This window comes from Paracoccus amoyensis, from assembly GCF_014490725.1.
GTDB classification, from domain to species: domain Bacteria; phylum Pseudomonadota; class Alphaproteobacteria; order Rhodobacterales; family Rhodobacteraceae; genus Paracoccus; species Paracoccus amoyensis.
Genome location: NZ_JACOQL010000007.1, coordinates 1 through 57,494, shown reverse-complemented (window position 1 = coordinate 57,494; position 57,494 = coordinate 1). Strand labels below are relative to the sequence as shown.

Below are 57,494 nucleotides of genomic sequence, written 5' to 3'. Positions count from 1 at the left end.
CAGCTCGCTTGGACCTGACAGCGGCTCCAGCCCCATCCAATCCCCGACCACATCCCCGGCCCAGGACCCCAATACGTTACCGGCTTTTCCCGCCAGCCAGCCTGCCGCAATCGGAATCAGCGCCGCACCAGCCGCGAGGGCGATGGCACTGGTCGAGGCAACGGTGCCCGCGGCCGTTGCGCAGGCAATGACCCCCATGCCACCACGAACCGAAGCGACGACCGCTTCGGTGGCCAGCACCGAATTCTGAAAGCCCTCGCTTTCCACAAAATCCAGCCCCGAATCCCAGCCTTGGAAAAAACCGCCGCGCGCATCGGTCTGATTGGCGATTGCCGCCTGCATTTCGGGGGTCGAACCGGCGGGTTCGTTCGGGGTGGCTTGCAAACTGCCGGGGGCCCCGGACTGGGCCGAGGTTTCGCTGGCGACTTGCATTGATGTCATAAGCAAGGACATTGCGGCCCCCAAGCTGTTTACTGGTTACATTCGTCGGAACTTGAGTGTCTGCACAATCCGTCGAACCTCATTTGCCTGCCCGGCGCTCATCCGGCCGGGCATGGATGCGGTCACCACCATCGCCCGTCCCGCCGGGGTCGGCATCATGTAGATGATCTGATGCATCGGCCCCTGCTTGGACATCCAGCTGCATTCGATCTCGGCCGCCTCGATCCCGTCAAGCAGAACGGATTGCCGCCCCACCGTCTTGAAGTCGATCATGGCTTTGCTGACCTGACCGATCTGTTCTTCCAGATATTCCTGGAACGACATCCCAAAGGGCAAGCCATCGCGGGTCACCGTCAGGGTCAGACCGGGCGCCATGGCCGAATTCGAAGAAATCACGTTGATCGACTGATCGTTCCAGCCCTGCGGCACCTCAATCGAACATTCGTTCATCAGAAACATCAAATAACCTTCGATATACTGCGGTGACAATCCTGCCGCGCCAGCATCATTTCCGAATTGCAACGGCAGAACCAGCAGCAAGCTTGTCGCCCGCCCTGCCACGCGCACCGTTTTCCATCAACACACTCATTAACCACGCCAACATTACGGTTGTGTTAACCTTCGACGCAACCTCGAAGGTGGGCCAAGTGCTTGAAATGGGCAGATTCCCGCGTGGAGTCGAATCAGATTATGAGCATACTTTTATGGTCATATGATCGGCCTGAAGTCCACACCTCCAAGCTTGCCGGGGGATTATGAATCTGCACCCTGCCCCGATGGCAACGGCACAGCAGGCCGGGCGCAAGGTCATTCCCGTCCGAAAAGGCTTGATCGTCTGGAAGCGAACCGGAGGGGCGAGAACTAGATGACCGAACCTCTGAAAGCCAACATCCTGACATTGGTCTCCATTGGTGGGCGCCTGAACTTCAGCGACAAGGACAGCGCGATCAGGGGCACGAACCGGCTTTCGAGGTTTTCCGCCTTGGCCGGCTTCACACAGCCGCCCTACTCCTTATCCGCACCATATCCACCATCTGCGGATCACCGCCGCATCGCCCTTCTCCTGCGCTTATCCCCGATAATGTTCCCTTATCGGGGGTCTTGACTTCCCCGCGGGGAAGCCTGCATTCTCTGCAGATGGACCTGCCTATCGCCCCCCTGTCCCTGACGCCTGACGAGGCCGAGGCGCTGACCGCCCTCTATCGGCGCGGCACCCCCGACAACACCTTGCGAGCCTGGGAACGTGATCTGGCCTATATCGCTGCCTGGAAGCACGCGACCTATGGTCAGCCGCTGGCCTGGCCCGAAAGTGAGGCCGTGGCGCTGCGCTTTCTCACCGACCATTCGGTTGATCTGACGGACAAGCCGGGCGCGGCGCAAACGGCGGCGCAGGCATTGATCACTGCCGGGCTGCGCCGCAGCCTTGCCTGTCCTGCGCCGGCGACGCTGGACCGACGCGTGGCCAGCTGGAGGGCCTTCCACCGGATGAAGAACCTGCCCTCGCCCTTTGATGCGCCGCTGGTGTCGCAGGCACGCGGACGGGCACGGCGCGCGGCGGCACGTCCGACGCAGCGCAAGTCCGAAAACCCGATCACCCGTCCGGTTCTGGAAGCCATGCTGGCGACCTGCGATCACAGCCATCGCGGGCTGCGGGATCGCGCCATTCTGATGCTGGGCTGGGCATCCGGCGGCCGCAGACGGTCCGAGATTTCGGCCCTGAACCTGGACGATATCGACAGCCGCGAGTTCGAGGCCAAGGGCGTGCTGCGGGTCAGGCTGCTGACCACCAAGACCACCGGCCCCGTTGCCGCACCCCGCCTGCCGTTGAAAGGGCGCCCTGCCCGCGCCGTCACGGACTGGATCAGGTTGGCGGCTATTCTGGGCGGCCCCTTGTTCCGGCAGATCAGTCAGGCGGATCGGGTGCTGACGCGTCGGCTTGGCCCCGACGGCATCCGCGACATCATCCGGCACCGGCTGGAACTGGCGGGCTATCCACCCGACTTTGCCAGCACGCACGGCCTGCGGTCGGGCTTTCTGACGCAGGCGGCGCTGGACGGTGCGCCCCTGCCCGCCGCCATGCAGCTGAGCCTGCATCGCAGCGCCAACCAGGCACAGCGTTACTATGCGGATGTGGAGATCACCGACAATCCAGCGACGGATCTGCTGGGATAAGAAAGGGCGGCCCGAAACGGGCCACCCCCAGACCTTCCCTGCGGGGAAGATCAGTCCAACTGGTCCAACAGCGCCGCAACCGCCGCTTCCAGTTTGCGACGATCCACGGTGGAAAAATCGCGCGGCAGACGGATTTCCAGACGGCCATTGGCTGCGGTGCATTTGGCGCTGCCATGCGGGCGCACGATCTGAAAGGTCGTCTTGGCCTTGCCCGAAGGAACCCTAGGCGCGTCCTTTTCTGGCCGCACCGCGCCGGATTCCGCATCAGCGCCCTGCCCTGCAAACCGGCGCAGAACCTCCAACTCATCCTTGATGGATCGCGTATCCCAATCGGCAAGCTCTGCCTTGATCGCGGCAGCGGTGCCCGGAATATCGTCCAGCCGCTGCGCCAGCGACAGGCCCAGGGCCCGCGGAATTTCCTGCGGATAGATCAGCGCATCGCCCAGTTTCTCGACCAACGGGATGAAATTGCGGATATAGCTGCGCTTCTGATAGCCCGCCGATTTGAACAGGATCGCCACAGCTTTTTCCGGGTCATGTTCGGAGGTCTGCGGATCCATTGCGTAATGCAAGGCCAACTGCGCCATCTCGGCGAAGCTGATGTCCTTGCGGACCATGTTTTCATCCACCATGCGGCGATACAGCTGTTCCAGCGCATCACCACGGGCCGCGATCCCTGCCGGAATGCGGCCCCAGGCCTCGGCATCGCCGGTTTCATCCAGCAGCTTGCGATAGGCCGACAGCCGGCGATAGCCCTGGATCAACTCATACCGCCCCTCGCCCGCAGGCTCGACCCGGATCGGGTTGGACAGGCCGATGTCGCGGATGGAGGCAACCAGCTCCGCCAGTTCGAAATCGGCCGCCGGTGCACGGTCGCGGATCAGCTTATGGGTGCCGATCGCGTCCAACGGGATCATGTCGGTGATCAGGCCCGCCCGTTTCAGGCGCACATGTTCCTGTGCCAGCGCGTCGTTTTCGGCGCGGATTTCAGCCTCGATCCGGGCGCGGTCGCGGGTGCTTTCGGCGGTTTCGACGATCGCCGCGGCCATCGGGCCGCGACGGGCCTCCTTTTCCGGGGCCTTCCCCGCGGGGAAGCTGTCCGCCCCGTCATCCTGCGGAATTTCGATGTCGAACATGCGGCGCTTGCGGCTCATGCCTGATCCTCCAGCTTGTCCCATGCGACCTGCACATGGGCTTTGAATTCGTCATAGGCCTGATCAAATGTCGCCCGCGCGCGTCGCCATGTGCCGCGTGTCATGTCACGGTAATCGATCTCGTAGATCGAGGACAGGAACCGGCCCGATTGTTCGACCGCACGGGTCAGTTCGATCGGATGTTGCGCCATGCGGTCGCCAAAGACCTGCTGAAACGCGCCCATCATCGCCTGATGCAACTCATTCGATGGTTCATAGCGGGTCATCAGGAAACGGACATCGCGGAACGCCTTGGGCAGCGCGATCTTCCCCGTGGGGAAGTTTTCAAAGCCGTGGGACAGATCCTCCAACGCCTCGGACAACTGGCCGATGAAGCTGGTGGTGGAATCGTATTCCCAATAGCCGGGACCGGAGGGGATATACAGCATGTCGGCCGCAAAAACCGCGTTCATCGACTGATAGCCAATCGCCGGCGGGCAATCGAACAGGATCAGGTCATAGGCATCATCGGCCAGGCTGTCCAGGAATCGCGACACCGCCCCGAAGAAGGTCCATTCCGGGTTCAGGTGGCGATACTGGGCGCTGGCAAATTCGACAAAGGCCGCGTTGGCGCAGCTGGGCACGATGTCGATGGTGGGCCAGGCGGTCGGCTTGATGAAGTCGTTGGGCCGCAATGTGCCAAGGCCCATATCCCGGATCGAGGGCGGCAGCTTTCGCTGTGGCAGGGCGGTGCCCGACTCGGCGCCCGCGCTGGCCGCGTTCATCCGGTCGGTCTCACGCTCCAGATCGCGGGCCATGATGCCCCAGACGGTGTGATCCTCGCCGACATCGCTGAGCCCCATCGAATGCGACAGCGTGGCCTGGGGATCGAAGTCCACGACCAGCACCCGATAACCGTCAAGCGCCGCCGCATGCGCAAAATGCAGCGCAACGGTTGATTTGCCCGCGCCGCCCTTGAAGTTGGCGATCGCCGCCCGAAAGGCACGCTTGCCATCGGGGCGAGGGGGCATCAGGGATTTCTTGTTCACCTTGATGCGGCGGCGAAGCTCGTTGATTTCCTCGAGGCTGAACCAGCGCTGGCGGCCATCCTCTTCGACTTCCCCGAGGGGAAGGTTCGGATCGGCGGCCAGTTTGCCGCGGAAGGTGGACTGGTTGATGTTGAAGATCAGCTCGGCCACCTCCCAGCTGGAAAAGCGGCGGAGGGTCTTTTCATTGGCCGGGCTGAAGGTCTGCCGCCGGATCCAGCCCTGCATCTTCAGCGATTGCGCCTGCAGCTTCGCGAGGTCTTCGTGCGTATACATGTTGTGCCTGTATTGTCGGACGCTGATTATTGTCGTTTTCCGTTTTACGCCGGATTTGCGTCTTTGGCAAAAGGCAAGTTTACTGAACGCCGAATATAGCCTGTTCCTGCGCCTGTTGCGCGAATCGGTCTTGCTGCGTGCGTTGCCCGACCAGCGTACGCACGCAACAGATAGGGGGACATGCAACAGGCCCACACCAGAAATTGGGGGACATGGCGGCGCAATTAGGGGACATTCAGGCTGTCACCCTATACCATTGATACCCATTCTTTTCCTCTGGATTGGGCGGGGAAAGACGCAACAGCGCAAATCTCTTGACAGAATCGGGAAACCGGACGCAAATGCGGTAAGGATGGCGAAAAGCGTTTAACCCGACACAAGATCGCAGCTTTCGCCGGAGGCAGTCGCCGGTTCATCCGGCAGGCAGGAGCAGCGATGCAGGTGATCCGTCCCGTTGGCCGAGAGGCTGCGGCCAAGAAATACGACATCTTGTCGGCCATGATGGCGCATGCGATGGCCAGGGACCAGAACATGCAGCGTCTGGTTCTGCGTCTGATGTCGTTGATCACCACGCGATACAACTGGCAACGCAATGAACTGACCATGGGTCAGCGCGAAATTGCGCGGCTGTGGTGCGTCGATGAACGCACGGTCAAGCGCGACATGGCGCGGTTGAAGGCGATGGAGTGGGTGGTCGTCAAACGTCAGGGCGCGCGGGGCAGGGTGTCGGTCCTGGGTCTTGATCTGGACCGGGTGATGCTGGACACGCGGCCCGCCTGGCCCAATATCGGCGAGGATTACGTGGCCCGCGTCGGAGGGGGTGAGCCTGTGCGGGACCATGCCGACCAGACCGTGGTTCCGTTTCGCAGACCTGATCCGGTTGCGGGACAGGGTCTGTGGGGCAGGGCGCAAGCCATGCTGGCGGCCGAGGATCGTCCGCTTTACGATGCGTGGATCGCCTGCCTGACCGATGGTGGCGTGCATGAGGGCTGTCAGATCCTGATCGCGCCGTCGCGGTTTCATGCCACCTATCTGCGGACGCATATCCTTGCGCGGCTGCGCACGGCGGTCTTGCGCACGGATCCGACGGTGACGGCGGTGCGGATCGACACGATCTGACCGCCGAATCTATTGTTGACTGAAAGACTTTGGTATATCAGGAGGCAATTCTGAGGAAAGGCCTGTCTGGTGTCCCATCTTCGTAGCTATCGCAATGCCGGTCTCATTCCACGCGCCTCGGGTGCGGCGGTGGCGGCGCTGAAGACCCGGGCCGCCGCGTGGGATCTGGACCTGATCGAGACGCCTGACGCGCTGAGCATGGTCATTTGGGGCTGTGAATTGCGCTTGATCCCCGAATCCGATGCGGTGCGGCTGGAACTGTCCGCCCCTGAAATGCGGTTGATGGGCAATCTGCAGGACAGCGCGACCGAGATATTTGCCGAAGCCGGGCTTGAGGTGCAGTGGGAGCGGGTGAATACCGGCGCATTGGCGCCCGGTCTGGCGGTGATGCGCGTGGTGTCGGTCCGACAGGTGACGCCGGGCTTTACGCGCGTTCGCCTGCAAGGGCCGGAAGCCGCGCGTTTCGGGCGCGACAGCCTGCATTTCCGTCTGTTGCTGCCACAGCCGGGGCGCCGGCCGGTCTGGCCGCGCATCGGTGAGACCGGGCGCACGATCTGGCCCGAGGGTCCAGACGCGCTGCATCGGCCCGTCTATACGGTGATCGCGCAGCAGGATGATTGGCTGGATTTCGACATCTATCAGCACAAGGGCAGCCCGACCTGTGACTGGGCGCTGTCGGCGCCAGAGGGGCAGGAGGTGGCGATTGTCGGCCCCGGCGGCGGCTGGTGCCCCGAGGCGGACCGGCTGGTCCTGTTTGGCGACGAAACCGCGCTGCCCGCGATTGCCCGGATGCTGGATCTGGCGCGGGGCGAGGTGTCGGCCATCATTCGCGCCGATCTGCACGATCTTGGTGCGCTGGCGGCTGATCCGCGTGTGCGGCGGGCTGACGACCTGCTGGCGGCGCTGGCCGATGCGGACATCGGCGGCGCCTATGTGTGGTTCGCATCCCATGCCGAAGAGGCGCGACAGGCGCGCGGGCATCTTCTGTCACGCGGTCTGACCAAGAAAGAGTTCATGGCGGCGGCCTATTGGGGATAGGCCGCTGTCGATCCGCTGACACAAAAACGCCCGCATGAAGATGCGGGCGTTTTGCAGTTCATGTGAGATCGTCTCAGGCGGCGCGCTGCTTGCGGCGGCGCAACAGGGCCAGGGCACCCAAACCAGCCGGCAGCAGCAGAGCGCCTGCGGGCAGCGGCACCGGGGCAGGCTGCGTTTCGCCCGCGAAGTAAACCGAGGCATGCGACAGACCACCGATGGATTTGCCCGGACCTTCGGTCAGCCACAGGCCGCTAAGGAGTTCGGCCGAATTCAGCAGGAAGGCCGCAAAGGTGTTCGCCTGCTTCAGCGTCACCATGACATATTCGTAGCCCAGCGGATTTTCGACAGACCAGGTGCGGTCCGAGGTGCTGAAGCTTGCAAAGCCGCCATCGACATAGGCATCGTCATTGTCGGTCTTGTCCGCCAGGGTCCAGCCGGAGATACCGCCCAGGCTCCAATCCGCGTCGATGGTGTTGGTGTCATTTCCCGACTGGCAGGACGACGCGATCACCGCGTCAGGATTGCCTTGGGTCAGGGTGTATTTGACTTTTCCGGACGTGCAGGTTGCTGCCTGCGAAGCACCGGCTGCGACAATAAAAGCTGCCGCGAGAAGAAACTTGTTCACGATCATTACCTATGCATGGGGGTGGCAGAAGTCGCAGAGATGAAGCTGCATCTTGGCCGGTAGCATGGATAATACAAACGGACTAGTTTAATTTCAGGCTGTCTTTCAGATAATTGGTTTATCTCAACCAGAGGCAGAGTTCGGTTTTTTCGGCTATCGCCAGATGATCTATAAGAGCATACTTATTGAAATGAATGGCCCATAAGAGCGTGCTTATCCAAATGACGGGCCTATTTGTCTGATTCGTCTGCTATATGCCGGCAAATCATGAAAAGGCCCCGCCAAGCAGGGCCTTTTCCTCCGCGAGTGTGGTTTGTTCAGCGCGATTTGCGGCGACGCGCGGCAAAGCCTGCCATGCCGATCGCACCCGCCAGAAGGGGCAGCGTCGCAGGCAGCGGGATCGGAGCGGGCTGGCTGTCATCCAGATCCAGGCTCATGTTCAATGTCCCGCCAATCGCCCAGACTGCGGCAACCAGATCAGTGCCGACATCAAGAAAGCCCAGCGAAATCGAGGTGCCGTTTTCGATGTTGAAGCGCCCGTTTGCGCCGACCGAGGCAAAGAACTCGCTGATGCCATCGTTGATTTCGGCGAATGCGACTGCCGCCGAACCCAGGTAATCGCCGCCCCAACGACCGCTGCCGGTGAAGTTGAGGGTATAGTTGCCAGCCTCTTCGACTTCATGGGTAAAGCCACCGATGTGGAGCCACGAAACATCCGTGTCCTTGACCGTCGCGGCACCCGCCACACCGGCAAGGCCGATCACTGCCGCAGCGGCCAGTGCTGCCACGCGAAGTGTCTGTGTCATAAAATACCTCATTTGATTGAGTGTCGTGATTTTAGAATTGTTGCCGGGCCGTTATGCCAGAGCCGGCTCCGCGTTTAAATGTATGAAAAGTTAACCGGCGGGTGAAATTCACTAATTCGACATCGGCGAAAATGTGGATTTTGCACTGGAAAAGCTGGGTGGATTACCGCTGATTTGTAATTTCTGCTTTAGGCAAAGAAAGTTTTTTAATGGCTGATTTAGAATAAACAGGATGGTGTATAACTGGGTTTAATATGTGTGCATTAATATGGCAGCCCCCGGATTCTTCACGCAGATTTCGGGGCGGCCATATTTGCTTGCAACGATCCGAGGGTGCGATCAGGCGGCCAGCCCGGCATAGATACCGCCGCGCGCGATCAAGTCCTGATGGGTGCCGACTTCTGCGATTCGGCCTTCCTGCATGACGACGATCCGATCGGCATTGCGGATGGTGCCCAGACGATGCGCGATGATCAATGTGGTGCGACCAACGGCCAGACGGTCAAGGGCGGATTGAATCTCGCGTTCGGTCTGGCTGTCCAGCGCGCTGGTGGCTTCGTCAAGGATCAGGATCGGCGGATTTTTCAGAAAGGCGCGGGCAATGGCGACGCGCTGTTTCTGACCGCCTGACAGCATCACACCGCGTTCGCCGACGATGGTGTCCAGCCCGTCGGGCAGGTTGTCGATCATGCTGTCCAGTTGCGCCTGCCGCGCGGCATCACGGATCTCGCTATCGGTTGCGCCCAGGCGACCATAGGCGATATTTTCGCGCAGCGTGCCGCCGAACAGGAAGACGTCCTGACTGACCAGGCCGATCTGGCGGCGCAGGCTGTTCAGCTGCATCCGCGGCAGGTCCAACCCGTCAATGCTGATCCGCCCGCTGGTTGGTTCGTAAAACCGCGGCAGCAGCGCCAGCAGCGTGGTTTTGCCCGCACCGGACGGCCCGACAAAGGCGATGGTTTCGCCCGCTTTCACCGTCAGGTCGATGTCGCGGATGATCGGGCGGTCGCGGTCATATTCAAAGCTGACATGGTCAAAGCGGATATCGCCGCGCAGGGCAGGGGCCTCGACCGCATCGGGGGCATCGGCGATTTCCGGATCGGTGGCCAGCAATTCCTGATAGCGGCGAAAGCCCGCAATGCCGCGCGGATAGGTTTCGATCACGGCGGCGATTTTTTCCAGCGGGCGATAGAACACGCCGACCAGCAGCAGAAAACCGACAAAGCCGCCCGTGGTCAGCTGGCCGTTCAGCACAAAGCCCGCCCCCACGACCATGACGATCACCTGCACCAGCCGCAGGCCCATATATTGCAGGGCATTCGATGCCGCCATCACGCGATAGGCGTCCAGCTTGGCCTGCCGGTAGCGGTTGTTGTCGCCTGCGAAGAGGTGGTTTTCATGCGCCTCGTTGCCAAAGGCCTGCACGACGCGGACACCGCCAAGGGCCTCTTCCAGCCGGACGTTGAAATCGCCGACGCGGGAATAGATGTCGCGCCATGTCCGGGTCATCCGCCCGCCGTAAAAGATCACCAGCGCCAGCATGGCCGGCACGATCAGCGCCACGATCAAGGCCAGTTGCGGGTTCAGCCAGAACATCAGGATGAAGGCGCCGACAAAGGTCATCAGCGCGATAAAGGCGTCTTCGGGGCCGTGATGGGCAACCTCGCCGATCTCTTCCAGATCGCGGGTCACGCGGGCGACCAGTTTTCCGGTGCGGGCGCGGTCATACCACCGCCAGGACAGGCGCGTCAGGTGGTCAAAGGCGCGGGCGCGCATCACCGTTTCGATATTGATGCCCAGCTTGTGCCCCCAATAGATCACCACCGTCAGCAAGCCCGCATTGATCGCATAGAGGGCCAGCAGCCCTGCGGCAGCGGCGATGGTCAGGGTCCAGTTCCCCTGCGGCAGCAGGTGGTCGATAAAGGCCGTGATTGCCAGCGGAAAGGCCAGTTCCAGCAGGCCGGACAGCACCGCACAGCCGAAATCGAGCCAGAACAGCCCCATGAAGGGCCGGTAATAGGAAAAGAATTGCCGCAGCATGGTGTCCTTTCAGGCCGGGATGGCGACGGGGCTGCCATCCGGGCGGGTCAACACCTGCATGGGCAATCCGTAGATGTCTTGCAAGACCTGTGGCTGCATCAGATCGGCGGGCGTGCCTTGCATCGCGATCTTTCCGCCCTTGATCGCGACGATATGATCGCAGAAGCGGGCGGACATGTTCACCTCGTGCAGCACGGTGATCGCGCTGCGGCCCTGTTCGTGGCACATGCGCTGAACCAGCGACAGCACCTCGACCTGATGGGCGATGTCCAGCGCACTGATCGGTTCGTCCAGCAGCAGGGTGCCTGCCTGTTGCGCGACCATCATCGCCAGCCAAGCGCGTTGGCGTTCGCCGCCCGACAGCGTATCGACCATGCGATCGCGAAAGGGTTCCAGCGCACATTCGACCATGGCGCGATCCACCGCATCATGGTCGCGCGGACCAAAACGGCCAAGTGCGCCATGCCACGGATAGCGGCCAAGGGCGATCAGTTCGCGGACGGTCATCCCCTCGGCCGGCGGGGTGGTTTGCGGCAGAAACGCCAGACGCCGGGCATAGTCACGGGCGTTCCAGTCGGGCAGGGCGCGGCCCTCGAACGTGACGGTGCCGTGGCTGGGCAGGATCTGGCGGGCCAGGGTTTTCAGCAGCGTCGACTTGCCCGATCCGTTATGCCCGATCAGCGCGATGGATTTGCCTGCGGGCAGCTGCAACGTCAGATCCTGCAACAACCTGCGGCCCGGCACATCGACCGACAGGTTGCGGATGTCAAACAGGGGGGTGGTCATTTCTGCGACCTCATCATCAGCCAGATCAGCCAGGGCGCGCCGATCAGCGACGCGAACAGGCCCAGCGGCAGTTCATAGGGAAAGCCCGCCATCCGGGCGCCGAAATCGGCGGCCAGCATCAGGCAGGCGCCGATCAGCGCCGAGCCGGTGACGTGATCGGCCGGGCGGGCAAGGCCAAGGCGGCGGGCGACATGCGGGGCCATCAGCCCCACGAAGCTCAGCGGTCCGACCAGCACGGTCGCGGCCCCCGTGGCCATCCCGGCCAGCAGGATCAGCAGCATCCGGGCGCGGCGCAGCGGCAGGCCAAGCCCACCGGCCACGCCATAGCCCAGCGGCAGGATGTCCAGCCAGCGCCGCGCAGCCAGCGCCGCGATCCACAGCAGGCCTGCCACCATGGCCAGTCCAAGCGCCCCCATCATCGTCACGACCGAGGACGAGCCGCTCAGCCAGCTCAACACCGCCCAGGCCCGCGCATCGCCCACGGCCATGATGGCGGACAGGACGGCCGCAGCCAGCGCCGATACGGCGATGCCCGCCAGCAGCACCCGTTCGGGTGGCATGTCGCGTTGGCTGACGAACATCCCGATCAGCGCCAGCGCGACCGCGCCCCCGGCCATCGTGCCCATGGTCAGCGCCGCAGCCGTCGGCATCGCGACCAGATAGATCACCGCCGCATAGCCAAGCGAGGCGCCCCCCGACACGCCCAGCACCTCGGGCGAGGCCAACGGGTTCGCGGTCAGCCGTTGCAGGATCGCCCCCGCCAGAGCCAGCGCCGCCCCCGCCGCCGCCGCCGCGATCAGCCGGGGCAGGCGCATCGGCAGGAAGGCCTGAAAGCTGGCCCAGTCCAGCACCGCCCAGCCCCCCGGCACGCGCCCGATCCAGACCATCACCACCGCCATCGCGATCAGCAGCGCCACCAGTCCGATCAGCAGCGGTGCCGCGCGGTCGCGCCGCCGCGCCGTGCCATCGCCTTTTTCGGTTCCGGGCGGGGTCGATCCCCGCAGGCGCGGCAGCAACCACAGCAGCAATGGCCCCCCGATCAGCCCGGTCAGTGCGCCGGTGGGAAACATCTCTCCGCCCTGACCGGCGATGGCCATCACCAGACTGTCGCAGATCGACAGCAGCAGGGCACCGATGACGGGCGACAGGGCCAGCACATGATACAGGTTTCGCGCCCCCATGCTGCGGGCAAGGGCAGGGGCGGCCAGCCCGATAAACGCGATCAGCCCCAATTCGGCCGAGACCGCCGCCGCCAGAACCACCGCCACGCCGACCGCCAGCAGCCGGATCAACGCGACATTCAGGCCAAGGCCCGCCGCACCCTCGACCCCCAGGGACAGCACGCGCAAGGGACGGGCCAGCATGGCGGCCGCGATGCCCCCCGCGATCAGCACCAGCGCCAGCGTGCGCACCCCCGACCAGTCTTGCTGCACCAGCGATCCGCCGTTCCAGATCACCAGCGACAGCAGGTATTCCCCCTGGGCCAGCGTGATGGCCGTGGCAACGGCACTGGCCGTCATGCCGACCAGCATCCCGGCGATCACCATCGTCACCGGCGCGAAGGCCCGCGCAGCCCCGATGGCCAGCACCAGCCCCGCCGCCGACGCGGCCCCGATCATGGCAATCGGCCAACGACCATGATCCAGCAGGCCGGGCGCAAGGATTGTGGCCATGACCAGCGTCAGCTGCGCCCCGGCGGAAATGCCCAGCGTCGTCGGATCGGCCACCGGATTGCGCAGCACGACCTGCAGGATCGCCCCCGACAGGCCCAGAAGCGCCCCCGCCAGCAGGGCAATCGTCCCGCGCGGCATCATGCCAAAGGCCATCAGGATCTGTTCCAGCGACATGGCCTGCGCGTCAAAGGGCCATGCGGGCCAGTCTGCCATCGGCAGCATCTGTCGCGCATCCAGCAGCCACAGCCCGATTGCCAGCACCGCCGCCACGGGCAGGATCATTCGGATCGACCGGGTCATGACAGTTGCCCCGGCCCCTGTTCCAGCGCGTCGATCAGCCCTGCGCCAAAGCGGAGGGCTGATGGCACCCCGCCAAAGGGGTTGCCGTCGGGCACGAAATAAACCCGGTCTTCCGTCACCGCTGGCAGATGTTGCCACAGGATGCTGCGCGACAGGCTGCGGCGGGCATAGGCCGGAATCTCGCCCACGATGACCAGCCGCGCCTCGGGCATCTGGACCAGCTTTTCAATGGGAACCGGGGCCAGAAAGCTGAACTGGGTCACCTCAGCCCATGCGTTTTGCAGGCCCAGCCGGTCCAGCACATTGCCAAACAGGCTGTCATAGCCAAAGGCCCGCATATGCCGCGCATCGCCGATATTGACCATGCAGAAGGGGCGGTCGGCAAAGGTTGTGGCGCGGGCGGCCAGCGCGTCGAAACCGGCCTCGGCCCCTTGCAGCGCCCGCTGACCTGCCGCCGGGTCGCCGATCCTGTCGGCCAGGATGGTCAGCGCCGCCAGCACGTTCGGCAAGGGGGCTTCCTGCGGGATATAGAAGGGCAGCGACAGAACCGGCGCGATTTCGGCCAGCCGATCTTCGTATCGGGTGTAATAGTTCGATGACAGGATCAGGTCGGGGCGGATCAGTTGCAGCAGTTCGAAATTCGGCGCACCGCGCAGGCCCAGATCGGTGACGCCCGCCGGAATTTCCGGCTGCGCCACGTCCTGCCGATAGCGGATCAGTTCGGCGGCGGCGACGGGCATATGACCGATGGCGATGGCAGTTTCCAGCATCGCCCAGTCAATCGCCGCCAAGCGGGGTTGCGGCCCCCCAGCCTGCAAGCGCCCGGCCGCCCGCACAGGCAAACCCGCCGCCAGCATCATGCCGGCGGCGGTCAGGACGGCTCGACGAGAGGGCCGGAGACATGCGGCCCCGCCGCCTACCACTTGTAGGTCACTTTGGCCGTGACGGTGCGGCCTTCGCCGTAAGAGCAATACGAGAAACCGCAGGCCGAGACATAAACCTCATCCGTCAGGTTGGTGATGTTCAGCGAGGTTTCGATATTGCCGCGGGTATAGCTGCCGCCAAGGTCAACCAAGGTCACGCTGTCCAGCTTGGCCGTATTCGCGTCGTTGATGTAGCGCGACCCGATATAGCGAATGCCACCGCCAGCCCGCAGACCGTTGCCAAAATCGCGGTCCAGCCAGATGCTGGCCAGGTGATGCGGCGCATCGGCCAGTTCCTTGCCTTCAAACGCCGCAGCTTGGGGCGAGTTCTGCTTGGTGTCGTTATAGGCATAGCCGCCACGCAGATTCCAGCCATCGGCGATTTCGGCGGTTGCCTCCAGCTCGATGCCGCGAGACTTGACTTCGGGCAGCTGACGAATGCCAAATACGGTATTGCCGTCAATGACTTCCGAGACACTGCGATTGATGTTTTCCTGACGCAGATCATAGACCGCCAGGGTAATCAGGCCATCGAATGTCGTCGGCTGATATTTGATCCCGGCTTCCCATTGCTCTCCCTTGATCGGCTTCAGGATGTCGCCGTCGATCGTGACACCTGCCTGAGGATCAAACGAGGTCGAGTAGCTGATGTAAGGCACCATCCCGTTTGCCATGACATAAGACAGGCCGGCGCGGCCGGTCAGCTTGTTTTCCTTGTATTCAGACACCGAGCCGTAACGCTCTCCGGTCTGTTCGACCCAATCATAGCGCAGGCCGAACGAACCGCGCCAATTGCCGTAGATGATCTCATCCTGCACATAGACTCCGGCCTGTTTCAGCAGGCTTGGGCCAGCGTTGGGCGTGCCACTGAAGACCGGCATTTCGGCATAGTAATCGGGATTGCGCCAGTTCAGGTTCGAGGCAGATCCGAACTGGCTGCTTTCATAAGCATCGTATTTACGCACATCGACACCGACCAAAAGCTGATGTGTCGCCTGACCTGTCGTCAACTCGCCTGACAGGCGGGTATCGACGCTGAACGTCTCGCTTTCTTCGCTTTGGCGGCTGGAACCCCGGCTGAAGCTGGTGTCATCGACAACCGCGATGGCATAGGTGCTGCGATAGTCCCAGTCCAGCTTTTCGTAGCGGAAGCCCTGGCTCAGCGTCCAGCCATTATCCAGCTCATGGCTGACTTCCGCGCCGACGCTATACATCCTGCGGTCGCTGTCATCCCAGTTTTTCTGCCCGGTATAAAGGTCGCGCAGATAGTCGCCATCGCCCGTTTCGGTTAGCGCAAAGGGAACGCCGGTCGGGGACATGGGCGAATCCTTGGTGTAATTCGCCATGAAGTCGATGGTGGTCGCGGCATCCGGGGTCCAGCGGACAGCGCCTGCCAGATAACCACCGTCATTGGTCAGGTCTTCAATCTGGGTGCTTTCGTTTCGCCCGATCCCGGTGACGCGCCATGCCAGATCTTCGTTCACGACCCGGTTCACATCGAAGAACAGCTGGCTGCTGTCAAAACTGCCATAGCCGATGCCAACTTCGCCGAAATCGGTCGAACGGGCGCGTTTCTGCACCATGTTGATGACCCCAAGCGGCGAGCCTGCGCCATAGAGGGCCGAGGTCGGGCCGCGCAGCACCTCGATTTGCTGCATCCCGTAAAGCTCTTGCCCGATCGCGCCGAAGTAACGGCCTTGGCGAAGGCCGTTCACATATTGGGCATTGTCGGCCTTGAATCCGCGGACATAGGGCGTGTCAAAGCGGGGGTCGATCCCAAATGGCTCGGCCAGAACGCCGGCCGTTTAACCAAGTGCCTGCCCCAGATTCTGCGCGCCCTGATCCTCGATCTGCTGGTTGGTCACGACCGAGACGGACTGCTGCGATTCCGCGATGGGCGTCGCCGATTTCGACGCTTGAGAGCCGTTGGCCAGATAGCCGGACACGTCATCGACGGTCAGGACGATTTCGCCCAGAACAAAGACTTCGTCGCTGGTGGTGGTCGCTGCAGGGGCCGCGTCTTGCGCGGTGGCGGGCATGGCCAAGGCCAGAACGCTGGCGCTGGCAAGCATGAAAAAGCGGATAGAGGGGCGCATGGTGACCTTCTCCGGTTGCAAGGTGTTATCCTTGGCTTGTCACCGAACCGTTACCGCTGTCAAATCATACCCGACTAAAAAACTGCGAATTATTGATTGCGATGGGCGTCCTGTTGCAAATTTGCTGAATTGACGGCGGATTGCGCCGATCTGCCATGTTTAATGGAAAAGGGCGGACCGAAGCCCGCCCTTTCCTTGACCATTTACTATTAACGCTATCAACTCTTCTTACGGAAACGGAGCGATGCGATGCCGCCCAATCCTCCCAGAAGTAACAAGACCGTGGCCGGAATTGGCACGGGTGCAGGTTCGCCACCGTAATAGACGGAGGCATGTGAAAGTTCACGGGATGTCGTCCATTCGCCGGCCATGACATCTGCGGCCGTCAGCAGGAAGGCGCCAAAGGTTCTGCCCGCTTTCAGCACCAGCATCACCGACGAATAGTTGTCCATGTTCGAGATGGCCCAGTCGCCGCCAGAGGTGTCGTCAATCGGCATCGTCGCCCAGCTGAGAACGCCATCGCCATCCGGGCCATCGCTTTTCGTGGCAAGCGACCAGTCGGCAATGCCAAACAGGCCCGCGACGGTGCTTTCGGAATCGTTTTCACCAATGTTGCTATCCGTCGTGACGCAAAACTGATCCAGCACGGATGATCCGTCAGGGATATTCTGTGTGACGGTGAATTCGGTTTCCTGAATATTGCCGCTGCCACCGGCGGCCCAGTTTCCAGTGCATGTTGCAGCCGTCGCGCCCGTTCCGATCGCGGCAAAAGATGCTGCAGCAACAAGTCCTTTCCAGTGCTGCATTTAAACCTCCCAAACCTGAAACTCGTCCTGAATCACTATATATCACGGGATAATATCAGCGGGTTGGCCGATTTTTTAAGGGCACAACCATGAGGATAACGAGAATGCGGCGCGTTACGGAGGGTTGAAAAAACCCAGAAAAAACACACCGTGACGTTGCGACCAAGTGTTGTTTGGGGCTTGATTTATCGGAATTATGATTTTCATTTTTAACAAGTCTGCTTTTAATGAGCGCACAATTCACAAATTCGTGAATTAGATAATGATAATAAATCCAGCCCTATTTTTGGTGAATATGTGTGTTGTTAATTGCTGTTTTTCAGCGCCCAGGTCGTGTTGACAGAAAGGCTTCCACGGGTCCTGGCCCTGGGATGCGCGCAACCATGCTGGCGGTGCATCCGACATGCTGTCCTGGCGGTCAGCAGCGGCCGCGGTTCTTGGTGAGGAGGGCGGTCTGATTCAGCGACCTGTCAGACATGGGATGCAGGTCTGGATTTTTGCCTCTTGGACCTGTGCGGCGTTGGTGTGCTGACGATACCCCCAACACAGCCTGTATCACGCCGTCGTCCGCTCTCTGGCAAATCTGAAAGTGCCGATGATGCGGCGCATTTCGGCCTTTTGGCCCTCGCTCATGTAATTGTCGACAGAGCTGCTGATCACCATGGCCTTTGGCCCCAGATGCAGCGTTGTGCTGAGCAGGTGGACAGGCGTGCCTTTGCGCGACCAGGTGGCCTCGATCTCATGGGAACTCATGCCGTCGACGAACAAATCGCGGCGACCGATCAGCGTGAAATCCGTCAAGCCTGCGGCGGCCTTTTCGGCTTGATCGTTCATATATTCCGCGAAGGAGACGCCCCAGGGAATATCGTCACGGGTGATCGTCAGCGAAATTCCAAAGGCCGTCATATCCGAGGCCAGAATATTCACCGAGCGATCAAGCCAGGTGGCGGGCAAATCAAACGTGCCCTCGTTCACGCGATACATCGAGGTTACCCGCCCACACCTTTGTTCAGATGAATGAACGGCGAAAACTGATCAATCAGATCTTTTGACAGGGTGATATAGGTGCCGTCACCAAACATCAGCTGAATGCCCTCGGTCGTCAGCACGATCTTGGAATCGCCGACAGTCAGACTGATCGCTTCTGCGGCGCTGATGCCGATGACACCGCCGCCTTTTGTGTTGTCGCTGCTTAACAACATCTCGCTGGTGGCGGTCAGATGCATCATGTTATCGGCATTTACCGCCACCTTGCGGCCTGATGTCATCTGGATCATGTCGGCCGCAGAATAGCTGATCTCACCGGGGCCGGCATCACCTGCAATGGCGCTTTCAACGATCTTGTTGGCTTGCGACGCGCGGGTCAGGGCGACGGTTTCGGTCAGGTTGCCGCTGGCGACGGCCTTGGTTTCGTCGCCGGTCTGGACCGTGATCGACCGGTTGCCGTTTTCGACCATCGTGGATTCATTATCCTTGATGACCCGCTCCATGTCCTTCTGGGCGTGCATGAATATCTTCTCGGTGCCGTTGGCATCTTCGAAACTCAGTTCGTTGAAGCCGGACCCCTCATGCGTCTTGGTCTTGAAGCCACTTTTGGTCTTGCTGGCAGGCAGGCCATAGATGTTGCCGTTGCTGCCGTTGACCACGCAGCCGGTGACGATCGGCTTGTCGGGGCTGCCATCGATGAAATCGGCCACCACCTCCATGCCGACGCGGGGAATGACGACGCCGCCCAGTCCATTCCCGGCCCAGTTTTGCGCAACCCGGCAGCGCATCGAGCGGGAATCGTGCAAGTCCCAGTGAAACCGGATCAGGATGCGGCCAAATTCGTCGCAGTCGATTTCACCGTCGCCGACCACGACGGCGGTTTGCGGCCCCTCGACCACCGGGGCGGGGGTGCGTTTTGGCGGTGCCATCGGTGCGGTATCGGGCATCAGGGTATAGTTGCCGGTAAAGCTGTAGCCGTCACTGCCCTGACCACCCGAGCCATAGGCCTCGCTGACAAAGCTGTAATCGGCGGCAAGACACAGATAACCCTTGCCGGTTCCGGGGATCGGGTCGCCGGTCAATTGCACAAGGCTGCCCGGACCAAGCGCAACACAGTCGCCCGCCGCACGGATACGACTATCCTGCCCGCGTTCCTGATTCATCCGCACCTTGGCCAGAATGCGCCCGCTGGCTTCGTCCAGATAATCGCCGGGATATTCGTAGCTTTCCAACTGTCCAAAGGCATGGGCGGCGTCGCCAAGGCGGTCAACCTCCATCGCGGCGGTGGGCGATTTGAAATTGTAATCAATCAGGCGGACCGCACCGGTGGTCAGGTTGCGTTCGTTTGACCAGTCCCAGAAATGCTCACCCTCGGCCTGATGGTGGCCGTCATAGCTGCGATAGGGGCGTTGGCCGATGCTGTCATGCGCCAGCACGTCATCGGTCAGAACCATCGTGTGGCTGCCGCGCTTGTGCTGGAAGTGAAAGGTGATGCCGTGCCGTTCCATCTGACGGCGCACGAAATCAAGGTCGCTTTCGCGAAACTGCACGGTGTATTCCAGCACCGGATATTGTTCCGACACCTGAACCTTCAGCGCTGGATCGCCAAGCGATGCATAATCCGAGAAGATTTCCTGAATGATCTGGATCACGGTCTTGTTGTGAAAGATCCGCTGGTTCCGGCGGCGACCGGCCAGCCATGCCCAAGGCCGCAACACGATGCTGTAGCGATGCCCGTTTTCGCCGACGCCCGACCATTTGGCCTGTGTGACGATGCCATCGAACACGCGGCCGCCTTCGCGGCCGTCGATTTCGACGGTCGCATGCGTGCCCAGAAGTTGATCGAAATCCACATCACCATCCGGGGCCAAGGCCTCGATCCGGTATTCGAACAGATTGTTCATGTAATCGCTGCCATCAAAGCGCAGCAACACCAGTGCGTCCGGGCCAAGACTTGTCGTCAGCCGGCCAAGACGATCAGTCTGTTGGAACGGAGCATTCATCGCACTATCTCGCAATCTGAACGGAAAAACTGCCGAAATCATGGCATCGAATGCGCCACGTTTCCACCCCTTAAGCGCCCGACTGGCGGATTCCCGACAACCGGCGGATCGGTGTCTTCGTGTCATTGCCTCTGCCGGGGCCGCCGCTGTGGCGTCAGATCGCATGTTCAACAAACTTTCCTATTGTTGAACATTGGTGTATTCAACAATCATAAGGATCGTTGAACATGTCTGAAATTCTCTACCACAGCCCGCTGGCCCATGCCGCCTATCACGACCTGCTGCGGTCGCTGCGCGATGAGGCGATCGGCGATTTGCGCGGCACCCCGACCCGCGTGACCCGCAATGGCCGCATCTATTGGTATGACAGCTTTCGGGTCGGGTCCGAGGTGCGTAAACGCTATATCGGGGAAGACAGCCCCGAACTGGCGGCCCGGATGGCGCAGGCACGGGATGCCCGCGCCCCGGCGGAACAGCGCCGCAAGGATCGTGCCCGCTTGGTGCGATTGCTGCGGGCCGAGGGGTTTCTGGGCCTTGACCCGACCACCGGCAGTCTGATGGCGGCGCTGGCGGCGGCCGGGGTGTTCCGTCTGGGCGGCACGGTCGTCGGCACCCATGCTTTCCGGTTGTATGAGGGGGAATTGAACCTGCGGCTGGGCTTTGATCAAACCGCACAGACCGACGATCTGGACATTGCCAGCTTTGAGCGTCTGTCGCTGGTGCTGGAAGATATGGCCTCGCCGCCGGTGCAGCAGGTGCTGGGCGATTTCGATTTCGCGCCCACGCCCAGTCTGGAACCCGGCAAGGCATGGCGGTGGCGTCAGACGGCGGGGAATGCGCTGGTCGAATTCCTGACCCCGGCCTTTGGCGAAGAGGGCCTGCGCGATCTGCCCGCGCTTGCCGTGCAGGCGCAGGCGTTGCGGCATCTGAATTACCTGATCGCCGATCCGATCCCCGCCGCGATCCCCTATCGCAGTGGCGTGCTGGTCCAGGTGCCGCGCCCCGAACGCTTTGCCATCCACAAGCTGATCGTGGCCGAACGTCGCCGGGCCGATGATCGGTTGAAATCGGAAAAGGATCGTCAGCAGGCCGCCTTTCTGATCACCGCATTGGCGCAGGACCGCCCCGACGATCTGGCCGACGCGTTAGCGGATGCCCGCGCCCGTGGCCCCCGCTGGCGCGAGCGGATCGAGGCCAGTCTGGCACGGATGCCCGCCGTCGCGAAAACGCTGGCGGCGCTTTAGTCTGCGGGCTGTTTCAGGCTTTCGCGGGCCAGCGCCGCAATCAGGTCGGTGCGGGTGACGATGCCGACGATCCGCCCCTGATCCAGCACCGGAACCGCATCGGTTTCGCCATCCGCCATCAGCGGCAACAGCGCCGCCACCATCGTATCGGGCGCGGCGGTCGGCACATCGCGCGACATGATCTGTTCGGCCAGCAGGGGGGCCATCTGTTGCGACAGACCTTTGCGGATCAGGTGCAATTGGAAAATCACGCCCAGAAAGCGGTCATCCGTGCCCACCACGGGCAGCGAGGTAAAGCCGTGCTGCCGGAACTGTTCGGCCACCTGATCCAGCGGGGCGTCCGGCCCGACCGTCACCAGATCGCGGGACATGATATCGGCCACCGTTGTCGGTCCGGTGCGATGCCCCGCAGCCTGCATTTCGGCTGCGGCGATCAGGCGGGCAAGGTCTTCGACGCCAAGGTTCAGCGACTGGCGGTATTGGGCCAGAATATCGGTCAGCTCATCCTTGCTCAGGCCCAGCCGTTCGGTCGGCACATGATCGTCGGTGCCGTGGGTGTTCTGATCCTCGAACTGGCGAAAGGGATAGTGGCGGCCGGTCAGCCGGGCATAGATCACCGCCACGCAGACCAGCATCACCGTGCCAAGCGCCACCGGGCACAGCACGAACCAGAAGCCAAGGTCCCGGATCGCATCAGGCGACATGGCCGCCGTCATCGCCACCGCGCCCCCCGGCGGGTGCAACGCGCGGATCAGGATCATCGCCGTGATCGCCAACCCGACCGACAGCACCAGCCGCAGGGTCGGATCGGGCACGGTCAGGCAAACCGCGACCGCCACCAAGGCCGAGACAGTGTTTCCCATCACCGCCGACCACGGCTGCGCCAAGGGGCTGCTGGGCACGGCAAAGATCAGCACCGCCGTCGCCCCGAAGGGCGGGATCAAATACAGGCCAAGGTGATAATCCACCGGCGTGACCAGCAAAAACAGGCTGACCGCGGCCAGCCCGATCAGCGCGCCAAGCCCGGCGCGAAACGCTTCGGGCGTGGGGCCAGAGGGGATGGCGGGGCCAAGCGCACGCAGCACGCGGGTCAGGGATGAGGTCATGGCGGCGGTTCAATTCTGCCTGTGAATCGGGCAAATGCTGGCTAACGCGGCAGAATGCGGCTGGCAAGTGCCGCCTTGCCGCCCTGCGCCAGCACGTGCAGGACGTGCTGTTTCGTGCGCAAGATAGTCATATCTTGCCTGTCAGCTTTGACCCGAAACCACACAGGCGACCAACAACGCGGGGCGCAGGGCGCCGCGATTGTGGCAGGAATGAAAAAGCGCGACCCAATGCGCCGCGCTTTCCTTTTTCGACGGTCCCGAAAAATCAGAACGGGCTGTCGGGGTAATAGAACTGTTCCGCGTTTTCCGGCGTGATCAGCTGGCTGCCGATGATGTAGCGGCCAGCCATCGGTGCGCGGGAAACGAAGTTCAGCGCCGTCATTTCGATGGCGGCCGAAATCTGCGCGGGCGGGTAGGTGACGTTGGCGGGCAGCTGCGGGTCCTTGTCCCTGATGCGCTGGATGATTTCCTTCATGCCCGCGCCGCCCACGACCCACATTTCCTCTTCGCGTCCAGCCGCTGAAATCGCTTCCAGCACGCCAAGCGCCATGTCGTCATCTGCCGCCCAGACCGCGTTGATTTCCGGGTATTTCGACAGATAGTCCTGCATCACGGTAAAGGCGTCGTCGCGGTTCCAGTTGCCGTGCTGCATGTCAAGGATCTCGATGTCCGAGCCTTCCAGCGCGGCCTGAAACGCGTCGACGCGTTCATTGTCCAGCGTGGTCGGGATGCCGCGCAGAACGACGATCTTGCTGCCCGCTTCAAGGTTGTCGCGGAAATATTCGCCCGCAACGCGGCCAAAGGCGGTGTTGTCGCCCGCCACATACAGATCCTCGATCCCCGGCTGCGACAGGCCGCGGTCAACGACGGTGACAAACTTGCCCGCCTCGGCCACGGCGGCAACGGGGGCTGTCAGCGGCTCGGATTCGAATGGCAGCACCACCAGACCGTCGATGTCGCGGGTGGCCATCATGTCCTCGATATCGTTGACCTGCTTGGCGGCATCGCCCGCGGTGGCCAGCACGAATTCGATATTCGGATATACGTCGGCCAGACGGGCGATGGTGTCCTGCGCGTGCCAGTTCAGCCCGCCCATGAAGCCATGCGTGGCCGACGGGATCGAGACGCCGATGGTCACTTTCTCGGCCTCGGCATCCTGCGCAAAGGCCGCACCGCCCGTCATGCCCATGGCCAGCGCCAGCGCGGTGGCCCTTATCAGGTTTCTGCGTTTCATGTCATTTCCTCCCAGAAATCACCGCTCATCGGCGGTTTGCTTTTCCCGCTGCAACACGACAGCAAGGACGATGATGACCCCCTGGATCGCCCCATTCAGATAGGGGCTGACCAGATCGGCCAAATTCAGGATATTGTCGATCAGCGACAGGATCAGCACGCCGATCACCGTGCCCCAGACCCGGCCTTGCCCGCCCTTCAGCGCGGTGCCGCCGATGATGACGGCGGCAATCGCCTCAAGCTCCCACAAGACGCCGGTGCCGCCCGAGGCAGAGCCAAGGCGCGGGACGTAAAGCACCGTTGCGATGCCGACCAGCAGGCCCAGCAGGACATAGGTCAGCAGCTTCACCCGGTTCACGTCGATGGCCGAATAGCGGGCGACGCGGTCGTTCGATCCGATCGCCTCGACATGGCGACCGAAGCGGGACTGGCGCATGGTCCATTCGCCGATGATCGCGACAAGGGCAAAGACGATGATCGGCCATGTGATCCAGCCGATGCCGCCGAAATAGACCGGGCGATACAGCGTGCGCAGCGCGTAATCCAAACTCAGCGTGCCGCCATCGGCCAGCCAGGTGATCAGCGAGCGAAAGATCCCCATGGTGCCCAGGGTCACGATGAAGGGTTCGATCCCGGCCTTGGTGACCAACAGCCCGTTGATCGTCCCGGCGATGATCCCGCCCAGGATCGCCACCCCCATGCCCAGCAGGATCGTGCCCCAGTTCACCCCCAGGATCGGCACGAAATGGTTCATCGCGATAATCGCGATCCCGGCAAGGAAGGCCGCCATGGACCCGACCGACAGGTCCAGCCCGCCTGCCGTGATGACAAAGGTCATGCCGACCGCGATGATGCCGATAAAGGCCGACCGGGCCAGCACGTGGTGATATTCGCCGGCGCCAGGAAGGCGCTGTTCAGAAGCGCCCCAAGGATCACCAGCGCAATCAGCGCGACCAGCGGCCCCAGAAGATGAAGGTCGATGCGTTTCATGCGGCTTTCCCACTGTCGGTTATGACGCCCATCGCAAGGCGCACGATATTGTCTTCGGTCATGGCATCGCCCGCGACCTCTCCGGCCAGGCGGCCTTCGCGCATCACAAGGACGCGGTCGGACAGACCGATGACTTCGGTCATTTCGCTGCTGATGACGATAATGCCGCGGCCTTGGCCCGCCAGTCTGCGGATGAAGCTGTAAATCTGGCGCTTGGTGCCCACATCGATGCCGCGGGTTGGTTCGTCGATGATGATGATGTCGGGGTCGGGCAGCATGGTTTTGGCCAGCAACAGTTTTTGCTGATTGCCCCCCGACAGCTTGCCCGCGACCATCCCGCGGTCCTTGACGCGGATGTCGAATTCGCTGATCGCCTGATCCAGCGCGGCGGATTCCGCGCGCGTATCCAGCCGCCAGTTGCCGAACCGGTCCAGCGTCGTCAGCGTCAGGTTGGTTTGCAGGTTCTTGCCCAGCAGCAGGCCCGCCTCTTTGCGGTCCTCGGTCAGATAGGCCAGCCCGGCGGCCACGGCATCGCGCAGATCGCGGATCGTCACCGGCTTGCCCTGCACCCTGATTTCGCCGCTCGAGGGCAAGAGCCCCACGATCCCTTCCGCCAGTTCGGTGCGACCAGACCCGACAAGGCCCGCGATGCCCAGCACCTCGCCCCGCTTCAGGGTCAGGCTGACATCATGCACCCGGCCCGGAACGGTCAGGCCATGCACCTGCAGGGCGATGTCGTCGCCGTGACCGCCCTTGGGCGGATAGAAATCTTCCAGCTCTCGGCCGACCATCGCAGTGGCCATGCCGTCCTCGGTCAATTCGCCGCGCACCGCCTGCCGGACGACACGGCCATCGCGCAGCACGGTAATGCGATCGGCCAGATGCGCAACCTCATCCAGGCGGTGCGAGCAATACAGGATCGCCACCCCGTCCGCCCGCAGCCGGTCGATCTGATCGTAAAGCGTGCCGACCTCGCGATGCGTCAGCACGGCGCTTGGCTCGTCCATGATCAGCACGCGGGCATTGCGCGACAGGGCCTTTGCAATCTCGACCATCTGGCGATCGGGCACGGACAGATCGCGGATCAGCGTATCGGGCGAGATTGTCGTCTCCAGCCGCGCCAGCAACGCCGCCGTCTGCTCGCGCATCAAGGCATGGTTCAGCCGGAAACCGCCCAGTTCACGGCCCAGAAAGACATTGGCGGCGACGGTCAGGTCGGGGGCCAGGTTGAATTCCTGATGGATGACGACGATGCCCTGCGCCTCGGCCTGCGGACCGCTGGCGAAGGTGACGGGCTGACCGTCCAGCGCGATCTGCCCTTCGGTCGGGTCCAGAAACCCGCCAAGGATTTTCATGATCGTCGATTTGCCCGCGCCGTTTTCACCGATCAGGGCGTGAACCTGTCCCGGTTCCAGCGCCAGATCGACATGGTGCAGAACCAGTATCGGGCCGAAGCTTTTCGAGACGTTTTGCAGCGCCAAAGTGGTCATGTCTGAACCTTGACCCACGCCCCGTCCTGTTTGGACGATGCAAGACAGGCGGCGATGAAGGCCATGCCGGACAGGCCGGACTGGATGTCGGGAATACGCGTGGCAACCGTTTCATCCCCGCGAATGACGGCGGCGACATCGCTGTAAAGATTGGCAAACCCTTCCAGATAGCCTTCCGGATGACCGGGGGGCGTGCGGGAGGACTGACTGCGGTCCTGCGCACGGGTCAGGATGCGGGGGGCGTCGTCCTTGGGCGTGTAGATCAGCTCTTCGGGGTGGCGCAGGTGCCATTCCAACGCGCCCTTGGTGCCGAACAGGCGCAGCGACAGGCCGTTTTCCTGCCCGACCGCCACCTGCGATGCCCAAATCCCCCCCTTGGCACCCGAGGCATAGCGCAGTGCGATCCGGGCATCATCATCGACCGGACGGCCCGGCACCATGCTGGACAGATCCGCCGACAGCGATTCTGGCGTCTGGCCGGTCACGAATTCGGCCAATTGCCACGCATGGGTGCCGATATCGCCAATCGCGCCCGCGCCGGCCTGTTTGGGATCGGTGCGCCAATCGGCCTGCTTGTTGCTGGTATCGTCAGCCAGCCAGCCTTGCAGATATTCGGCCTGCACCAGCCTGACATCGCCAATCGCGCCATCCGCCACCATCGCCCGTGCCACGCGCACCATGGGCATGGCGCTGTAATTATGGGTCAGGAAAAAGCGGGCCTTGTTGTTTTTGACAGCCTCCCGCATCGCGGCGGCCTGTTCGGGCGTGGCGGCCAGCGGCTTGTCGCAGATCACGTGAATGCCCGCGTTCAGAAAGGCGATCGCGGGGCCGGCATGCATGTTATTGGGCGTGACGATGCTGACGGCCTCGATACCGTCGTCGCGTGCGGCCTCGGCCACGGCCATTTCGTTGAAATCGGCATAGGAGCGGATGCCAAGCTCGGCCGCGCTTTCCGCCGCCCGTTCGGGGTTTGACGACAGTGCCCCCGCGACCAGTTCATAGCGGCCATCCATCCGTGCCGCGATGCGATGGACCGCGCCGATGAAGGCGCCGCTGCCGCCGCCGACCATGCCAAGACGAACAGGTTTCATGAAATCCCCAATGCTTTGTTGATGTCGGCACGATTGACCGCACTGGCGGCGAAATCGTCGAAGGCGTGCGGTGTCACGCGGATGATGTGATCGCGGACGAATTGTGCGCCTTCACGGGCGCCGTCCTCGGGGTGTTTCAGCGCACATTCCCATTCGACCACGGCCCAGCCGTCAAAGCCGTATTGGGTCAGCTTGGAAAACACCTGCTTGAAATCCACCTGCCCGTCGCCCGGACTGCGGAAACGTCCGGCCCGGTTCACCCATGACTGATAGCCGCCATAGACGCCTTGTCGGCCGGTCGGCCGAAACTCGGCATCCTTGACGTGAAACATGCGGATGCGGTCGTGATAGATGTCGATGTTTTGCAGGTAGTCCAGCTGTTGCAGCACGTAATGCGACGGGTCATACAGCATGTTTGCGCGCGGGTGATCGTTCACGCGGTCCAGAAACATCTCGAACGTGACGCCGTCATGCAGGTCTTCGCCGGGGTGGATTTCGTAGCAGATGTCGACGCCCTGCTGTTCCGCCAGATCCAGCAGCGGACGCCAACGCTGCGCCAACGCATCGAACGCCGCCTCGACCAGACCGGGCGCACGCTGTGGCCACGGATAGACATAGGGCCATGCAAGCGCCCCCGAAAACGTCACCATCCGGTCCAGCCCCAACAGACGGCTGACGCGGATCGCCTTGGCCACGCGGTCGACGGCCCATTCCTGCCGCGCGGCCGGATCGCCGCGAAGGGCTGCGGGGGCAAAAGCGTCGAAACCGGTGTCATAGGCCGGGTGGACGGCGACAAGCTGGCCTTCCAGATGCGCCGAAAGCTCGGTCACGTCGACGCCATTCTGCTTCGCGATGCCCAGAAATTCGTCGCGATAATCCTGCGACTCGGCGGCGCGGTCCAGATCGAGGATGCGCGGGTCGCCGACGGGAACCTGCACGCCGATATAGCCGCAATCCGCCGCCCAGCGGGTAATTCCGTCCCAGCTGTCGAACGGCGCGGATTGCCCGATGAACTGCGCCAGAAACAGCGCCGGCCCTTTAATTGTCTGCATGATAACATCTCCCCAGCACCAGCCTGCATTGGAATGAAATCGATTGCAAACATTTTGTTGTGGAAGCGCGAAAGCGGGCCTATCGTGGGGGGATGAATCAGCGAATGACATCCAATGGTCGCGCGAAACTGGCCGATGTCGCGCGGGTGGCGGGGGTGTCCACCGCCACCGTCAGCCGCGTCCTGTCACAGCCCGCCGTCGTGGCCGAGGCGACGCGCGAAGCGGTGATGCAGGCCGTGGCGGCCACCGGCTACCGGATCAATCAGGCGGCGCGGAACCTGCGGATGCAGCGGACGGGCTGTGTCGTGGCGCTGTTGCCGAATATGGGTAACCCGTTCTTTGCCAAGATATTAGAGGGGATGGGCCGTGAGCTGGCAGCCAACGGCTATGACTTGCTGGTGTCCGACACGCAGGACAAGTCCGGGCGGCATGTCGGGCTGCATCGCTTTCTGGACCGCTCACGCGCGGATGGCATCATCCTGATGGATGGGCTGGTGCCGCAGGACGGGCTGAACGATCCCGATGCGCCGCCCGTCATCACCGCCTGCGAATGGATCGAGGATGCCGCCCTGCCTCGGGTCGTGCTGGACAATACCGAAGGGGGCCGTCTGGCCGTCACGCATCTGCGCGATCTGGGCCACAACCGGATCGGCCTGATCGGCGGCCCGCCGGTGAACGTGCTGCACAAAGCCCGTCTTCAGGGCGCGCAGCAGGCGGCGCTTGGTGCCGACCTGACGCTGTTTGATGGCGATTTCACGATGCAGTCGGGACAGGCCGCCGCGCAGGCATGGCTGACCTTGCCGGCAGAACAGCGTCCGACGGCGGTTTTCGCATTCTCGGACGAGATGGCCTGCGCCTTTATCGCCAGCCTGCATCGCACGGGCATCCGGGTGCCGCGCGACCTGTCCGTGATCGGCTTTGACGATATTGAAATGGCCTCGCTGCTGGCCCCGGCCCTGACCACGATCCGCCAGCCCAAGCGCGAACTGGGCAAACAGGCCGCCCGTGTGATGCTGCGCCGGATTGCGGGCAATGAGGTTCAGCCGATGGTGTCGCTGTCGCCGCTGCTGATGGTGCGGGAAACGACCGCTCGGTTGCCGCTTGACCCTACCGGATAAGCATTCATCCTGTGACGAAACAGCGAGGGTGACATGACCAGCCAACTGACCGAAGACCAGCGCCGCGTTCTGGATATGACGGTGCTGATGACCCCCGACATGGCCAATTTTTCGGGCAATGTTCACGGCGGCGCGTTGCTGAACTGGCTGGACCGCGTCGCCTTTTCCTTGGCGTCACGCTATTCCGGGTGCTACGCGGTGACGCTGTCGGTCGATCAGGTGACGTTCAAGCAGCCCATTCTGGTGGGTGAACTGGTCAGCTTTTCGGCCAGCGTGAACTATGTCGGCCGCAGCTCGATGGAGATCGGTATCCGGGTCGATGCCGAAAACATCGCCGAAGGCACGCGGCGCCACACCAACAGCTGTTATTTTACCATGGTCGCCGTGGACGAGGATCGAAAGCCCGTCGCCGTTCCCCCGCTATCGCTGAACACGGACGAACAAAAGCGCCGCTGGCACGCTGCCGAAGTCCGCCGCGAGCTACGTCGTGAATTTGCCGAACGGATGGAAAAATTGGGCAAAAACAAGGACTAACTGTCAGGGAAGCCAAGCCAGGCTTCCATGTCTTCCCAGGTTGTATTCATCGGCCATGCCTTACTAAGCCACGGGATGCCGATATGGCCGTATCGCAGCGACAATTGCCATTCAGCCGCATCCTCGCCGCTTTTGTCTATGCCTGCGACATATAGCGCAGAGGCCAACCCGGTGCGATCGGCGCCCCCCATGCAGTGGATCAACATCGGCTTTGGCGCAGTCCTCATCACCTCCAGCAGCGCCTTTACCTGTTCGGCATCCAGTTGCGTGCTGGCAGACATGCGAAAATCGATGTGCTGAATGCCCAGCCGATCGGCGACGGCGCGCTCGGTCTCATACCAATCGGCGCCGTTGCTTTCACCGCGCAGGTTCAGGACGCTGGCAATGCCATACTCGCGTTTCCAGCGCGCCAATGCCTGACCGTCCATCTGCGCTGCGCGATACACCGTGCCGGCGCTGACTTCGTGAAAATTCCCGCTGACATGCAGAGCCGCCAGATAGGCGACAAGTAGGGCCAAAACCGTCATCCCGGCCAGAAACATATGCTTAACTCTACGCCGCATCTTGGGATACTCGATTGTGTTCGCCCGGAATTTACGGGGCGGCAGACACAGTGGCGAGCGGCGTTTTCAGCCAGACGATCACGTTGTGGCGATGTGCTGAAGCGACACTTTTCCTGCACGGCCCGATCTGTTGCCATTCAGGAACAGAGAGGTGCCCCGTGAACCATCGTCGATCATGTTATTTGCGAAGATGCCGCGGCTATGCGCAGGTGTTTTTGTAATATATGGCGCTTTTTTGTGAGGCTATCTTGGCGACTATAGTTTCTTACTTACCGTTTGATCAAAGCAATCTGAATTTCTTTGAGATTTTTGCCAGAGGAAGAAAAGAGAATTTTTATACCGACCGGAAATTTGAACTTCTGGGTCAGAAAGCCTCGGACGCACTTGTCATGAATCTGGATGCGACGGATGGCGGGTATCGCAAGACCATCCTCTTTGGTTCGGATTTGGGTATCAACAGCAATGACAGATTGAACGATGGCACCGTTTCCATCATCGCAGACGCTTACTCTTTGAGCCCAAATGGGTTTTATCGGGATAACTGGATCATTGCGGGTGTGAATATCGATGCGCAAGCCGTCACACGGGCCGCCAACACCAGAAGCATTACCGACGACACGGCGCTGATCAGGGACGCCCTGTCAAAGAATGACAAGTTCACCCTTGGCGTTTTCAATGATTCTGTCGATGGCTACGCGGGCAATGACAATATCAACGGCGGGCATGGCAACGATACGTTGGTCGGGGGTGTCGGAAATGATACCCTGCTTGGCGGGGCGGGGAACGACGTGCTGACACTGGACGCCGGCAATGACCGCGTTCTGGGAAATGAGGGCAGCGATACGCTGATGGTCGCCGGCAACGCTGCGGTCACCATCGATCTGAGGCGGACGGACGCGCAAGACACCGGTCGTGGCTTTGATACGATCCGTGGGATTGAAAACGTGGTCGGCGCCAAAGGAAGTGATGTTCTGTCGGGGAACCGCGCGATGAACTGGATCGAGGGTGGCAACGGGTCCGATCGTCTGGATGGGCGCGCCGGTGATGACAGGCTTGCCGGGGGGCTTGGCGTTGACTTTCTGACCGGCGGCGCGGGAAGGGATCAGTTCATCTTCACCTCGGCCGGTGAAATGGGCACCGGATTCCGCGCTTCGGACTTCATTCTGGACTTTCAGGACGGCCGGGATCTGATCAATCTGGATGCGGTTGACGGATCGGTGGGCCGCACCGTGACCAGGTTCAATGCCGCCGGATTTTCCGGCACCGGCGAACCTGAAGTAACCTTCAAGAAACGCGATCTTGCCGGCACGGACAATGACCTGACCGTTGTGCAGTTGGATCGGGACGGGGATGGCGATATTGACGGCTATATCCGCATCAAAGGATTGTTTGACCTGACGGCGGATGATTTTCTGCTGTAATCCTGTGTCGGCAGACGGGTTCGAACGGACGGACATGCATCGTCTGGATGAATAAAAACGGGCCGCGTGACCAGCTGTCACGCGGCCCGGATCATTTGCAACTGGCCGTCAGTGCCCGCCCGACAGCACCAGAATCTTGACCGGCGCCATCACGGTCTGCATGCGCAGGATCATGGCATGGACCAGTCCGGTCGCCTCGACGGCGTGCAGGAACAGGCCCTTGAAGAAGCCGACATCGCCCTGTTCGATCTGATCATGGGTCGAGGTATAGACGTTGGCCGTGCAATTGCTGCCCGGAAGGATCTTGCCATATTGTCCGGGGAACAGCGGCTCCATCACCACGGTGATCGTGCCGGGCGTCATCAGTTGCTGGGTATCGACCAGCTGATCGCTGGCGCGCACCTGTCCGGTTGCGATCACGTCCTGCACTTCGGTCACGACCATCGGGATGATGGTAAAGGGGCGCGCGATGCAGCTGACCTCGCCGATCATGCCAACTTTCAGCACGTCGGTTTCAATCTGGCCAAAGCCCGCAAACAGCCGCTCTTCGCCCGCGCCGTCGGGGATCAGCACACCGGCAGGGCGCATGAAGGGGTTGATGACTTCGCCCACGCGCAAGGCGAACTGTTGCAACGTGCCGTCAATCCCTGCCGTGACCAGCGTTTTTTCCAGATTGTCCCGGGCCTGCACCATCTGGGCTTCGGCGCTGGCTTTTTGCGCCGGCAGCAATGTTTCGATCTGCGTCACCAACGTCTGTTTCGAGGCGGCTGCGGCGGCCAGTTCGGCCTGCTGCCCTTCGACCACGTTTTCAAGCCGGGCGATTTCGCGGGCTGCGACAACGTTCGGGTTCTGCTCTCGCAGAGCCACCTGCGTGTCCAGGTCTTCCTGCGCCTGTTGCAGCGCGGTCTCGACCTGTGCAATCTGCGCGTCTGCGGTGACCAGCTCGGATTGCGCCACGGTGAAAGAGGCGTCAACCTCGGCCACGCGCTTGCGGGCGGTATCGACGGCGGCTTCCTGCGCGCTGCTGTCCAGTTTGAACAGCGGATCGCCGGCTTTCACCTTCTGGAACGGTTCAACATAAACTTCCTCGACCCGGCCCCGGATTTCGGGGATCACCGCAACGGTGCGATAGGCCGCCGTCACATTGCTGGTCGAGGGGTGGTAGTAGAAGATCATGGTGATCAGCGACAGCGTCAGGATGACACAGGCCACGATCCCGTAGCGCAGCTCGAACCAGACGGAATACAGGTTGATCTCTTTTCCGAAGCGCTTTCCCTGAACAAACCGGCGGTAAAGGTAGTCGGGCAGGATCGTGACCAGCGAACAAAGCAGGGCTTCCAGCATCAGTGCGCCCCCTCTTTTGCCTGGCTGTCCTTGGCCGGTGCTTCAGGTTCCAGCGGATCGCCCGGTTGCCCGGCGATGCGGTGCAGCGATCTTGCGATCGAGCGCAGCGGCGACAGAAAATCGGGCAGATCGACCATGGCCAGCAACAGCGCCGCGATCCAGAAGATGTTGTTATGCGTGAACAATGCGATCAGGCCCAGAACGGCCACGATCTCGAACTGCATTTTCTGGTTTCCGTGGGCCAGATGCTCGGGCAGCGAATGCAGCCGCAGATACAATGTGCCCGCCACGAAAATCGCAAGCAGCATGAAGATGATGGTAAAGGTCATCAAACCGTCGGTTTCGCCAGGCGGCGTTACGAAGGCAGGAAGGTGTTCTATGGCAAGGGGGTGTGCGGCGACTGCTGTTTGCATGGCGGCCTCTCATAAAGAAAATCGTTATCACTCATCCGCGCCGCGTTACCCACAGTTTGACTGGCGTCAAGCCATCATCGCAAAAGCCGGCCGCATCACGCCAACCGCAGGTCCATTCTCCGATGTTCAGCATTGCGTGTAGCGAAGAAGAGCCATGAAAATTTTCGCCCGTCGCAGCGTTGACGCTAACGGCCAGTATTATTAGCTAGCTAATGAAATTGACCCATGAGATGAATCGTGACCCAGTCTTCCGGCCTGTTGGATGTCTTGCTGCAACTGATGCGAGAGCTTCGGCGCAACTACGATGCGCGGGCCAAGGATATGGGCCTGACCATGTCGCGGGCCCGTGCCCTGACCACATTGGCCGGGATGGAGGGGACCACGCAAACCGCGCTTGCCGCAAAGCTGGAGATCGAGACGCCGACCCTGAAACGTCAGCTTGATGCGCTGGAGGCCAGTGGCTTTGTCGAACGCCGCCCGCTGGAATGCGACGCCCGCAAGAATGCGCTGTTTCTGACGCCCCAAGCCCATGACAGCGGCATCGTCGAATTTACCCGCCGCCTGCGGGCCGAGGTGTTGGAAGGCATCGGCCGCGACGATCTTGACCGCACGCAACAAGTGCTGGAACGGATGCTGGGCAATGTCGCAAGGTTGACGCGGGATGAGTGACGCATCGGCACATACGCCGGCGCAGGCCCCCGCCACCCCCGTGCCGCATCCGCCGCTGCACTGGAAGGTGGCCGTTCTGTATATGGCGGCGGCCTGCATGCTGGCCCTTAGCCAAGGGCTTGGTCAGGGCTTCATCACCGCCAATATCCCGCAGATTGCGGGCGATCTGGGCATCACGACCACGCAGGCAAGCTGGCTGATGGCGGCCTACATGATCCCGCGCGCCTCGCTGCCCTTGATGCTGATCAAGATCCGCACGCAATTCGGCCTGCGCCGCTTTGCCGAGGTGGGGATCATCGTCTATGTGGTCGTGGCCTTCATCTCTGTCTGGATCGCGGATTTCCGGTCGGCCATCGTTGTCCAGTTCCTGTCCGGTGCCGCCGCGGCCCCGCTGTCCACGCTGGCCTTCCTTTACATGCTGGAACCGCTGGCCCCGGAATGGAAGATGCGGTTGGGCCTGCCGCTGGCCATGGCCATGCTGCTGTCGGGACCATCGGTCGCACGGATCGTTTCGCCCGCGCTGATCGGAGATGGCGGGCTGACCTGGATACATCTGACCGTTCTGGGAATGGCGATGGTCTCGCTGGCGCTGGTCTTTGCGCTGCCGCTGCGGCCGATGCCCCGGATGAAGGTTATCCAGACGCTGGATTTCGTCACCTTTCTGCTGATCGGTTTTGGCTTTGCAGGGCTGACCATCGGCTTTATCCAGGGGCCGATCCAATATTGGATGGATGTCTCGTGGATCGGGCTGTTGCTGGCCGCATCCGTCGCGTCGCTGGCCATCGCTGTTGCGATCGAGTTGAACCGCACAGCACCCTTGCTGGACATCCGCTGGCTGGTCAGCCCCGCCATCCTGCATCTGACCGCAACGCTGTTTCTGTTCCGGCTGATCCTGTCGGAACAAAGCACCGGTGCGCCGCGCATGTTTCAGGTGCTGGGCGTCGCACCGTCACAACTGACGGTGCTGTTCGCGGTGATCGTCGGCGCGACGCTTCTGGGCGCATTGGCGGTTGTGGGCTGGATCAGGCCGACCCGCGTGCCGGTTTATCATATTCTGGCGCTGATCCTGATCGCGATTGGTGCGTTGATGGATGGCAATTCCACCATCGACACGCGCCCCGAACAGTTGATCGTCAGTCAGGCCCTGATCGGCTTTGCCGGGATGCTGTTCCTGCCGCCTGCGATGATGGCCGGGCTGATTTCCGCGTTGTCCAAGGGACCGCAATATCTGCTGTCCTTCGTGATCGTCTTTATCGCCACGCAATCGCTGGGCGGGGTGATCGGGTCGGGGGTCTTTACCACCTTCATCAACCATCAGCAGGCCGCCCATTATCAGGTGCTGATCGAACAACTGACCGCAGCCAGCGCCCAGACCACGCGGGCCATCGCCCAACAGATGGCCTTGTTTTCAGGGCAGATCACCGATGGCGCCACGTTGAAGGCGCAGGCCGTGTCCCAGATTGCCCAGACAGCTTCGAACCAGGCCTATGTCATGGCCTATAACGACGCCTATCGCCTGATCGCGGCCATTGCGATCTTTGCCCTTGTCGCGCTGCTGCTGCATCTGCTGCGCGACTTTCTGGCGGCGCGCATGACGCCTGCCCAGCCAACCACCCCGGATGTGACGCCATGATGAAAAAAGAAAACCTGCTGCCCACTGCAATCGCCCTGATCATCGGTCTTGCCGGATTGCTGCTGTTGTTGTTCGCATGGCATCTGCCCCCGTTTTCGCCCTCGGAACCAACGACCGAAAACGCCTATATCCGGGGCAAGGTCACCACCATCGCCCCGCAGGTGTCCGGCTATGTCAGCAAAGTCGAGGCGACGGATTTTCAGACCGTCAAGGCAGGCGATGTGATCGCCCGCATCGACGACCGCATCCCGCGTCAGAAGCTGGCGCAGGCACAGGCGCAACTGGCCGCCGCCAATGCCGCGCTGGAGGTTGCGAAGCAAAGCGTCGCCTCGGCCGAGGCTGTGGTGCGCGCGAACGAGGCTGGGCTGGCCTCGACCCGATCGGCGCTGACGACGGCGCAGAGCACATGGGACCGGTCGCAGGCGCTGCGGTCGCGGGGTGTCGCCTCGCAATCGACGTTTGACCAGTCCGAACTGGCGCTGCAACAGGCGCAGGCCGCCGTCACGCAGGCCGAAGCGCAATTGGATGTGCAGCGCGAATCCGTGAAATCGGCGCAGGTTTCCCTGCAATCGCGCGATGCCGATATTGCCAGCGCACAGGCAGCGGTCGAGCTGGCGCAGATCGATCTGGACAACACCGTCATCCGGTCGCCCGCAGACGGCAGTCTGGGGCAGGTCAGCGTGCGCATCGGCCAATATGTGACCGCGGGCACCGCATTGGTGTCGCTGGTCGGCACCGATGTCTGGATCATCGCCAACTTCATGGAAACCAACCTCAAGGGCCTGCGCCCCGGCGAGGTGGTCAATTTCACCGTCGATGCGATCCGCGATCAGGCCTTTACCGGCAAGGTGGCCGCGTTTTCACCTGCAACCGCATCGGAATACAGCCTGCTGGCCGGGTCCAACACGACCGGCAATTTCACGAAAATCGCGCAAAGATTGCCGGTTCGCATCACCATCGATCCGGATCAGGAGATGTCCCAGTATCTGCTGCCTGGCATGTCGGTGATCGTGCATGTCGACACCGCGACTGCGCCCCAGTGATTGGCCAGTGATTGGCCAGTGATCGGACCGTGATCAGCGGGGGTCTGCTGCCCGGCAGGCCGCGTTTTGGCGGTATCTTGCATTTTAACAAAAAGTAACCAAAAAAAGAGCGCAACCTTTACGCGAGTTAGGTTAGGCAGGCAAATCATTTGGACTAACTACCGAGGCTACGATGGCATTTGCTACCGCCGACGAACGCTACTTCGTCAATCTGGTCAACCAGGTCCGCAAGGACAAAAACCTGCCCACGCTGAAGATCGAACAATCGCTGAATACATCGGCCGACAATCACAGCCAGTGGATGTTGGACGCGGATGTCTTTTCACATACCGGCAAGGGGGGCAGCTCCTCGACCAATCGGATGAAGGACGCCGGGTTCGATTTCGCGGGCAGTTGGATGTCGGCGGAAAACCTCGCCTATGTCAGCGTCGATAATGACGGGTCGTATCGCGACGAAATCCAGACCATGCACAAGATGCTGATGAACAGCCCCGGCCATTACGCCAATATCGTCAATGCCAGTGTCAACCTGATCGGAATTGGCCTGAAAGTAGGCGATTTCAACGGATACAAGGTGCTGGTGGCGACGCAGAATTTCGCCAAAACCAGCGGCAGCGTCGATATCGATACCAATGGCTTTACGTTTATCACAGCACCTTCGGCCAGCGCCGCAGTGGCCAGCCGCAGCGATTGGCGCGACAGCTTTGACGGCAAGACCTTTACCTCAAACGCGACCGGGACCGGCCGCAACGACGACTTTCAGCTGAACAGCGCCAACAATCACGCATCGGGTCAGGGCGGCAATGACTGGATGGATGGGCGTGCCGGCAATGACACGCTGAACGGCGGTGCGGGTGCCGACCGCATCATGGGCCAGACCGGCAACGATCTGTTGCGCGGCGGCGATGGCAACGATTCGATCCTGGGCCATGTCGGCGCGGATCGTCTGTATGGCGATAACCAGAACGATCTGCTGCGCGGTGGTGGCGGGGCGGATCAGCTATATGGCGGCAGCGGCAATGACCGCCTGTTCGGGGATGCCGGGAACGACCGGCTGATCGGGGGCAGCGGCAATGACTGGCTGCGCGGTATGGATGGCGCCGATACGGTGATCGGCGGTGCGGGGAATGACACGCTGCGCGGCGGCGCGGGCAATGACGTTCTGAAAGGCGGCGCCGGCGCGGACACCTTCATTTTCCACGATGGCGGTGGCCGCGATACGATCAACGGGTTTGTCGCCGATACCGATCGCTTGCTGGTCGAGAAAGAGTTGTTGGGCAACAACGGCATCAACTTTACGGAGACCAAAATCACCAACACGGCTTCGGGCGTCATCATCAACTTTGGCGACGGTGACGTGCTGGTGATCAACGGGCGGGGCCTGAACCCCGGCGATATCGTGGACGACATCTTCGCGATATGATGCAGGACAGGGCGGCACGCTTCGGTCTGCCGTCCTTCCAGACGTGAACAGCCAAGGGATAAGCTGATAGGGCAGCGTCACCACCACAGGGCGCACCCATGATCACGACCCTTGCTTTCGATGCCGATGACACGCTGTGGCAGAATGAAGAATTCTTCCGGCTGATCGAGTTACCCGCCGAATGACCCGCCGAATTACCCGCTGTGCTCGACCGGATCCCCTGAAAGGCAAAAGGCCCGGTCGATACCGTGCCTGTGCAGCTGACGGCGATCTTACAGCTGGATCGGCTTGCCGTCCTCTTCCTCTTCCTCAAGCACGGGAACAAGTGCGGCATTGGCCGACATCCACACCTTGCCATCTTCGGTCGAGGCCACGTCATTCAGCGGGATATAACGATGCGTCTTGGTTTCGATGCCATGCGCTTCATCCTTGCGCTTCATCTTGATCCGCGCGCCGTCGATGTGATCGACATAGCCGACATGGACGCCATCCGCGCCGACAATTTCCGCATCTTCCTTGATGTGAGTGCTATCAACCATCGCAAAATCTCCTGTCTGTCAACCTGTCCGTCAAAAAGCCACAGGGGGCTTCGGATGGTTAACGCATCGGGCGTCGATATGTTCCCCTTCGAGGGTCCGCCCGGCCAGGACCTAACCGGCGAAAACCGAGAGCAGCCAATACAGCATCCCCGACAGCAGGGCGGCGGCGGGCACGGTGATGATCCAGGCCGCGCCGATGGTCAGCACATGCGAACGACGCACCAGTTTGCGGCGGCGGCGTTCGTCCGATGTCAGATGCTCTGCCTCGGGGATGGCCATGCGGGCCTTGCGCAGGCGACGCTCGGAATCCCACTCACGGAAGAAGCCGACACCAAAGACCGCGCCAACCGCAATATGGGTCGAACTGACCGGAAGGCCCAGGGCGCTGGCGATAATCACGGTAATCGCCGCCGACAAGGCCACGCAATAAGCCCGCATCGGGTTCAGTTTCGTGATCTGGCTGCCGACCATGCGGATCAGTTTGGGTCCGAACAGGCACAGCCCGAACGAGATCCCGAAGGCACCGATCAGCATGACCCACAGCGGAATCGACACATCGCCCGCAAAATCCCCGGTGGTCGAGGCATGGACGATTGCCGCCAGCGGCCCGACCGCATTGGCCACGTCATTCGCACCATGCGCAAAGCTCAGCAGCGCGGCCGAAGCGACCAACGGAATCCCGAACAGGACTTTCAGCGATTTGTTGCGATTCTCAAGCCCCTCGGACTGATGACGGGTCACCGGAATCATGATGGCCCAGCACAGGACGCCGATGACCAGCCCGGCAAGCAGCGCCGTGCCCATCGAGACGTCGATCAGCTGCTTCAGCCCCTTCAGCGCCAGATAGGCGGCAAAGGCACCCGCCATCAGGCCAACCAGAACCGGCACCCAGATACGCGCCGCCGCGATCTTGTCGTCGCGATGGATGATGCGGGCTTCAATGAACCACAGGAACAGTGCAGCGACGCCGCCCCCCATCAATGGCGAAATCACCCAGCTTGCCGCGATCGTGCCCATCTGTTCCCAATTCACCGCGCCAAAGCCTGCTGCGGCAATACCCGCGCCCATGACGCCGCCGACAACCGCATGGGTCGTGGACACGGGTGCGCCGATCCATGTCGCAAGATTCACCCACAGGGCGGATGCCAGCAGCGCCGCCATCATCGCCCAGACAAAGCTGGCTTGGGTATTCAGCGCCTCGGGTGCGACGATGCCCTTGGCGATGGTCGAAACCACGTCGCCCCCCGCGATCAGGGCGCCCGCGCTTTCAAAGATGACGGCGATGACGATTGCACCGCCCATGCTAAGCGCGTTGGCGCCGACGGCCGGACCCATATTATTGGCCACGTCATTCGCGCCGATATTCAGCGCCATGTAAGCCCCGAACACGGCCGCGGTCACCACGATCAATGTCTGGCTGGTCGACCCCAGAAACAGCGCCGCAGCAAGGCCCGCCAGAACAATGAAGACAAAGGCGATGCCCGGTGCGACAAGCGGCCTGGAAATATAGGCCGCCGCGTATTCCAGATTCGAGAACCGCCCAAGATCGCGGTCAAGAGTATCAAGGTGTCGGGCTTCTAGATCTTTGTCTGACATGATCCGTCTTTCTGCTGGGCGGCGTGCTAAGTGGGATTAGCCGTGGGATCAATCAAAAAGACGTTTCGGGACTGTCATTATTTTGACACAAAAAATATATATATACAAAATCAACCTAAGCGTGTATATATAAGAAAAAGCCCGCCATTGCTGGCGGGCGGGTACTCGTTACTCATTGCGGTGCGTGCAATGTTGAACTGTCCACTAACTCCTGTTGGCGTGGACAGTTCCGTTCTTTTTTCGTGAAGGTGTAATAGTTTTCAGGCTGGGTCTTTTTGCCGGGACGATCCAACCGGATCAAACCGGAATGACGATGGATTTGCCGCCTACCGTTTGGACCGCCAGACCCGTATCGAACAACGCCGACAAATTCTCGGTCGTCATGGCCTGTTCCCTTGGCGCAGAATGAACCAGCTGGCCGTCCTTCAGGCTGACAATCCAATCCGCATAGCGCGCGGCCATCCCCAGATCATGCAACACGATGACAACGCTTCGGCTATCCGGGCCGGGGCGCGAAAGATTGTGCAACCTCTCCATGATGTCGCGGGCATAACGCGGGTCCAGCGCGGCCAGCGGCTCGTCCAGCAACATCCATGGCGTCGATTGTGCATAGGCCATGGCGACAAAGGCACGCTGGCGCTGTCCGCCAGACAGGCTGTCCAGCTTGCGATGTTCCAGATCGTTCAGATCGAACAGGGCCAGCGCCTCATCCACCTGATCGTGGTCTTGCTGTTTGGGACGCCCGCGATGATGCGGCCAGCGGCCAAACGCCACCAGATCGCGGACGCTCAGGCGGGGCACGATGGCGGGGCTTTGCGTCAGCAGGGCCACCCGATGGGCGCGATCCTGCGGTTTCAGGGTCGCGATATCATCATCGCCGATCATGACCTTGCCCGCATGCGGCACCAGCAGGCCGGCGATACAATGCAGCAGCGTCGATTTTCCCGCCCCGTTCGGACCGATGATGGCTGTCAGGCCGGTCGGGGGAATCCGGGCTGTCACATCTTGCAGGATGGGCTGGCCGTCGCGGTGCAGATCAAGGCTGGCAATACGGATCATGTCGGGCGTCTTTTCAGGACAAGGAAAAGGAACAACAGACCGCCAAGAAACTCGACGATCACGGCGAGGGTGGACTGGAACCCCAGCAGGCGTTCAAAAACGAACTGCCCGAAAACAAGGATCAGTGCACCGACAGCAGCAGCGGCGGGGATCAGGATGCGGTGGCGATACGTCCCGATCGAGGCCGCAGCAAGGCTGGCGGCCAGCAACCCCAGAAAGGTGATGGGTCCGGCCAGCGCGGTCGCCACCGCGATCAGCAGCGAAATCAGCGTCAGCACCAGCAGCACCAGCCGGTCATGGTCCACGCCAAGCGACAGCGATTGCGTGCGGCCAAGCGCCGCCACATCCAAGGATGGGCCAATGCGGATCGACAGCGCCAGCACGATGGCGAACAGGGGCGCGGCGATGGACAGTTGCAGCGGATCGACCGCGCCGAAGGTGGCATAGGTCGCCTGCTGCACCACGGCAAATTCCGACGGATCCAGAATGCGCTGCATGAACCCCGTCAATCCGCGCATCAGGATGCCAAAGATCACACCTGTCAGAACCAGCCGCGTCATGTCATCCGCCCCGCGCCGGAGCACAAGGCTGAACAGCGCGACGGCGGCCGCGGTCAGGGTCAGGGACTCGATCAGGAATTTCGGGATTTGCGGCAGGGAAACATAGCCAACCCCGCCCAGCATGATGACCAGCGTTGTCTGTAACAGCACGAACAACGCGTCAAAACCAACGATGCCGGGGGTCAGCAGGCGGTTATGCGCCACGGTCTGAAACATCACCGTCGCTGCCCCGACCGATGCACCCACCAACAGCAGCGCCGCAACCTTGGTGACCCGAAGTCCCAGAATGAAGCCATAGGGGGCGCGCAACCCCCAGACCAGAAACAGCCCGGACGCAATCAGAAGGACCGCGCCCAGCAGCCAAAGACGATGTCGAGGCGCAACGCTCATCTGCTGGTCGCCTGTTTTGGCGTGGCGTAAAGCATCCACAGGAACAGCCCCGCCCCCAAGACGGCAAAGATGGTCCCCGCCGGGATTTCATAGGGCCAGCGGATCACGCGGCCGATGACATCGGCGGCAAGGACTGAGGCCCCGCCCAGCACCGCGATCAGCGGCAGATTGGCCCGCAGATTGTCGCCCCGCCAGCGTGACACGATATTGGGCACGACCAGCCCGACAAAGGGCAGCGATCCGACGGTCACCACCACCGCCGCAATCGTGGCCGACACGACGCCCAGCCCGACCAACAGCGTCTGCCGCGCGTTCAGGCCAAGGCTGCGGGCATAATCATCGCCCAGACCCAGAATGGTGATGCGATCGGCGGCGACATAAAGCAGCGCGGCCATGATCGCGATCAGCCATAAAAGCTCGTATCGCCCGCGCAGCACGCCCGAAAACTCGCCCGATTGCCAGATGCCGACATACTGGACCAGATCGGCGGTCCATGCGAACCAGGTCACGCCCGCGCCAAGGATGCCGCCATAGATCAACCCGACCAATGGCAACAGCATCGGATCCTGCCGCGGCACATGGCGCGACAGGGCGAAAAAACCAAAGGTGCCGACCAGCGCCGCAAGCGAGGCCACGATCATCTTGACCATCAGGGCGGCGCCCGGTGCGATCAGGGTGACAGCCAACAGGCCGGCCATCGCGGATTCAGGCGTGCCGGTCAGGCCGGGCTCGACCAGACGGTTCTGCACCGCCAGTTGCACCACAGCCCCCGCCAGCGCCAGACCAGCCCCGGCCAGAAGCGCGGCGACCGTGCGGGGAATGCGACTGACCATCACCAGCAGATAGCTGTCAACGCTGCCGCCGCGCAGGTCAGCCGCCCCGATCAGCAGGCTGGCAAGGACCAGCAGCGCCAGTCCCGCGATGACAGCCACCCGATACACTTAGCTTTCGGCCGCGCCGAAAGCCTCGGTTATCTGGTTCAGCAGCAAGGTCAGGGACTGCACGCCTCCCGTCGACAGATAGAGAGCAGCCGGGTTCAGATAAACGATCTGGCCTTTCTGGCCAGCGGTCGTTCCGGCAACCAGCGGATTATCCAGTGTCGCCGCGGCGGCCTGACCCTCTTGCCCGACAGCGGCGCCGCGATCCAGCACCAGCAGCCAATCCGGGTTGGTTTCCGCGATAAACTCGAACGACACCGCCTCGCCATGGGATGCCTCGGTCTTCAACCCGGGGCGCGCCTCTGGCAGATCCAGCGCGGTATGCAGCCAGCCAAAGCGCGATCCGGCACCGTAGGCGGACATCTTGCCGCCATTGGTCAGCAGGATCATGGCGTTCCCTTTGCCGGCAACGGCCGCACGGGCGCTGGCCAGCGCCGCATCCAGTTCCGCTTTCAGGCTCGCCGCCTGGTCCTGTTTGTCAAACAGGGTGCCATAGCTGGCCAGACGCGCCTCGGCCTGTTCAAACAGCGCATCGCCCGTGATGGTCATGTCCAGCGTCGGCGCAACACGCGACAGGGCGTCAACCTGCGCCGACGAACGGCCGCCTGCGATGATCAGGTCGGGGGCAAAGGCCGCCAGCGCTTCGAAATCCGGCTCGAACAGCGTGCCGACTTTCTGGGCATCAGCCAGTGCGGGGACAAGAAAATCAGGCGGCGCAATGTCCGGGCCTGCGGCGATGGTCACGCCAAGCGCGTTCAGCGTATCGACGGCGGCAAGATCGTAAACGGCCAGCTTTTCGGGCGATTGCGCCACGGAAACCGGGCCGGTGGCGGTCTGAATGTCAATTTCCTGGGCGTGAAGGGCGGCAGGCAAAGCCAGCGCCAAAGCGAACAAGGCAGCTTTCATGGATCGATTTCCTTTTGCGAAGGGGCTGACGCAGCTGACGTAATTTGCTGGCAGACGCCGATTGCCCAAGTTGTCGACTAAAGAAATCAGGATTGCGGGAGATGCAAGGGCCATGGACCATTTCCGCTTCACAATTCCGCGGATGATTGAACCGGGCCGTTTTCTGGTGCAATCATCCCACTCTGCGGAAAGGGTATCCCTGCTTGCCCGAACCATGGCCTGTATTTACATTGCACATTAGGAAGGGAAGCTATCATGCAAGACGCGCCGAACACGGGGGCCACCCGCCGATTGTGCATCATGGTCATGGGACCAAGCGGAGTGGGCAAGACCAGCATCTCGCTTGGGCTGGCGGAACGGCTGGACGCCGCGTTTCTTGAGGGCGACGATTATCACCCTGCATCAAACCGCGAAGCCATGGCTGCGGGCCATCCGCTGACCGATGACATGCGCTGGCCGTGGTTGAAGGCCCTGTCGATCGCGGTGGTGGAATCGGCGCAGACGCGCTGCACCGTGTTTTCCTGTTCGGCGCTGAAGCACAGCTATCGCGATTATCTGCGCGACCATATCGGCGCGCTGCAGATTGTCTATCTGCATGCGGATCATGACGTGATCCTTGAACGCATGCGGGCGCGCAAGCATTTCATGCCGCCCTCCATGCTGGATTCACAGCTGGCCACGCTGGAAATGCCAACCGAGGATGAACACGTCATCACGCTGGACACCGAATTGCCGGTCGAAATCTCGGTTCAGCATGCGGTGGATGATCTGCGTCAGCGCGGCCTGGTGTAAGCCGTCACACCACCACAAGCGTCACTGCGCCAACCAGCGCGGCGATCACCAACAGGCCCAGCAGCGCGAACAGCCCATCCCGAACCAGCATCCCGAAGCCCATCAGAAACACGGCAAGGCCAAGGATGGATGACGTGAACGGCACCAGTTCCAGAAACGGCATCACCGCGCCCGCCAACAGGCAGGCGATCTGCGCGATCCAGACCAGCGGACGACGCACCAGAAACTGCAAACGCGGACGTGACACCCGGTCCAGCCAGCGGGCTGGCCCTTCGGCCCAGCGATAGGCATTGGCCAGTTTCCTTGACGAGACCTGCCGTCGCATCAGGAACCCTGGCAGCCACAGGTGCTTGCGTCGAATCAAGAGTTCGACTGACGTCAGGGCAATTAATACCCCGCAAATCGACGAAAAGAGCGGAATTCCTGACAGCGGCGACACCACGGCCATCGCCACGACCATCAGCGTCGGCAATAACGAGGCATAGCCCAAAGCCTCGACCATGTCGCGGATCGAGGTCTTGTCGTCCCCGCCACTGTGGAACGCCTTTTTCAACAGCGCTTCCACGCTGGTATTGTCTTGTTCGTAGCTTGATGGCTGGAAGGCCAGAATATCATCCTGCGCCATAAGGCTGTCTTGTTGCATCCCGGTTTTCCTGAATGGGTGCGATGATAAGCGCTTCGCACGAAGTTTGTTCCGCTGCCAATCCCCATCGGCGGTGTCATGCGCAGAACGCAAAGCCGATCTGACAGAATACGGCGTTGCCAAAAAAGCCGTTAGCGCCCAGATAAAGCCCAACGAAATAAAGCATTAACAGGAAAAGATGATGACCCGTATCGCCAGCTATATCTCGAAATTCTTCGCGGCTCTGAATGCCTCGATCGAGCTGGCCGCCGCCGTGGAAAACCGCCGTGCGCCCTCGTCGAAAGCGTTGAAAACGCTGGGCATCCCGGAACGCCAGTTCCGCGCCGTTCAATTCTGATTTCCGGCCTGGAAGTCAATCAGGCGTAAACCCGCCTGTGTCATGATCAGTCAAAGTTTAAGTGTATGAGTAGGCCCGCGTAACGAGTTTAGTGGAGTAATCGGTTCAACCCGCGCCAGATCAGTTCTGGCGCGGGTTTTGTTTTGTCAGTGAACCTCGGACCCGGCCGGATCGGCCCGGTTGGCGCGGATCGACGACCACAGCGACAGACCGATCAGGCAAGCGCCGCCCAGCCCGGTGATAACCTCGGGGATATGGACCAGCGACTGCGCGAACATGATGACCGACAGCGCCAGAATGGCGTAGAATGCGCCATGTTCCAGATAGCGGTAATTGGTCAGCGTGCCTTTTTCGACCAGCATGATGGTCATTGACCGCACATACATCGCGCCGATGCCCAGACCGATGGCGATGATGAACAGGTTCTGCGTCAGGGCGAATGCACCGATCACGCCGTCAAAGCTGAACGAGGCGTCCAGAACTTCCAGATACAGGAAGGCGCCCAGACCGCCCTTGGCCGCGCCTGACAGGTTTTGCTGGGTGCTGTCCAGAAGGCCGCCCAGCACCTCGACGATCAGAAAGGTCAGCAGGCCCCAGATGGCGGCGCGGAAGAACACCTCGACATTTTCCGGCTGCTGCAGGCGGCTGAACGTGATGATGGTGATCAGAACCAACGCCACCTCGATCCCGCGAATGCTGGCATGGCGGGCAAGATGTTTCTCAAGCCATCTGATCCAGTGCACGTCCTTTTCGTGATCGAAGAAAAAGGACAGGCCGACCATCATCAGAAACGCACCGCCAAACGCGGCGATCGGCAGATGGGCGTCATGCATGATCTCGGCATAGCGTTCCGGCTGTGCCGCCGCCATGACCACCGCGTCCCACGGTCCGATATTGGCCGCGATCACCACGATCAGCAGCGGGAAGACGATCCGCATGCCGAACACGGCGATGATGATGCCCCAGGTCAGAAAGCGATGCTGCCACTTGGGCGTCATGTCTTTCAGCTTGTTGGCGTTGACGATGGCGTTGTCGAAGGAAAGCGAGATTTCCAGAACCGCCAGCACCGCACAGATGAAAAAGATGCTCAGCGTGCCGCTGACCGTGCCCGTGGTGCGCCAGCCCAGCCAGATACCAAGGCCAAGCCCGACGGCGGTGACGATAAAGGCCCAACGAAAATACCTCAGCACCGAAGTGCCCGACGCGCCCTGTGACGTTGCGTGAGTGCTCATATGTGAAATCGAGTCCGACGGCTGACAAGGTTTCGACAGCCGACATCACGAATGCGCCGCCACATTCGCCAGAGGGGCCCGGTCGCCGTACATCACCCAAACAGGGCTGATCCCGGCTTGTAACGTTTTTCCGGCGACCGATCAAGAAGCCGTGTTTCCGGCGGCGCAGACCCGCCTTATTCCAGCAGGCCTTCCTTGTCGTCTTTGGCGCCGCCGAACCAGCGGCGCTCGGCCTGGGCCACCGTCACGACACTGATGCGCTGCATGTCCTGACGCGCCATATCATCGCTGAAGGGGGGCAAGGGGCCAGCAGTTGCCACGAAATTCAAGGCTTTGCTGTCGAATCGCGGCAGACCGGACGACCGGGCGATCCTGATATCCTTGATCTGCCCGTTGGGCGCGATCGCGTAGGTCAGGATGGCCGATTTCGGCGGATTCAGCTTTTGCTGTTCCGCCAGCAAGGTCATCCGGGTCGAGGATGCATCAAGCCGCGCCTGAACTTCCTTTTCCCAATCGGCACCGCTGGCGGGTTTCGTCGGCGGCCGGGTTGTCGATTCGGTTGTGTCGGCGCCGTCGTTGCAAGCGGCCAACATTCCTGACAGGCCAAGCGCAGCAGCGATGGCAAATACTTTGATATGCATGGTTTTCTCTGCTCGGTTTTTTCTTGGTAGAACGCGGAATTCTGATTCGACGCAAACAAAAATTCACGGCGGTGTGAAGAATTTCGGGCGCAGCATTGTTCAGGTCACGGCCATGGCCCATCATGCCCCCAAAACCGTTAAGGAATGGTTGTGACCCTGATCTTCATCCCCGGCTTCATGCTTGACGACGACCTGTGGCGCGATCTTGCCCCGCTGCTGCATGGCCTTGGGCCGTTTGATTTCGCGGATTATTCCAACGCCACCTCGTTTGAAGATGCCGCCGCGCGCATCATTGCCGCGGCACCGGACAGGTTCGCCCTGATCGGATTTTCCATGGGCGGCTATGTCGCGCGGGAAATTGCGCTGCAGGCCGGGGACCGCGTGTCACATCTGGTGCTGATCGCGACCTCCGCGCGGGGCGACACGCCCGAACGTGCGGCACAAAAGCAAATGGCCTATCGCCTTGCCAAGGACAGCTTTCGCGGGGTCAGCCGCCGCTCCATCGCCGCCTCGCTGGCGCCCGAACGACAGTCGGACACGGCGCTGATCGAACGGATCCACGACATGAGCCTGCGTCTGGGCAGGACCGCCTTTCGCAACCAGCTTTCCTTTCCCCGAACCGGCGATATCGCACGGCTGCCCGATATCCATTGCCCCACGCTGGTGATCGCGGGGACGAAAGATCAGGTGCGCAGCATCGCGGAATCGCAGGAACTGGTCGCCGGCATCCCGAATGCCGAATTCGCGACGCTTGATGCCGGACACATGCTGCCGATCGAAGCGGCAGAACCGCTTGCGGCCCTGCTGCGCGACTTTCTAAGCCGCTGAACCCGAACCGATATTGACCGCTCTGGCCCGCGGCTCTAACCAGCCTTATCCCGTTCCCAAAGATACGGCCTGTGGCGATGTCGCTGCCCCAACCTTCGCCGCTTCGCGGCATCATGCTGAAATGTTGCAGCGTCACCATTTTCACGCTGATGGCCGCCATGGTCAAAGCGACGGCTGACCCCGAGGGCATGGGCGTTCCGGCCGGTCAGCAGGTGTTTTTCCGGTCCCTGTTCGCCATGCCGGTGATTTTCATCTGGCTGGCGATGCGACACGATCTGCGCGACGGGCTGAAAACATTTCGCCCGATGGGTCATTTCTATCGTGGCATCATCGGCACCAGCGCCATGTTTCTGGGCTTTTGGGCGCTGGCCCTGCTGCCCTTGCCCGAGGCGACGGCCATCAACTATGCCGCGCCGTTGCTGGTGGTGATCTTTGCCGCGATGTTTCTGGGCGAGGACGTGCGCCTGTTTCGGCTGTCCATGGTCGGGCTTGGCCTGTTGGGGGTGCTGGTCGTTCTGTCGCCGCAGCTGACCACACGCGCGATGTCCGACCCGCTGCGAACGCTGGGCACCGTGGCGGCGCTTGGCGGCGCGGCTTGTGCCGCATTGGCGCAGATTTTTGTGCGCAAGCTGGTGCAGGACGAAAAAACCACCGCCATCGTCTTCTGGTTTTCGGTGACATCGACGCTGCTTGGGCTGGCGACACTGCCCTTTGGCTGGGTGATGCCGGATCTGACGACCGGCGTGTCGCTGGTGATGACGGGCTTGCTGGGCGGGCTGGGCCAGATCCTGCTGACCTCGTCCTATCGCTATGCCGATGCCTCGCTGATCGCCCCGTTCGAATATGTTTCGATGCTGCTGGCGGTGCTGATCGGCTGGTTCATCTTTGAAGAAGCGCCGACCGCAACCGTTCTGATCGGCGCGGCACTGGTCATCATGGCCGGCATTCTGATCATCTGGCGCGAACGGCAATTGGGGCTGCAACGCGCCCGACAACGCAAGGCGATGACGCCCCAAGGATGATTGCGGCTTTGATGATTGCGGCTTTGATGATTGCGGCTTTTTATATCCGCAATGACACCATATTTTGCGGTCATGACCGAAACCGCACATCCGATTCCAGGCACGACCAGTGGTCTGATCGACCAGAACGGCTGGCAGACTGCGCAGGCGACGAATGCTGTTGCACTGGCCGATGCCGGATTGGCCGTCGGGCGGTTGGATCAACTGATCGCCGCGCTGCCCGAAGATCGTCGGCGCGGTGCCCTTACCCGACTGGCCCTGATCGAGGTCGAGGCGATGTTATGGGGACAGGCCACCCCTCTGCGCCGCGAAGAAATCGGCCGCGATCTGATGGAGGCGCGGGCCAGCACCGATCTGGACGCCATGAAGCAAGCCCGCTGGGCGATCCGCCGGTTGGAAGGACAGACCGGTCTGACCGACCTGCGCGCGTTTCTGGCGCTGCATCGGGCCGAGGGGGATCACCTGCCCGCGGCCCAGCATGGCCGCCCGACCGGACGCGATTTTGATGAAAGCGCAGGTGAATTTCTGGGCCTGATCGATGGGCTTGCAGATCTGCACCCGATTGCCCGCGCCTGCCCTGCCCGGATCGCGTGGCGGCTGGCCAATGTCTCGGCGGTCGAGGACATGATCGAAGGTGCAGTCTGGACCGGCCGCGCCATGGCCGCGAATTGCGAGGCGCTGACATTCCTGCCGCTGGGCCGCCACGGACGGCGCGTCTGGCTGGATGGCAGCGCCCCTGCGGAACGCATGGCCCGCCATCTGGACGCGGTGACGCAGGGGGCGGTGGATGCGCGGCGGCACCTGTCGCGCCTGTCGCTGTGGGCGGAACAGGCACGGGCCGCCACGGCAACGATCAAGGGCAACAGCCCCTCCCGCATCATCGACGCCCTGTTGACGCAGCCCCTGATGACAACCGCCATGGTCGAGGAGCATGCGGGCATCAGCCGCGACACGGCTGAACGGATGTTGCAGCGGTTGCAGAATGACGGGTTGGTGCGCGAAGTGACCGGCACACGCCGCTTCAGATTATGGAGCGCGGCGGCCTGACGGGCCTATTGCGCAGGTGCTGTCACGCGCAAGAACAGCTTGCCGCTGCCCAGCCTGTCGCGCAGGGCCACCACCTCTTCTGGGGACAGAAGCAAAGGCAGCGACAATTGCCCGCTGGAGGCAAAGATCGGTCCGCGCAGCATCGGGGAAATCAATACCTTGTCATCCAGCATGATCGCCATGCGCTGCCCGACATGCAGCTGGGTGAAGGTCGCGAAGTCGCGTTGGCTTTGCCGTGCAAGTTCGACATTCAGGGTATCGCCGGAGTCCGAAATCTGACCGCCGGTGACGCGCAAATTCAGCGTTTCCGCCATTGCCGGCGAGACAAGCGCCAACAAGGTCATTGCACCTGCGATAATGGGTCGAATGAGGGACATGGATAATCTTTCAGATATCTTGGTCATATTGCCAGAATAAGGCCCTTGCTGCAATTCCATTGCTTTATCGGCATCCCGAATTAACATCACATTTATTGAACCGCGGCCCAGAGTTATGAAGATTGATCGCCTTGGATTGGCCGCAGCACTTTCACCTGCAAATACGATAGGAAAGGAATTCAGATGCCACGATATATCCCCCTCGCCATCGCATGTCTGACCGCCGCGATATCGCCCGCCTTGGCACAGGAACCCGCCAGCGTCACCCAATTGCTGCAACAATCGCTGGATCTTGACGGGAAAGAGGTGGTGATGCTGCGCGTGGACTATGCGCCCGGTGGATCGGACCCCGTTCACCGCCATGATGCCGATGTATTCGTCTATATCCTCGAGGGGTCTGTGGTGATGCAGGTCGAAGGCGGTCCCGAGGTCACCCTGAACCCCGGTGATACCTTTGTCGAAGGCAAGGACGATGTTCATCTTGTGGGGCGAAATGCCAGCGATACAGCCCCCGCCAGCTTTCTTGCGTTTTTTGTAAAAGACGCGGGTGCGCCGGTTCTGCTGCCGGTCCAATAATTCCGTCTGCCAAAGGACGCGGACATATCGAAGCGAACGGTCTCGATCAGGTGCGACTATTCGCGTGCCATTGAGACGATGTTTTCTTCCGTCGCGGCCCGCGTGAACGGAAAGACGGCAACGCCAAGGCCCGGCACGACGCCGGTGACGTGATTCGACATGGTGTCGGCCCCTTCCTTGTGAACGTCGTCAATTGCACACCACCAGCAGGCCACAGGAATCCGAATCCAAAAATCGGTCAGAAGGGGCAGCAGGTCGCTGTCCGTTTGGCCGGCGTTGCACTATCCTTACCCCATGACTCCGTGACTATCCTTACCCGATGACTCCGTGATTGAATCACAGGATTGACCTAGGCGGTAAAATTATCTTACCAATGTTCCAAGGGAGAGGGAGGCAAAGCCATGTCCATCGCCATGCCGGCACCCAATCAGGATGTCATCGCGCGCGGCCCGCAGATCGTTGCGGCGTTGCAGGCCGTTCTGCCAGCCGATGCCGTCATTCACGATCCGCAGGAAACGCGGGCCTATGAATGCGATGCGCTGACCGCCTATCGCTGCCCGCCCTTGGCCGTGGTTTTGCCGCGCACGACGGCGCAGGTCGCGGCAATCATGCGGCTTTGCAACGACATGGGCGTGCCGGTGGTGCCGCGCGGCGCGGGCACATCCCTTGCGGGCGGGGCGCTGCCGACGGCGGATTGCGTGATCCTGGGCACCATGCGGCTGCGTGATGTGCTGGAGATCGACACCGACAACCGCTTTATCCGCGTGCAGAGCGGCATCACCAATCTGGCCGTCAGTGCCGAACTGGAATCCCATGGGTTTTTCTATGCGCCGGACCCGTCGTCTCAGCTGGCCTGCACCATCGCGGGCAATATCGCGATGAACTCTGGTGGGGCGCATTGCCTGAAATACGGGGTCACGACCAACAATCTGATGGGCGCCACGGTGGTGCTGTCCACGGGTGAGATCGTCGAGATGGGCGGCCCCGAAGCCGGTCCCGACGGGCTGGACATGCTGGGCCTGTTCTGCGGATCGGAAGGTCAGCTTGGCGTCGTGACCGAGGCCATCTTGCGCATCCTGCCCCGCCCCGAAGGCGCGCGACCCGTTCTGATCGGCTTTGGCGATGCCGAGGTGGCAGGCGAATGCGTGGCCAATATCATCCGCTCGGGCGTGATTCCGGTGGCCATCGAATATATGGACGAACCCTGCCTGCGCGCCGTCGAAAGTTTTGCCAAGGCCGGTTATCCCACCTGCAACGCCGTCCTGATCGTCGAGGTCGAAGGCTCGGCCGATGAAATCGCCGATCAGATCGCCCGCATCCGCGAGATTGCCGATGCCCTGAACCCGGTCGAATTTCGCGAAAGCAGGAATGCCGATGAGGCCGCGAAAATCTGGAAGGGCCGGAAATCGGCTTTCGGGGCGATGGGCAAGCTGGGCGATTACATCTGTCTGGATGGCACGGTTCCGGTGGGCCAACTGCCTTATACCTTGCGCCGGATCGGTGAATTGTCCCGCGAACATGGGCTGGAGGTTGCCAATGTCTTTCACGCGGGCGATGGCAATATGCACCCGCTGATCCTGTTCAACGCCAACCAGCCCGGCGATCTGGCCCGGGCCGAGGCGTTCGGCAACGATATCCTGCGCCTCTGCGTCGAGGTTGGCGGTTGTCTGACCGGCGAACATGGCGTCGGCATCGAAAAGCGCGACCTGATGAGCACGCAATACGCCCCCGACGATCTGGCCATCCAGATGGAAATCAAGGATCTGTTCGACCCGCAATGGCTGCTGAACGCGGCCAAGGTCTTTCCGTTGCAGGCCAGCGCCGCCCATCGTGGAAGGGCTGCGGAATGAGTGCGGTTCAGGACCTGCTGGCCCCCACGACCGAGGCCGAACTGGCCGCCATCATTGCGGATCGGCGCAGGCCCTTGCGCATTATCGGTGGTGGCACCCGTGTCCAACTGCCGCCGGGCGACGACATGATGATCGACCGGCTGACCACGACGCGGCTGTCGGGCGTCGTCACCTATTCGCCCGGCGAAATGACCCTGATCGCCCGCCCCGGCACCCCGCTGCCCGAAATCGAGGCGATGCTGGCGGCCGAGGGTCAGGCCCTGGCCTTTGAGCCGCCGGACCTGCGCGGCGTTCTGGGCGGTCATGGCGCACCCACCTTGGGCGGTATGGTCGCCGCAAATGCCAGCGGTCCCCGTCGATTGATGGCCGGGGCCTGCCGCGATCACCTGCTGGGCGTGCGTTTCGTCGATGGCCGGGGCCGGGTCATCAAGAATGGCGGGCGGGTGATGAAGAATGTCACCGGACTGGACCTGTCCAAGCTGCTGGCGGGCTCATATGGCACCTTGGCCGTGTTGACCGAGATTGTTCTGAAAACCCTGCCCCATCTGCCCGCCCGCGCGACGCTGGTCTTTGCCGATATGAACCGGGCGCAAGCGGTGCGGCTGTTTTCGACCGCGCTTGCGACGCCCTTTGACGTGACCGGGGCGGCCTGGCGCGATGGCACCGCATATCTGCGGATCGAGGGGCTGGAGAAGCAGTTGATCTATCGCCGCGACCGACTGCTGGCCTTGCTGGCGGCACATGCGCCGCAGGTGCTGGACGATGCCGCGACCACCGCCCTGTGGCGCGGGCTGCGTGACGTGACCAATTTCGCAGGCAGCGATGCGCCGTTGTGGCGCATCCTGGCGAAACCGACCGATGCGCCTGCGATCTGCACGGCGCTGCACGCTCTGGGCGGGGCAACCTCGCTTGATTGGGGGGGTGGCCTGATCTGGTATGCGGGTCCGGGCAGCGCCGCACAGGTTCGCGCCCTTGCGCCCCATGCCACGCTGATTCGCCGTGCGGGGCTGACCGGCCCGGCATTTCCCCCGCAAACCGGCCCGCTGGCCCGCCTGCAATCAGGGCTGCGCCAGACCTTTGATCCGGCGGGCCTTCTGAACCCCGGCCTGATGGACGCTTAAGATGCAGACGAATTTCACCGCCCAACAGCTTGCCGATCCGGCCACCGCGCGCAGTAACGAGATCCTGCGATCCTGCGTGCATTGCGGCTTTTGCACCGCGACCTGCCCGACCTATCAGGTGCTGGGCGATGAGTTGGACAGCCCGCGCGGACGCATTTACCTGATCAAGGACATGCTGGAAAACAACCGGACACCGGATGCAAAAACCGTGCAACATATCGACCGCTGCCTGTCCTGCCTGTCCTGCATGACCACCTGCCCGTCCGGCGTGGATTACATGCATCTGATCGATCACGCGCGGGAATATATTCAGGACAACTATCACCGCCCGTGGCACGACCGTGCCCTGCGCTGGCTTCTGGCGGCGATCCTGCCCTATCCGGGGCGGTTCCGGCTGGCGCTTCTGGGCGCGAAAATCGCGCGACCGTTTCGCGGGATGATCCCCGATGCGCGGCTGCGGGCCATGCTGGACATGGCCCCCGCCGAGATTCCGCCCCCCAGTCTGAACGACAAGCCACAGGTTTTCCCGGCAGAGGGGCCGCGGATCAAAAGGGTCGCCCTGCTGACCGGCTGCGCCCAACGTGCGCTGAATACCGACATCAACGACGCCACCATCCGCCTGCTGCGCCGCCACGGATGCGAGGTGGTCATCCCGAAGGGCATCGGCTGTTGCGGGGCGCTGACGCATCACATGGGCAAGACTGCGGAAAGCCATGCCAGCGCCGCCGCGAATATCCGCGCCCTGATGGCCGAGGTTGCGGGCGACGGGCTGGATGCCGTCGTCATCAACACCTCGGGCTGCGGCACGACGGTCAAGGATTACGGCCATATGTTCGCCGACAGCCCCTTGGCCGGTGACGCCGCCCAGATTGCCGATCTTGCCCGCGACGTGACCGAAGTCATGTCCGATCTGGGCCTGAAGGACGCCACCCACGCCACGCCCCTTCGCATCGGCTATCACGCCGCCTGTTCGCTGCAACACGGCCAGCAGATCAAGGCCACCCCCAAGGAGCTGCTGGCCGAGGCAGGTTTTACCGTGCTGGAACCCAAGGACAGCCACCTGTGCTGCGGATCGGCCGGGACGTATAACCTGATGCAACCCGCGATTTCCGCGCAGCTGAAATCCCGCAAGGTCGCCACGCTCGAGGCTTTGCAGCCACAGGTCATCAGCGCGGGAAATATCGGCTGCATGATGCAAATCGGGTCGGAAATTGGCGTACCCGTGGTGCATACGGTGGAATTGCTGGATTGGGCGACAGGCGGACCAAAGCCCAGGTCGTGCTGACAGAACGTCTTCCACTGGTCCTGGCCCTATGATTCAAGCTCATCTCTGCGGAGGAGACGGGCTTGGCACGCAATCTGCTATCCGAGGATGTGTGGGCCTTCTTCGCGGGCGTCATTCGTTCTGTCCGACACCCGAACGGGCGTCAAGCCGTAGATCATCGTCTTGCGGCAGGGGCAAAAGGGAACTCCGAAAGACAGGTGATGGGCGCGGCGTTGGTATTGGCGGCTTGTCAAGCTGGTCGACCGCGCCCCACAGGCTTGTCTGCGCGCAAAAACCGGGTCGCCTATATGATATCGAATGAGGCTCCCTTTGATTGTAAATTATGATATTTTTCAAGTAGTTAAAGTGATAGTTAAATTTTTATAAAAGGGAATGTTCTCAAGAAACGTTCCTCAACTTGCGGATTTTTCTCCAGCGCCGCAAGTGCTTGGTTTCTGGGCGCAAAGTCACTGGAGAAATCTTTATATCTTTTATAACCAATTCCCTCGAGCGCGGCATCCTCTTCGCCGCTCAATTCCCAACTTGGGAAAAAACCAATTATTCGATGCATATTCAAAGTATAATCGAATTTATTTTCCAGTTCCACAATATCGAAAATATAGCTGGGGACATCTTTTTCGTTCTCAACGATCGAATAGGCCCATGCTTTAAACTCTTCCAGAGTTATCACCCCGGACACAAGACAGCTTGATGCAAATGAAATATCCTCATTGTCATCTTTTGTAAGGTGAAAATTGGTTATCATATGCCCTCGCCGCCACTGGCATCATTCCACGAAATGCAAGAAGATACCAAATGATTATGGCTCCGCCGCTTCTTCGATCCAGGCTTCAAGTGCAGGAGATCCTGCCTTATTCAGTAGCCGCGCCCGCTCTGTATTCGAAGCATCCGGAGGAACCACTTCAACAATAAGCAATAAATTTTCACGTTTTTGTCCATCACCAAACAAACCTTCCGCACTCAAAGCCTGCATGGCTTTTGTCATTGCAGAAATTCTGAAATTATATTCTCGATCCCATTGATCGGGACTCATCTCTTCCGTCATTTCTGGAAGCTTATCAAATGCTGCGTTCACCGCCGAAAAATATTTTCTTCCGTAATCTACGTAGGGACTATCA

The 57,494-nt window shown here is 61.5% G+C and carries 55 protein-coding genes and 1 pseudogene (1 of these 56 running past the window's edge); 20 read left to right on the top strand and 36 right to left on the bottom strand.

Features of this window, described 5'->3' with window-relative positions; all coding sequences use genetic code 11:
• Both H4P12_RS17705 and H4P12_RS17700 read right to left on the bottom strand, forming a co-directional pair.
• Positions 1-432: the start of an RHS repeat-associated core domain-containing protein gene (locus H4P12_RS17705; RefSeq protein WP_187794956.1), read on the bottom strand. 4,272 nt of this gene lie to the left of the window's left edge; 432 of the gene's 4,704 nt are visible here — the first part of the coding sequence; its start codon is at positions 430-432; its stop codon lies beyond the left edge, outside the window.
• Between the two features lie 45 nt (positions 433-477).
• The gene (locus H4P12_RS17700; RefSeq protein WP_187794955.1) at positions 478-981 is read right to left on the bottom strand and encodes a DcrB-related protein; all 504 of its coding nucleotides are present in this window, start codon (positions 979-981) and stop codon (positions 478-480) included.
• A gap of 597 nt (positions 982-1,578) precedes the next feature.
• Between H4P12_RS17700 and H4P12_RS17695 the strand changes: the two genes are divergently transcribed.
• Positions 1,579-2,613, top strand: coding sequence for a tyrosine-type recombinase/integrase (locus H4P12_RS17695; RefSeq protein ID WP_187794954.1), 1,035 nt, complete (start codon positions 1,579-1,581; stop codon positions 2,611-2,613).
• Positions 2,614-2,663: 50 nt separating this feature from the next.
• Here the strand turns inward: H4P12_RS17695 and H4P12_RS17690 are convergent, their stop codons facing one another.
• The gene (locus H4P12_RS17690) at positions 2,664-3,767 is read right to left on the bottom strand and encodes a ParB/RepB/Spo0J family partition protein (RefSeq protein ID WP_187794953.1); all 1,104 of its coding nucleotides are present in this window, start codon (positions 3,765-3,767) and stop codon (positions 2,664-2,666) included.
• A complete protein-coding gene (locus H4P12_RS17685; protein ID WP_187794952.1) occupies positions 3,764-5,068 on the bottom strand; it encodes an AAA family ATPase in 1,305 nt (434 codons plus the stop codon). The genes H4P12_RS17690 and H4P12_RS17685 overlap by 4 nt, the downstream gene beginning before the upstream one ends.
• Positions 5,069-5,503: 435 nt before the next feature.
• On the opposite strand from H4P12_RS17685, the gene H4P12_RS17680 reads away from it, so the two are divergent.
• Positions 5,504-6,187: a hypothetical protein gene (locus H4P12_RS17680; protein WP_187794951.1), complete on the top strand. Its 684-nt coding sequence runs from the start codon at positions 5,504-5,506 to the stop codon at positions 6,185-6,187.
• Positions 6,188-6,256: 69 nt separating this feature from the next.
• On the top strand, positions 6,257-7,225 hold the full coding sequence (locus tag H4P12_RS17675) for a siderophore-interacting protein (RefSeq protein WP_187794950.1): 969 nt from the start codon (positions 6,257-6,259) through the stop codon (positions 7,223-7,225).
• A 73-nt stretch (positions 7,226-7,298) separates the two neighbouring features.
• Here the strand turns inward: H4P12_RS17675 and H4P12_RS19220 are convergent, their stop codons facing one another.
• The 11 genes from H4P12_RS19220 to H4P12_RS17625 form a co-directional block, all read right to left on the bottom strand.
• Positions 7,299-7,850: a VPLPA-CTERM sorting domain-containing protein gene (locus tag H4P12_RS19220; RefSeq protein ID WP_223115883.1), complete on the bottom strand. Its 552-nt coding sequence runs from the start codon at positions 7,848-7,850 to the stop codon at positions 7,299-7,301.
• 317 nt (positions 7,851-8,167) lie between these two features.
• Entirely contained in the window at positions 8,168-8,656 is a 489-nt protein-coding gene (locus H4P12_RS17665; RefSeq protein WP_187794948.1) for a PEP-CTERM sorting domain-containing protein, read from the bottom strand.
• A gap of 339 nt (positions 8,657-8,995) precedes the next feature.
• Positions 8,996-10,696: an ABC transporter ATP-binding protein gene (locus H4P12_RS17660; RefSeq protein ID WP_187794947.1), complete on the bottom strand. Its 1,701-nt coding sequence runs from the start codon at positions 10,694-10,696 to the stop codon at positions 8,996-8,998.
• 9 nt (positions 10,697-10,705) lie between these two features.
• Positions 10,706-11,482 (bottom strand): ATP-binding cassette domain-containing protein, encoded by a 777-nt coding sequence (locus H4P12_RS17655; RefSeq protein ID WP_187794946.1) that lies wholly within the window; start codon positions 11,480-11,482, stop codon positions 10,706-10,708.
• On the bottom strand, positions 11,479-13,455 hold the full coding sequence (fhuB, locus tag H4P12_RS17650; protein WP_187794945.1) for a Fe(3+)-hydroxamate ABC transporter permease FhuB: 1,977 nt from the start codon (positions 13,453-13,455) through the stop codon (positions 11,479-11,481). The genes H4P12_RS17655 and fhuB overlap by 4 nt, the downstream gene beginning before the upstream one ends.
• Positions 13,452-14,378, bottom strand: coding sequence for an ABC transporter substrate-binding protein (locus H4P12_RS17645; RefSeq protein WP_187794944.1), 927 nt, complete (start codon positions 14,376-14,378; stop codon positions 13,452-13,454). The genes fhuB and H4P12_RS17645 overlap by 4 nt, the downstream gene beginning before the upstream one ends.
• On the bottom strand, positions 14,372-16,153 hold the full coding sequence (locus tag H4P12_RS17640) for a TonB-dependent siderophore receptor (RefSeq protein ID WP_343069856.1): 1,782 nt from the start codon (positions 16,151-16,153) through the stop codon (positions 14,372-14,374). The genes H4P12_RS17645 and H4P12_RS17640 overlap by 7 nt, the downstream gene beginning before the upstream one ends.
• A 30-nt stretch (positions 16,154-16,183) precedes the next feature.
• Complete coding sequence (locus tag H4P12_RS18925; protein WP_246449363.1) at positions 16,184-16,495, bottom strand: hypothetical protein; 312 nt, start codon at positions 16,493-16,495, stop codon at positions 16,184-16,186.
• A 197-nt stretch (positions 16,496-16,692) separates the two neighbouring features.
• Positions 16,693-17,280 carry a hypothetical protein gene (locus H4P12_RS17635; RefSeq protein WP_187794943.1) on the bottom strand — a complete coding sequence of 196 codons (588 nt, stop codon included), beginning with the start codon at positions 17,278-17,280 and terminating at the stop codon, positions 16,693-16,695.
• A gap of 555 nt (positions 17,281-17,835) precedes the next feature.
• Positions 17,836-18,264: a DcrB-related protein gene (locus H4P12_RS17630; RefSeq protein ID WP_187794942.1), complete on the bottom strand. Its 429-nt coding sequence runs from the start codon at positions 18,262-18,264 to the stop codon at positions 17,836-17,838.
• A gap of 5 nt (positions 18,265-18,269) precedes the next feature.
• Positions 18,270-20,270, bottom strand: a complete 2,001-nt coding sequence (locus H4P12_RS17625) for a type VI secretion system Vgr family protein (RefSeq protein WP_187794941.1) — start codon at positions 20,268-20,270, stop codon at positions 18,270-18,272.
• Between the two features lie 227 nt (positions 20,271-20,497).
• On the opposite strand from H4P12_RS17625, the gene H4P12_RS17620 reads away from it, so the two are divergent.
• Entirely contained in the window at positions 20,498-21,514 is a 1,017-nt protein-coding gene (locus tag H4P12_RS17620; RefSeq protein ID WP_187794940.1) for a nucleotidyltransferase family protein, read from the top strand.
• On the opposite strand, the gene H4P12_RS17615 is transcribed toward H4P12_RS17620, so the two are convergent.
• The 6 genes and pseudogenes from H4P12_RS17615 to H4P12_RS17590 form a co-directional block, all read right to left on the bottom strand.
• On the bottom strand, positions 21,511-22,620 hold the full coding sequence (locus H4P12_RS17615) for an HPP family protein (RefSeq protein WP_187794939.1): 1,110 nt from the start codon (positions 22,618-22,620) through the stop codon (positions 21,511-21,513). The genes H4P12_RS17620 and H4P12_RS17615 overlap by 4 nt on opposite strands.
• A gap of 265 nt (positions 22,621-22,885) precedes the next feature.
• Positions 22,886-23,854, bottom strand: coding sequence for an ABC transporter substrate-binding protein (locus tag H4P12_RS17610; protein WP_187794938.1), 969 nt, complete (start codon positions 23,852-23,854; stop codon positions 22,886-22,888).
• An 18-nt stretch (positions 23,855-23,872) separates the two neighbouring features.
• Positions 23,873-24,843, bottom strand: a pseudogene (locus tag H4P12_RS17605) (ABC transporter permease).
• Positions 24,840-26,333, bottom strand: coding sequence for a sugar ABC transporter ATP-binding protein (locus H4P12_RS17600; protein ID WP_187794937.1), 1,494 nt, complete (start codon positions 26,331-26,333; stop codon positions 24,840-24,842). Before H4P12_RS17600 ends, H4P12_RS17605 begins: the two are co-directional and overlap by 4 nt.
• Positions 26,330-27,424, bottom strand: coding sequence for a Gfo/Idh/MocA family protein (locus tag H4P12_RS17595; RefSeq protein ID WP_187794936.1), 1,095 nt, complete (start codon positions 27,422-27,424; stop codon positions 26,330-26,332). Before H4P12_RS17595 ends, H4P12_RS17600 begins: the two co-directional genes overlap by 4 nt.
• Entirely contained in the window at positions 27,421-28,476 is a 1,056-nt protein-coding gene (locus H4P12_RS17590; protein WP_187794935.1) for a sugar phosphate isomerase/epimerase family protein, read from the bottom strand. Before H4P12_RS17590 ends, H4P12_RS17595 begins: the two co-directional genes overlap by 4 nt.
• Before the next feature lie 104 nt (positions 28,477-28,580).
• Here H4P12_RS17590 and H4P12_RS17585 point away from each other — a divergent pair, with 104 nt between their 5' ends.
• Both H4P12_RS17585 and H4P12_RS17580 read left to right on the top strand, forming a co-directional pair.
• Positions 28,581-29,594, top strand: coding sequence for a LacI family DNA-binding transcriptional regulator (locus H4P12_RS17585; RefSeq protein ID WP_187794934.1), 1,014 nt, complete (start codon positions 28,581-28,583; stop codon positions 29,592-29,594).
• A 33-nt stretch (positions 29,595-29,627) separates the two neighbouring features.
• Positions 29,628-30,128: an acyl-CoA thioesterase gene (locus H4P12_RS17580; RefSeq protein WP_187794933.1), complete on the top strand. Its 501-nt coding sequence runs from the start codon at positions 29,628-29,630 to the stop codon at positions 30,126-30,128.
• On the opposite strand, the gene H4P12_RS17575 is transcribed toward H4P12_RS17580, so the two are convergent.
• On the bottom strand, positions 30,125-30,691 hold the full coding sequence (locus H4P12_RS17575; RefSeq protein WP_187794932.1) for a dual specificity protein phosphatase family protein: 567 nt from the start codon (positions 30,689-30,691) through the stop codon (positions 30,125-30,127). The genes H4P12_RS17580 and H4P12_RS17575 overlap by 4 nt on opposite strands.
• Before the next feature lie 389 nt (positions 30,692-31,080).
• Between H4P12_RS17575 and H4P12_RS17570 the strand changes: the two genes are divergently transcribed.
• Positions 31,081-32,112 carry a calcium-binding protein gene (locus tag H4P12_RS17570; RefSeq protein ID WP_187794931.1) on the top strand — a complete coding sequence of 344 codons (1,032 nt, stop codon included), beginning with the start codon at positions 31,081-31,083 and terminating at the stop codon, positions 32,110-32,112.
• A 108-nt stretch (positions 32,113-32,220) separates the two neighbouring features.
• On the opposite strand, the gene H4P12_RS17565 is transcribed toward H4P12_RS17570, so the two are convergent.
• Positions 32,221-33,456, bottom strand: coding sequence for an HlyD family secretion protein (locus tag H4P12_RS17565; RefSeq protein WP_187794930.1), 1,236 nt, complete (start codon positions 33,454-33,456; stop codon positions 32,221-32,223).
• The gene (locus H4P12_RS17560) at positions 33,456-33,785 is read right to left on the bottom strand and encodes a hypothetical protein (protein WP_187794929.1); all 330 of its coding nucleotides are present in this window, start codon (positions 33,783-33,785) and stop codon (positions 33,456-33,458) included. The genes H4P12_RS17565 and H4P12_RS17560 overlap by 1 nt, the downstream gene beginning before the upstream one ends.
• Before the next feature lie 321 nt (positions 33,786-34,106).
• On the opposite strand from H4P12_RS17560, the gene H4P12_RS17555 reads away from it, so the two are divergent.
• The 4 genes from H4P12_RS17555 to H4P12_RS17540 all read left to right on the top strand — a co-directional run bounded on the left by H4P12_RS17555 (position 34,107) and on the right by H4P12_RS17540 (position 38,637).
• Complete coding sequence (locus H4P12_RS17555; protein WP_343069854.1) at positions 34,107-34,538, top strand: MarR family winged helix-turn-helix transcriptional regulator; 432 nt, start codon at positions 34,107-34,109, stop codon at positions 34,536-34,538.
• On the top strand, positions 34,531-36,171 hold the full coding sequence (locus tag H4P12_RS17550; RefSeq protein WP_187794928.1) for an efflux MFS transporter permease: 1,641 nt from the start codon (positions 34,531-34,533) through the stop codon (positions 36,169-36,171). Before H4P12_RS17555 ends, H4P12_RS17550 begins: the two co-directional genes overlap by 8 nt.
• Positions 36,171-37,214 carry an HlyD family secretion protein gene (locus tag H4P12_RS17545; protein ID WP_187794961.1) on the top strand — a complete coding sequence of 348 codons (1,044 nt, stop codon included), beginning with the start codon at positions 36,171-36,173 and terminating at the stop codon, positions 37,212-37,214. The genes H4P12_RS17550 and H4P12_RS17545 overlap by 1 nt, the downstream gene beginning before the upstream one ends.
• Before the next feature lie 172 nt (positions 37,215-37,386).
• Positions 37,387-38,637, top strand: coding sequence for a CAP domain-containing protein (locus H4P12_RS17540; RefSeq protein ID WP_187794927.1), 1,251 nt, complete (start codon positions 37,387-37,389; stop codon positions 38,635-38,637).
• A gap of 272 nt (positions 38,638-38,909) precedes the next feature.
• On the opposite strand, the gene H4P12_RS17535 is transcribed toward H4P12_RS17540, so the two are convergent.
• From H4P12_RS17535 to H4P12_RS17510, 6 genes are all read right to left on the bottom strand, one after another.
• Entirely contained in the window at positions 38,910-39,176 is a 267-nt protein-coding gene (locus H4P12_RS17535; protein ID WP_187794926.1) for a DUF2171 domain-containing protein, read from the bottom strand.
• 111 nt (positions 39,177-39,287) lie between these two features.
• A complete protein-coding gene (locus H4P12_RS17530) occupies positions 39,288-40,772 on the bottom strand; it encodes an inorganic phosphate transporter (protein WP_187794925.1) in 1,485 nt (494 codons plus the stop codon).
• Positions 40,773-41,069: 297 nt separating this feature from the next.
• Positions 41,070-41,831 (bottom strand): ATP-binding cassette domain-containing protein, encoded by a 762-nt coding sequence (locus tag H4P12_RS17525; RefSeq protein ID WP_187794924.1) that lies wholly within the window; start codon positions 41,829-41,831, stop codon positions 41,070-41,072.
• Positions 41,828-42,781: an iron chelate uptake ABC transporter family permease subunit gene (locus H4P12_RS17520; RefSeq protein WP_187794923.1), complete on the bottom strand. Its 954-nt coding sequence runs from the start codon at positions 42,779-42,781 to the stop codon at positions 41,828-41,830. The genes H4P12_RS17525 and H4P12_RS17520 overlap by 4 nt, the downstream gene beginning before the upstream one ends.
• A complete protein-coding gene (locus tag H4P12_RS17515; RefSeq protein WP_187794922.1) occupies positions 42,778-43,722 on the bottom strand; it encodes an iron chelate uptake ABC transporter family permease subunit in 945 nt (314 codons plus the stop codon). The genes H4P12_RS17520 and H4P12_RS17515 overlap by 4 nt, the downstream gene beginning before the upstream one ends.
• Positions 43,723-44,625, bottom strand: coding sequence for a siderophore ABC transporter substrate-binding protein (locus H4P12_RS17510; RefSeq protein ID WP_187794921.1), 903 nt, complete (start codon positions 44,623-44,625; stop codon positions 43,723-43,725).
• A gap of 255 nt (positions 44,626-44,880) precedes the next feature.
• Here H4P12_RS17510 and H4P12_RS17505 point away from each other — a divergent pair, with 255 nt between their 5' ends.
• Positions 44,881-45,417 (top strand): gluconokinase, encoded by a 537-nt coding sequence (locus H4P12_RS17505; protein WP_187794920.1) that lies wholly within the window; start codon positions 44,881-44,883, stop codon positions 45,415-45,417.
• A 4-nt stretch (positions 45,418-45,421) separates the two neighbouring features.
• Here the strand turns inward: H4P12_RS17505 and H4P12_RS17500 are convergent, their stop codons facing one another.
• The gene (locus H4P12_RS17500) at positions 45,422-46,060 is read right to left on the bottom strand and encodes an exopolysaccharide biosynthesis protein (protein ID WP_246449362.1); all 639 of its coding nucleotides are present in this window, start codon (positions 46,058-46,060) and stop codon (positions 45,422-45,424) included.
• 181 nt (positions 46,061-46,241) lie between these two features.
• Here H4P12_RS17500 and H4P12_RS17495 point away from each other — a divergent pair, with 181 nt between their 5' ends.
• Positions 46,242-46,397: a hypothetical protein gene (locus H4P12_RS17495; protein WP_187794919.1), complete on the top strand. Its 156-nt coding sequence runs from the start codon at positions 46,242-46,244 to the stop codon at positions 46,395-46,397.
• A gap of 146 nt (positions 46,398-46,543) precedes the next feature.
• Here H4P12_RS17495 and H4P12_RS17490 read toward each other — a convergent pair whose 3' ends face one another.
• Both H4P12_RS17490 and H4P12_RS17485 read right to left on the bottom strand, forming a co-directional pair.
• Positions 46,544-47,629, bottom strand: coding sequence for a DUF475 domain-containing protein (locus H4P12_RS17490; protein WP_187794918.1), 1,086 nt, complete (start codon positions 47,627-47,629; stop codon positions 46,544-46,546).
• Positions 47,630-47,805: 176 nt separating this feature from the next.
• Positions 47,806-48,270, bottom strand: coding sequence for an energy transducer TonB (locus H4P12_RS17485; protein ID WP_187794917.1), 465 nt, complete (start codon positions 48,268-48,270; stop codon positions 47,806-47,808).
• Between the two features lie 150 nt (positions 48,271-48,420).
• On the opposite strand from H4P12_RS17485, the gene H4P12_RS17480 reads away from it, so the two are divergent.
• From H4P12_RS17480 to H4P12_RS17470, 3 genes are all read left to right on the top strand, one after another.
• Positions 48,421-49,098 (top strand): alpha/beta fold hydrolase, encoded by a 678-nt coding sequence (locus tag H4P12_RS17480; RefSeq protein ID WP_187794916.1) that lies wholly within the window; start codon positions 48,421-48,423, stop codon positions 49,096-49,098.
• 113 nt (positions 49,099-49,211) lie between these two features.
• A complete protein-coding gene (locus H4P12_RS17475) occupies positions 49,212-50,120 on the top strand; it encodes a DMT family transporter (RefSeq protein ID WP_246449361.1) in 909 nt (302 codons plus the stop codon).
• 51 nt (positions 50,121-50,171) lie between these two features.
• Positions 50,172-51,167, top strand: a complete 996-nt coding sequence (locus H4P12_RS17470) for a helix-turn-helix domain-containing protein (RefSeq protein ID WP_187794914.1) — start codon at positions 50,172-50,174, stop codon at positions 51,165-51,167.
• A 5-nt stretch (positions 51,168-51,172) separates the two neighbouring features.
• Here the strand turns inward: H4P12_RS17470 and H4P12_RS17465 are convergent, their stop codons facing one another.
• Entirely contained in the window at positions 51,173-51,544 is a 372-nt protein-coding gene (locus H4P12_RS17465) for a SecDF P1 head subdomain-containing protein (RefSeq protein WP_187794913.1), read from the bottom strand.
• Between the two features lie 183 nt (positions 51,545-51,727).
• Between H4P12_RS17465 and H4P12_RS17460 the strand changes: the two genes are divergently transcribed.
• From H4P12_RS17460 to glcF, 4 genes are all read left to right on the top strand, one after another.
• Positions 51,728-52,120 carry a cupin domain-containing protein gene (locus tag H4P12_RS17460; protein WP_187794912.1) on the top strand — a complete coding sequence of 131 codons (393 nt, stop codon included), beginning with the start codon at positions 51,728-51,730 and terminating at the stop codon, positions 52,118-52,120.
• 407 nt (positions 52,121-52,527) lie between these two features.
• A complete protein-coding gene (locus H4P12_RS17455) occupies positions 52,528-53,970 on the top strand; it encodes an FAD-linked oxidase C-terminal domain-containing protein (RefSeq protein ID WP_343069855.1) in 1,443 nt (480 codons plus the stop codon).
• Between the two features lie 17 nt (positions 53,971-53,987).
• Positions 53,988-55,091 (top strand): FAD-binding protein, encoded by a 1,104-nt coding sequence (locus H4P12_RS17450; protein WP_223115884.1) that lies wholly within the window; start codon positions 53,988-53,990, stop codon positions 55,089-55,091.
• 1 nt (position 55,092) lies between these two features.
• Complete coding sequence (glcF, locus tag H4P12_RS17445; protein ID WP_187794909.1) at positions 55,093-56,376, top strand: glycolate oxidase subunit GlcF; 1,284 nt, start codon at positions 55,093-55,095, stop codon at positions 56,374-56,376.
• 352 nt (positions 56,377-56,728) lie between these two features.
• On the opposite strand, the gene H4P12_RS17435 is transcribed toward glcF, so the two are convergent.
• Positions 56,729-57,121 (bottom strand): hypothetical protein, encoded by a 393-nt coding sequence (locus tag H4P12_RS17435; protein WP_187794908.1) that lies wholly within the window; start codon positions 57,119-57,121, stop codon positions 56,729-56,731.
• 54 nt (positions 57,122-57,175) lie between these two features.
• On the bottom strand, positions 57,176-57,494 hold a 319-nt coding region (locus H4P12_RS17430), incomplete at its 5' end, for a DUF4303 domain-containing protein (RefSeq protein ID WP_187794907.1).

Coding starts and splice junctions, on each gene's coding strand:
- H4P12_RS17510 (WP_187794921.1), bottom strand. CDS start 44,625: ATGAAAGCTGCCTTGTTCGCTTTGGCGCTGGCTTTGCCTGCCGCCCTT.
- H4P12_RS17625 (WP_187794941.1), bottom strand. CDS start 20,270: ATGAATGCTCCGTTCCAACAGACTGATCGTCTTGGCCGGCTGACGACA.
- H4P12_RS17610 (WP_187794938.1), bottom strand. CDS start 23,854: ATGAAACGCAGAAACCTGATAAGGGCCACCGCGCTGGCGCTGGCCATG.
- H4P12_RS17545 (WP_187794961.1), top strand. CDS start 36,171: ATGAAAAAAGAAAACCTGCTGCCCACTGCAATCGCCCTGATCATCGGT.
- H4P12_RS17615 (WP_187794939.1), bottom strand. CDS start 22,620: ATGACCTCATCCCTGACCCGCGTGCTGCGTGCGCTTGGCCCCGCCATC.
- H4P12_RS17590 (WP_187794935.1), bottom strand. CDS start 28,476: ATGCAGACAATTAAAGGGCCGGCGCTGTTTCTGGCGCAGTTCATCGGG.
- H4P12_RS17685 (WP_187794952.1), bottom strand. CDS start 5,068: ATGTATACGCACGAAGACCTCGCGAAGCTGCAGGCGCAATCGCTGAAG.
- H4P12_RS17525 (WP_187794924.1), bottom strand. CDS start 41,831: ATGATCCGTATTGCCAGCCTTGATCTGCACCGCGACGGCCAGCCCATC.
- H4P12_RS17475 (WP_246449361.1), top strand. CDS start 49,212: ATGCTGAAATGTTGCAGCGTCACCATTTTCACGCTGATGGCCGCCATG.
- fhuB (WP_187794945.1), bottom strand. CDS start 13,455: ATGACCCGGTCGATCCGAATGATCCTGCCCGTGGCGGCGGTGCTGGCA.
- H4P12_RS17550 (WP_187794928.1), top strand. CDS start 34,531: ATGAGTGACGCATCGGCACATACGCCGGCGCAGGCCCCCGCCACCCCC.
- H4P12_RS17565 (WP_187794930.1), bottom strand. CDS start 33,456: ATGCTGGAAGCCCTGCTTTGTTCGCTGGTCACGATCCTGCCCGACTAC.
- H4P12_RS17520 (WP_187794923.1), bottom strand. CDS start 42,781: ATGAGCGTTGCGCCTCGACATCGTCTTTGGCTGCTGGGCGCGGTCCTT.
- H4P12_RS17660 (WP_187794947.1), bottom strand. CDS start 10,696: ATGCTGCGGCAATTCTTTTCCTATTACCGGCCCTTCATGGGGCTGTTC.
- glcF (WP_187794909.1), top strand. CDS start 55,093: ATGCAGACGAATTTCACCGCCCAACAGCTTGCCGATCCGGCCACCGCG.
- H4P12_RS17600 (WP_187794937.1), bottom strand. CDS start 26,333: ATGACCACTTTGGCGCTGCAAAACGTCTCGAAAAGCTTCGGCCCGATA.
- H4P12_RS17460 (WP_187794912.1), top strand. CDS start 51,728: ATGCCACGATATATCCCCCTCGCCATCGCATGTCTGACCGCCGCGATA.
- H4P12_RS17560 (WP_187794929.1), bottom strand. CDS start 33,785: ATGACCTTTACCATCATCTTCATGCTGCTTGCGATTTTCGTGGCGGGC.
- H4P12_RS17575 (WP_187794932.1), bottom strand. CDS start 30,691: ATGCGGCGTAGAGTTAAGCATATGTTTCTGGCCGGGATGACGGTTTTG.
- H4P12_RS17490 (WP_187794918.1), bottom strand. CDS start 47,629: ATGAGCACTCACGCAACGTCACAGGGCGCGTCGGGCACTTCGGTGCTG.
- H4P12_RS17535 (WP_187794926.1), bottom strand. CDS start 39,176: ATGGTTGATAGCACTCACATCAAGGAAGATGCGGAAATTGTCGGCGCG.
- H4P12_RS17595 (WP_187794936.1), bottom strand. CDS start 27,424: ATGAAACCTGTTCGTCTTGGCATGGTCGGCGGCGGCAGCGGCGCCTTC.
- H4P12_RS17500 (WP_246449362.1), bottom strand. CDS start 46,060: ATGCAACAAGACAGCCTTATGGCGCAGGATGATATTCTGGCCTTCCAG.
- H4P12_RS17465 (WP_187794913.1), bottom strand. CDS start 51,544: ATGTCCCTCATTCGACCCATTATCGCAGGTGCAATGACCTTGTTGGCG.
- H4P12_RS17695 (WP_187794954.1), top strand. CDS start 1,579: ATGGACCTGCCTATCGCCCCCCTGTCCCTGACGCCTGACGAGGCCGAG.
- H4P12_RS17655 (WP_187794946.1), bottom strand. CDS start 11,482: ATGACCACCCCCCTGTTTGACATCCGCAACCTGTCGGTCGATGTGCCG.
- H4P12_RS17680 (WP_187794951.1), top strand. CDS start 5,504: ATGCAGGTGATCCGTCCCGTTGGCCGAGAGGCTGCGGCCAAGAAATAC.
- H4P12_RS17435 (WP_187794908.1), bottom strand. CDS start 57,121: ATGATAACCAATTTTCACCTTACAAAAGATGACAATGAGGATATTTCA.
- H4P12_RS17470 (WP_187794914.1), top strand. CDS start 50,172: ATGACACCATATTTTGCGGTCATGACCGAAACCGCACATCCGATTCCA.
- H4P12_RS17690 (WP_187794953.1), bottom strand. CDS start 3,767: ATGAGCCGCAAGCGCCGCATGTTCGACATCGAAATTCCGCAGGATGAC.
- H4P12_RS17495 (WP_187794919.1), top strand. CDS start 46,242: ATGACCCGTATCGCCAGCTATATCTCGAAATTCTTCGCGGCTCTGAAT.
- H4P12_RS17580 (WP_187794933.1), top strand. CDS start 29,628: ATGACCAGCCAACTGACCGAAGACCAGCGCCGCGTTCTGGATATGACG.
- H4P12_RS17530 (WP_187794925.1), bottom strand. CDS start 40,772: ATGTCAGACAAAGATCTAGAAGCCCGACACCTTGATACTCTTGACCGC.
- H4P12_RS17665 (WP_187794948.1), bottom strand. CDS start 8,656: ATGACACAGACACTTCGCGTGGCAGCACTGGCCGCTGCGGCAGTGATC.
- H4P12_RS17485 (WP_187794917.1), bottom strand. CDS start 48,270: ATGCATATCAAAGTATTTGCCATCGCTGCTGCGCTTGGCCTGTCAGGA.
- H4P12_RS17635 (WP_187794943.1), bottom strand. CDS start 17,280: ATGCAGCACTGGAAAGGACTTGTTGCTGCAGCATCTTTTGCCGCGATC.
- H4P12_RS17505 (WP_187794920.1), top strand. CDS start 44,881: ATGCAAGACGCGCCGAACACGGGGGCCACCCGCCGATTGTGCATCATG.
- H4P12_RS17620 (WP_187794940.1), top strand. CDS start 20,498: ATGTCTGAAATTCTCTACCACAGCCCGCTGGCCCATGCCGCCTATCAC.
- H4P12_RS17570 (WP_187794931.1), top strand. CDS start 31,081: ATGAATCTGGATGCGACGGATGGCGGGTATCGCAAGACCATCCTCTTT.
- H4P12_RS17630 (WP_187794942.1), bottom strand. CDS start 18,264: ATGTATCGCGTGAACGAGGGCACGTTTGATTTGCCCGCCACCTGGCTT.
- H4P12_RS17540 (WP_187794927.1), top strand. CDS start 37,387: ATGGCATTTGCTACCGCCGACGAACGCTACTTCGTCAATCTGGTCAAC.
- H4P12_RS17585 (WP_187794934.1), top strand. CDS start 28,581: ATGACATCCAATGGTCGCGCGAAACTGGCCGATGTCGCGCGGGTGGCG.